We start from the raw sequence: 57,671 nt of genomic DNA, 5'->3' as shown, positions 1-57,671 counted from the left end.
GATAAGTTGAGTCCCCATTAAACAACTTGTTCAAACCATTACTAACGGCTTGGATCTTTGGCATGCGGCGTGAAGTACTAACATTGTTAAGAAAAGCTAAGAGTTAAAAGAGCTCTTAGCTTTTCACTGTTTTATTAATTAGTATAGGAACGCTGCACCAACGATAATTAATAAAATAAATAACACAACTAATAAAGCAAAGCCTGAGCCGTAGCCACCGCCACCGTATCCTCCGTTGCCCATAACTTCACCCCCTTTCTTTTCTATATCCTATGCGCTTCAAAATTTGAAATATAGGCAATACTCAAGGGGGAACCATTTTGTTTTTAAAACGTTTATGTTATAGTAAAAAATGGACGAAACCATGTTAGGAGAGAATATCCACTATGAAAAAGACAGTTTTATCTTTAACTTTAGCTGCTTCTGTTTTAGCGCTTGGTGCGTGTAGCGGCGGAGATAGCAAAGCAATCGTTACTTCTAAAGTTGGCGATATTTCAGTTGCTGACTTTAATGAAAAAGCCAAATCTTTAACAGGCTCATATGTATTACAGCAAATGGTGACTGAAAAAGTATTGTCTGACAAATATGAAGTAACAGATAAAGAACTTAAAGAAGCTTACGATACAACAGCTTCACAATTTGGTGATGGTTTTGCACAAGCACTAGCTGAAAGTGGCTTAACAGAGCAAGGCTTTAAAGATTCATTACGCGTTCAACTTCTTCAAGAAAAAGCTTTAAAAGACCAAGCCATTAAAGAAGAAGATGTGAAAAAATACTACGAGCAAATGAAAACAGAACTAAATGGTCGTCATATTTTAGTAGCAGATGAAAAAACAGCAAAAGAAGTCATTGAAAAAATAAAAGGTGGCGCTAAATTTGCTGATGTAGCAAAAGAGTACTCTACAGATACAGGCTCTGCACAAAAAGGCGGCGAGCTTGGATGGTTCTCAGTTGGTTCGATGGTTGATGAGTTTAACGATGCTGCTTATGCGCTTGAATTAAACACTTTAAGTGAGCCGGTAAAATCTAGCTTTGGTTATCACGTAATCGAAATTACGGAGAAACGTGACGTGAAAGATGTTGGTTCATTTAAAGATGAAGAAGAAAAAATTCGTACAACTATGTTAAGTAAACTGAACCAAACAGGTGAAGCACAAACTATTCTAAAAGACATCGTTGCGAAAATGGCAAAAGATGCGAATGTTAAAACTTCTGATAAAGATTTAAAAGATTCCCTAGAATTCTTTACGACTACAAGTGAAGAACAAGCTAAAGCGGCTGAAGAAGAAGCTAAAAAAGCAGAAGAAAAAGCTTCTAAGGAAGAATCTAGCGACAAAGCAGAAGATACAGATAAAGAATCTAAATAATTCAGATGATGTCCTTTTCCATTTAAAGAGCGACATCCTCAAAAAAAGGGAGCATCTCATAATACAGATGCTCCCTTTCTCTTTTGTTATTTTACTTTGAACTGGCTTATTTCGGCTTGTAAGTCATTCGACATCGTCTGAAGGACATTTGCTGCACTTGCAATTTCCTCGTTAGACGCAGTTTGTTGCTCTATAGAGAGCGCGATATGCTGTATACCTGAAGATGTGCTATTTGCAATATCAACAATTTCTTTTGTTGCAGAATCGGTTTGGCTTGCCTTGTCATTTACACGCAATACTATATCCGTAACTTCCTTGGTACGTTGGCTAATTTGTTGTAAATAATCTACAATATTTTTAAAGGCACCACCTGTCTGCTCAACAGCCTCTCGCCCTTCCTCCACAAATTGTGTACCACTATTAATAGCAGAAACTGCGCTTGATGTTTGACTTAAGATATCATCTACTAATGTTCTAATATTGTCAGCAGCCTTCCCAGATTCCTCTGCTAGTTTTCTTACTTCATCTGCCACAACCGCAAATCCTTTTCCAGCCTCTCCTGCACGTGCCGCCTCTATGGAAGCATTCAGTGCAAGCAAATTTGTTTGATCCGTAATACTTGTAATTAGTGCCACAATAGTACTAATTTCCTTCGATTTTTCCCCTAGCGCATTAACAACCTCTGTTGATTGGTGTACAGATTCATTAATGGTATTCATTTTTCCAATCGTTTGTTCAATTAACTGTAATCCTAAATCAGCCTTTTGATTCGTTTCATTCGCTATATCTGCAACTGCCTGGACTGCGGATGAAGCATGGTCCATATCTTTGGAAATTAAGTTAGCGGAGTCCGATAATAAGTCCATTTGCTTCAATTGCCCTTCTGCACTAGCAGCAATTTCTCTAATGGCAACAGAAATGGTTTCAACTGTGTTACTACTTTGCTCAGTAATAGTAGTAAATTCATTTGTAAAAGTAGAAACATCCGAAGATGCTTTATTCGCCTTTTCAATAACTGTACCTATTTGCTCTAACATATGATTAAATTCCGTTGATAATTGACCAATTTCATCTTTCAATTTATCATCTATACGAACTGTTAAATCGCCATCCGCAGCTTCCGTCATTGCTTTTAAGACGCGCTTTACACGTTTTAAGACGATATACCTTGTACATAAAGAAATAATAACTGTACCAATAAATAGCGAAATAAATGTATTAATGGCCACTCCTGCACTACCATTTAACGCCACTACCTTTTCGATTTGTTGGCTGACGAACTCAGATATATGTGAGCTAATAAATAAACTGATACCAATAGCTAGTATCATTTTGAAAATCAAGCTTTTCCAAAATTTTATTTTACGTGAAACAAGTCCCTCTTTATCCATTGTTTTTCCCCATTCCTATAAATTCTTCCTATATTCTAAAATAAATACAGTACTGGTACAATGGATAGGTACTGAAATTCCACAGATATATAGATAGACTTATATAAAAGCTCGCTCATCCAGTTATTTTGAAACAAAAATTTCACAAATAATGTGTTGAAAGATTAAAATGTTGGCTTATAAAATGATCGATTATCCAGAGGGAATAGTCGCTCTGTAAATTCACCAGGTGCTGTTTTACCTAATGCTCTAGTTAGCATATTCATCTTAGCATCGATGTTATCAATATAATGTAAAATTTCTGCTTCTTGAACCATCGGCTTTTTCGGACTACCCCACTCTTCTTTGCCATGGTGAGATAAAACCATATGCTGCAAAAGCATCACTTCTTCACCTTCAATTTCTAGTTCATTAGCAATCTTAGCAATTTCATTCACCATTATCGTAATATGTCCTAAAAGGTTTCCCTCCACTGTGTACGTCGTGGCAACTGGTCCAGACAGCTCCACCACTTTTCCAATATCGTGCAAAATAATACCTGCATATAATAGATCTCGATTAAGAGTCGGATATAAATCAGCAATGGCCTTACCTAGTTTTAGCATAGACACCATATGATCTAATAAGCCAGAAGCATAATCATGATGATTTTTAGTAGCCGCTGGGAACACTAAAATGGCATCCTGATGTTTTTTAATGGTCGCTCTCGTAATACGTGAAATATTTGGGTTTTTAATATCAAAGAAAAATTGATTTAATTCTTCAAAAAGTTGTTCCTTTGGTGTTGCAGAGGAGGGTACTAAATCATGAATGGCAACTCCTTCTTCTGGCTTTGCCACACGAATGGCTTTGATACGCAATTGATTTTTCCCTCTATAGTCGTGAATTTCTCCACCGACACGTACAATGGCTTCAGCATGATACATCTTTTCATGATCTTCATTTGTATCCCAAAGCTTAGCCTCAATATCTCCACTTTTATCTTGTAATATTAGCGACATAAATGGCTTCCCAACAGTAGTAACTCCTTTTGTCGCTTGTTTAATTAATAAATATTGATCCACTGATTCTCCAACCTGAAGCGTTGTAATTCCTTTCATGTTGACGCCACTCCCCTTTCATTTGCTAGTGCTCCTACATCTATAATTTGCTCTTTTGGCCAATGTTTGAGCATTTCATCATGGCAAGTAAAATATAAAATTTGACGTTCATATCCTACTTCTTTCATTAATTGTACCATTTTGTCTGTACGGTTTCGATCAAAATGGACAAACGGATCGTCCATAATAATCGGGAATGGCGCAGAGGTTATCAACGTTTGTGCAAGTGCCAGACGTAATGCAATGTAGGCTTGCTCCTTAGTTGCCTGCGATAATTCAACCATTTGATAACGGATTCCCGCCACATCTTGCGCCATAAAGTAGCCTTCGTCGTGAATCGTAAGTTGAACGTAGCGCCCTCCTGTAAGTAATTGGAATATTGCATTAACCTTCGATAAAACATGTGGTAATTTTTCTTCCCGAAGACGAAATAATGTTTCATGAATAGCAGTCGCCACAGCCTTTTTCGTTGCCCAATGCTCAATCATTTGCTGTAACTCCGATTTTTCCTGCTCAAACTCTTGAAGTAGTTGGCCATATTTTTCATCATTTAATAGCTGTTCTTTTTCAATTTGCAATGCAGCACGATGTTCAAGACATCGGTCTATATCCATTTGCAAAGAAGCTTGCTCCTGCTCTAAAACCCGCATATCCTCGATAACAGAGTCCTCTTTTAAACCAACATTTTCAGATAAATCCAACGAGGCTATTTGAGCCTGAACCGTTTGAAGCTCTGTCATTATTTTTCTTTGATGTTCAAATTGCTCATATCTCTCATAAAAAGCTTGCTCGTTTTGCACCTCCGCTTCGTTCAATAGCTGCATCATATCAGCTGTATAACGATCTATTCGTGTTTGTCCACTTTGTAGCTTAATCTTGATGTCAGCTAGCTGAGCTTGTGCTTGCTGCACTTGCTGTTGCTGTTGCTGTGCGTCCAGATAGGCTGTTCGTAGATACATATATATTTCATGTTCATTATAATTTTCATTTAATACTAGTTGAAGCTGTTCATAAAGGCTGTTCTTTTCATCCTGAACTTCTTGCAAAAGGCTTATTGAGCCCTCCCTTTTAACCGCCAATTCTTGAACACTTCGTATACGCATAAATAATTCGGGCATTAACGTTCTAGCTATCGTACCTTGTAATCGATAGCGTTTTAAAAATTGCTGCAATGACTGCGTAGTTTCTTCACTCTCCAGCTCCGCTTGTTGAATTTTATATTCCAATTGAGCATATTGTTGCTCCTTCTCACTTTGCTGTTCATGGACATGTAACCAACGATCCTCCAATCTTTGTTTCTTTAGGAGTATAGTTTGTACAGTCATTTCATCCTGCTCTAATTGTCGTAAGAGGTGACTATTTTCTTTATCGGACGTCTCCGTTGCTGGTCTAACAAACTTTATCAACCAAATGGTTATGATGGTCAAAATAGCACCAATAATGGCCACTGCCACATTTTTTTGGAATATCCCATAAACAAATGATAATAAACCAATTAATAAAATCATCCAGGAAAAATAATTAGGCTGCCTTTGTTTAGTCCGTTGCGATTTGGCAGCACGCAATTGCTCTAGCCTCCGCTTTTGTTGAGGCCACTGTGCTAAAATATGTTCTTCTTCCTTTGTTAATGACTCCTGCTTTAGCCTTTGCTTTTGTTGCGTTATGGCATCTAATGCTTGATGGACTTGCTCTAGCGAATGTAAATGAAACTTTAGCTCATCCTCCGCCTCCTCCAGCCTTTTTAATTGCTGTTGAAATTGCTGTTCCTGCTGTAAGGATACTGTTTCTCCAAGAAGAATGTTCTGTGCCTCTTTTTCTTGCACACCTAATAAACGAAACTGCGCATCTATTTCTTGCTCAAGCATAAAGAGATCATCCCGTAAGTTTTTCTCCTTCACGATCAGCTGATGCCATGTTGCCTCTTTTTGCATAAGGCGGCCCATTTCATTTACAGTTTGCTCATTCACTGTCGCGAGCACTTTGTCCTGTAGCAATTGATATTGTTCTTTTAATTGCAGCAACTGCTGACTTTCATGTAAAAGTCGGTCCTTTACTTGTTCATATCGTCTTACACCTTCTGCTGGAAATTGAACATGCGGATCATTACCTAATGCTTGCTGCAACATCTGTTGTTGCTTGATAAGAGGCAAGGCCTGCTTTTGAACCGTTAAGTATTGCCATTGTTGTTGTTGCTTTTTTTGAGTGGCATAAAGTTTCTCAAGGTTTTGCTCAAGAAGTTGCAATTGTTGTAATTTATCCTCAAATGTTTGGATCTTACCTTGCTCGTGTCTAATCATTCGCTCTAGTTGCTTTAACTGCTCAATTTTTTGATTGATTACTGGAACTTTACCTGTCTTCTTAAATAGCTCATTGGCCTCTTTATCCATTTTTTTCTCAAGAGCAGACAAGTGCTGGATACCTGTTGTACCAGAGGAGAGGAGAAGATGTGTTAGTTCCTCCTCAGACATTTTTTCAATGCCCTGAAGCTCATGCAATGAAAAGGAAAAAATGGATTCAAAGGATGCTCTAGAATAGCCATATAAAAGCTTAGCTAACAGCTCCTCCTGTCCTGTTGTACCATCTTCAAGATAAACAGTAACATCACCTGCAGCCTTGCCTTTCACACGCTCAATAATGCATGAACCATAAATAGGGTGTAATAGTGTCAGCTGACCACCGAATTTCGTCGATGCTTTTGGTTCATATTTGCGCTGTGTCTGCTGTCTTGTTGGAAAGCCAAAGAGCATTTGTAAAATAAATTGCTGAATCGTTGTTTTTCCTGCCTCATTTAATCCATAAAAAATTGTAACGCCTTCATTTAAGGGAATCGTCACGTTTTCATGCTTACCAAAGCCATAAATTTGTAGTTTTTTGATTGTTAGCATGTGCATCACGCCCTTTGAATTTCTTCCGCCAATAGTGACTGTGCATTGTGCGTTAGATTCTTTATATCCTTTTCAGATAAAGGCTCAATCAGCCGAGCGCCACCAGCATACTGGTATAAGTCTTTTAGTATATCCTTCCAGTCATTACTATCCCATTGCTCCATTAAACTTACGACTGACTGCGTAGCAGCAGAATATTCACCATGAATCGAAGGTTTTTGTAACACCATTTTTTGTACCCAACACATTGGCTCAATACCCTCTTCTGCCTCTCGAATGGTATCCAGCCAAGTGTCCACCGTCGCATGCTCAAACAATGCTTCTGTTTGCTCATCAATATTTTTTAAATAAAGCTCAACTACCGCCGCTCCCCATGAAGTACGATTGACAGCAATTGCTTCTTCACATCTTTTAAGTAATTCATTAGCATGAACGATATTTGTACAATCCACCTCTATCGTGGTATAAACAATAGCGGAGGTAGGAATAAAATCTAATTCACATGCTGTTTGAGATAAAGTTACATCATAGCAACCTTTTATTCCTTGTTCTTTACGATGACGACTTTGAATATTGCCTGGATAAACTATAGGAGGGTTTTCATGTAACAGTTGTCGTTTATGAATATGCCCTAGCGCCCAATAATGATAATTCTTTTCAAGCAGTTGCTGTTTGGTAAATGGCGCATACAAAGCATGTGACGTATCACTAGCCTCACTGCCATGCAACATGCCAATATGAATTGCATGAGAATCTTGAGCGATTGGAAACGTATCAATAACAGACTCCTTCAGGTGGCGTTCACTATAGCTGAAGCCGTATATACAGACTTGCTGACCACGGATTTTCAACTGGACAACACTTGTTTCAGCCGGTAATTCATAAACATTACTTGGTAAAGAAAAACGTGTCCAAGTTCCTTTTAAATGATCATGATTCCCGTAGCTAATAATTACAGGAATATTGTGTTGAAAAAGTTTCTCCATTGCATCTTGAAATTTTCTTTGGGCTTGTAAACTGCGATTTTCACCATCATAAATATCTCCGACAATTAATAAAAAGTCTGGCTGCTCCTGAATTGCCTTCTGAATAATTTTATCAAAAGCATCAAAGGTACTTGATCGAATTTCCTTTAAAATGTGTTCAGGTAAGCTAAATAAGCCCTTAAATGGACTATCCAAATGTAAATCTGCCATATGAAAAAAACGAATTTCTGACATCCAATCACCCCAACTATAGATATTTCCCACCTCAGTTAGTTACTACAAACTATCAACCAAAGCAGTCATATATGATTACAAAACCGAATATTTGTTCTATTTTATCATACTTCCCTATTTATGAAAAATGGTAATGCTTAAAAAAAAGCGTCGACTTACTTTTTCCACAATTTTCGTAATTCATCAAATAGTTTACTAGTTTTACCGTGAAGTTTATAAATCTTCTATGTATAATAGATATATATTTAAATAAAAGGGTGGGGTTTGTATGGAGAACTATCGTTTCACAGCTTTCGAAAAAACAGGGGAAACATTGTTTGATGAAACATGGACATTTGAAAATGACGAAGCTGCTAAATTAAATGGCCAACAACAAATTGAAGAAAAAGGTGTTGCCAACAAAACTCATCGTCTAGTAAATGCTTCAGGTAAATTAATTTTATTCCATGTTTAATAATTGAGAAAAGGCACGTAGGATATCTACATGCCTTTTCTTATTTTTATTTTCCTACAAAGACAGGTGTTCTTTTCTCTACAAAAGCATGAATACCTTCTATATGATCTGTCGTTTTACGCATTGTTGATTGTCCTTCTGCTTCTAGTGCAAGGATATTTTCCAGCTGTGGTAAATTTTGAGCATGTAAAATGTTTTTTGTCGTAATCATAGAAGAAATAGGTGAAGCAAGCATTTTACCCACAAGCTGATCTACCATTGCAAATACAGTGCCATCTGGTGCCATATAGTCGATTAATCCTGCATCTAATGCTTCATTTGCAGTAAGCACCTTCCCTTCCCAAATCATTTGTTTTGCTTTAACAGTCCCCACACGTTCCTTCATAAAGAAGTGACCACCTCCATCTGGAATCAGTCCTATCCCTATGAAGTTCATAGCTAGTTTACTATTTTCACAGGCCACAACAATATCCGCCCCCAGTGTTAAACTAAAGCCAAGACCTGCCGATGCGCCATGAACTGCCGCAATGACTATCATTGGTAGCTGATAATAGGCCTTAACGATGCGTGTAAGATAACCCATCGCCTCATCAATATTTAAAGGCTTAGTTGAATCAAGCATCGCCTTAATATCGCCTCCAGCAGAAAAGACCTTCCCTTCTCCACGAATAACAAGTACTTGTATATCTTTTTCCTGTTGCAAAGCCTCAAAGCATTCAGCGAGTTCTCGCATCATAACGTCATCCATCGCATTCATCGCCTGAGGACGATTCAAAGTTAACGTTGCACGTCGATCTAGCTTTTCTACAGTAATTGTTGAAAATTCCATCTCCATTACCCCCAAATATGAATAGTCATTCACTATGTACTATTCGTGTTTTTTTAGTAAACTCCTTCTCTGCTAAACAAATTTACCTTCATTATGCTATATTAAAGGACGAATATTGTTATAAAGGTGGTTACGTATTTTGACACAAAAAGACTATCGTATATTACTTTATTATAAATATGTTACGATTGAAGACCCTATAGCATTTGCTGAAGAACATTTAGCAGTATGTCAAGAACTCGGACTTCTTGGCCGCATTTTAGTTGGTCACGAAGGGATTAACGGAACGGTTTCGGGGACTATTGAACAAACAGATGCTTACATGAATCATATGAAGGCTGACCCTCGCTTTAGTGATATCATGTGGAAAATTGATGAAGCTGAAGGACACGCTTTCAAAAAAATGCACGTTCGCCCTCGCCGCGAGATCGTTCACTTAGGCTTAGAAAATGATATCAATCCCTTAGAGATAACAGGGGATTATTTATCTCCTAAGGAATTTATGGAACAAATGCAAGAAGAGAATACTATTATTATCGATGCACGTAATGACTATGAATACGATCTTGGCCATTTTAGAGGCGCGGTTCGACCTGATATTGAAAATTTCCGTGACTTGCCAGCATGGATGGAAACACATAAAGAAGAATTCGCTGATAAAAAGATTTTAACTTACTGTACAGGTGGAATACGCTGTGAAAAATTCTCTGGTTGGTTAAAACGTGAGGGCTATGGAAAAAGTGTTGGTCAATTACATGGTGGAATTGCCACATACGCAAAAGATTCTGAAGTAAAGGGGCAACTTTGGGATGGGCAAATGTTTGTTTTTGATCGTCGTCGCAGTGTGCCAATCAATCAAGTGGAGCATATCGTTATCGGAAAAGATTATTTCACAGGTGAACCTTCCGAACGTTATACGAACTGTGCAAACCCTGAATGCCATAAATTAATGCTATGTGAAGAAAAGCATGAAGCCTTTTATATGCGCAGCTGCTCTGATGAATGCCGTCGTGCCAAACGTAACTTCTTCGTGGAGGAGCATGGCTGGACGGTTCATCAAATCGAAGAACAAATCGCTAGAATTGCAGTTGTCCAAAACGCAAAATCATAATCGCTGTCATTATTACTTGGTGACAAAAAGAGCATCGTTTATAACGATGCTCTTTTTGCACTGGCATTACACTTCTGCTAAAAAACGCCCTACCTGCCTACCACTAAATAAACAGCCACCAACAAACGTACCTTCTAAAGCGCGGTAGCCATGAACACCACCGCCCCCGAAGCCGCTTACTTCACCAGCAGCAAATAGTCCTGGAATAGGCTGACCATCCATCCCTAATACTGCTCCATTTAAGTTTGTTTGTAAGCCCCCTAAGGTTTTTCTTGTTAAAATATTTAATCGTACCGCAATTAAAGGCCAATTTTTAGTATCTAAAATTTTATGTGGCTTGGCAACACGGATTAGCTTATCCCCAATATAATTTCTGGCACCATGAATGGCGTTCACCTGTATATCTTTTGTAAACTTATTATCCATTTCTCGATCCCTCGCTAAAATTTGCTCTTTAATTTTCATGAAATCGAGTAAATCATTGCCTGCTAGTTTATTCATTCCATTTACTAGTTCTCTTAAATCATTTGCAATCACAAAATCCTCACCATGATTTTTAAAGGCTTGGATTGGAGCAGGTGGTCCGGGCATGATCCTTTTTAAAACATCACCAATGCTTTTGTTTGTTAAATCCGGATTTTGCTCCGAGCCAGATAAAGCAAATTCTTTCTCAATAATTTTTTCTGTTAAAATAAACCAGGAATAGTCATAGCCTGTTTTTTGAATCGTTTCTAGTGTACTGAGCGTATCGAATCCAGGGAAATTAGGCGCATGAAATCGGTTACCTTCTGCATCAAACCATAAAGAGGAGGGGCCTGGCAAAATTCGTATTCCATGATTAGGCCAAATCGGATCCCAATTTTTTAATCCTTCTGTGTAATGCCACATACGATCACGATTCACAATACGTCCCCCTGCATGCTCTGTAATTTCAAGCATTCTTCCATCTACATATGCAGGAACACCACAGACCATATTTTTAGGAGGGGTCCCTAATCGTTCTGGCCAATTTTTTCTCACTAAATCAAAATTGGCCCCGATACCACCACTTGCCACAATAACGGCTGCAGCCTCATACGAAAATTCTCCGACTCCTAATCTTGAACTTTTTTCCCCTCGACTGATAAAGGTTTCTGCTAGTACTGTGCCACTTATCCCCATAATCTTTCCATCTTGTTGAATAAATTCATCCACACGATGTCGTGGTTTAAACTCAATATAGCCATCTTTTATTGCCTTTTTAACTTTATCCACAAATGGCTTGACAATGCCTGGACCTGTTCCCCATACAATATGAAACCTCGGCACTGAATTCCCGTGTCCACCAGCATGTGAGCCACCCCGTTCTGCCCAACCAACAACAGGGAAAAATTTAATACCCTTTGACTTCAACCAATGATATTTTTCACCCGCAGCAAAATCGACGTAGGCCCTCGCCCATTTGTATGCCCAGGAATCCTCATCTTCTAAACGATCAAAACCTGCTGTCCCTAGCCAATCCTGCCATGCCAACTCCTTACTATCCTTAATGCCGAGCCTTCTTTGTTCAGGAGAATTTACCAAAAATATGCCACCAAAAGACCAAAATGCCTGTCCCCCCATTGAATTTTCAGGCTCTTGATCTACTAAAAGTATTTTTTTCTTTGCATCGACTAACTCGCAGGCTGCCACTAAGCCTGCCAGTCCGGCACCAACTATTGCAACATCGTATTTCATTACTACACCCCCAAATCAATCATCCTTACTTTAAATTCTTCTCTACTAGTCTATTTACCTTCTAAAAATCAAAGGTTTGTCTAAAATGTGACAACGTAAAACGTTCGTCTTCTTTCATAAAACGATCCAGTTCTAATTTAGAACACTTCACTCATTCCATATAATTACCATATAATATTTTCGCAATAAACTTCATAGAAGCTTGATAAAATCAGTATTTACAAATATCGTTAGCGCTTTCATTGTGCACTCCATAAAGACGAACATTATACACTTAAAATACATAAATCATTCGTATATAAGTATTTTTCAGACTTTTGAAGTCATGTTTTTTTAGTTTTTTTAGAATTATTGTTGACAAAGGTGAACAATAGGGATTATGATGTTAACAAATTTAATCATAAAAAATATAACGACGGAGACACACTAGTCGTAAGAAAATCCAAAGCGAGCTGATGGTTGGTGTAAATCAGTGATTTCTACGATAATAGTTCCACTCCTGAATAGTTAAGCCGAACCATCTAAGTAAGCTTATCCGTCTCATGCACGTTACGCATATTGCTAAGACTGCAAGAATAAATTTTTCTAGCAGTGATTAAGGGTGGTACCGCGAACCAATGTTTATACAGCCTTTCGCCCCTTACAACACAATAACTGTGTTTGTAAGGCGTGGAAGGCTTTTTATATTGCTTTCGATTCGGAAAGGAGATTGTTTGCATGCTGTAAGATGTTAGAATTTTACAAATTCCAGACTGTCGTAGTTAAAACCACAATTACTATTTATTAAAAGGAGCTAATTATAATGATTACTGCCACAAAAACAATTAACGTATTTATCGCTGACCCACTAAGTGAGGATGGTATTTTCCCATTACGCCAGGAACAAGATTTAGATTTAAATATTATCGTAGACACTGGTCTAGCACCAGAAGAATTAATGACTAAAATTGCAGATGTAGATGTGTTACTTGTTCGTTCACAAACTACTGTGACACGAGAAGTAATTGAAGCCGCAAAAAGCTTAAAATTAATCGGTCGTGCTGGTGTAGGTGTCGATAATATTGACCTTACTGCTGCCACTGAGCATGGTATTATCGTTGTTAATGCTCCGGATGGTAACACAAACTCAGCCGCTGAACATACAATTGCCATGATGACATCACTTGCACGTCACATTCCACAAGCTTTTAATACACTAAAAAATGGGAAATGGGACCGTAAATCTTATGTGGGAGTAGAGCTAAAAAACAAAACTTTAGGTGTTGTAGGCTTTGGTCGAATCGGTGTTGAAGTAGCTTACCGCGCAAAAGGTCAACGTATGAATGTTATGGCATATGACCCTTTCTTAACTGATGAGCGTGCAAAAGAATTAGGTGTCACTAAGGCGTCAGTGGAAGAAATTTGTGAAGCAGCCGATTTCATTACTGTACACACACCACTTCTTCCTGAAACACGTAATCTCATTAATAAAGAAAAATTTGCGATGATGAAAGATGGCGTACGTATCATTAACTGTGCGCGTGGCGGTATTATTAATGAGGATGACCTATATGATGCTATCGTAGCAGGAAAAGTTGCTGGTGCTGCCCTGGATGTATTCGTATCTGAACCAGCGACAGACCATAAGCTTCTTACTTTACCTCAAGTAATTGCTACACCTCACTTGGGTGCGTCTACGATTGAGGCACAAGAGTCTGTAGCTGTTGATGTGTCAAATGATATTATTAAATTTTATAAAACAGGTACTGTGACAAATCCAGTGAATATGCCATCTATTCCGAAAGAACTTCTAGCACAAGTTGAACCTTTCTTTGAATTAGCGGAAAAACTCGGCTCATTCTTATCACAAGTAACAACAGAGCCCGTAAAAGAAATCAACTTATCTTATGCTGGGGAAGTAGCCAACTATGATGTCCGTCCATTAACTTCAAATGCATTAAAAGGTTTATTAGCTAAAAATCACGGTAATCATGTGAATGATGTCAATGCTCGCTACCTGTCTGAGCGTATTGGTATGAAAATTATTGAGCATAAAACGACAACAGCTAAGGGCTTTACAAGTTTAATTACCATCGAAATTATTACTGCGAATGAAACACACACTGTAGCTGGTACATTATTAAACGGCTTAGGTGCACGTATCGTCAAAGTAGAGGACTATGTTGTAGACGTTATTCCACAGGGTCATCTTCTTTACATTAAAAATACTGACAAACCAGGTGCAATCGGCCGTGTAGCAACTAAACTTGCGGAAAAAGATATCAACATCGCAACCATGCAAGTTGGCCGTGCCCAAGTTGGCGGAACAGCGGTTATGATGTTAACAATAGATAACGTTGTAACAAATGAGGATTTAGCATTTGTGGCACAGCTTGAAAATATTGATGAAGTAAAAGCCATCAATCTATAATATGTAAAGTGAAAAGCAGAGGGTTTCCTACTCTCTGCTTTTTTGGTAATTAATACTTTTATGAAGGGTAATCTGACGAACTTCGCAGGCATGGTCTGCCTTTTTAATATTTCTACAAAAAAATGTACTGCATCCTTGAAGGTGCAGTACATTTTTTTAAAGCTGTTTCACAAGTTTTACTAGGTCTGTTAAAGAGCTAATCTCATAGGTTGGTGTCACAGCTCCATTGGCCATATTATTATCGCGGTTAATCCATACGTTTCGCATTCCTACGCGAGAAGAGCCTAAAATATCAGTATTGAGATTATCGCCAACCATAATGGCATCATCCGCTGTAATGCCTGTTCTCTCCATCACATGCTCAAAAATAGAAGCGTCTGGCTTACCTTTTCCAAAGTCTCCTGAGATAATAATATGATCAAAATACGGCGCTATTTCAGGCGTAATTTCTAGCTTTAAATTTTGCAGACTAGGTGCACCATTGGTAAGTAAAACAAGCTGGTACTTCCCTTTCAATTCGTCTAACACAGTAAATGTATCTTCATATAAAAATGGTGATGCTTTGCGCTCAGCTACAAAGCGTTCTCCTAGCTCTGCTCCGAATTTTGCATCCTCTATACCAAGGGCGCTTAAACCTTTTGTCCATGCTGCCGCACGATAGCCCGGTACAAGCCTCTTCATGGCTTGAAAGGATTCAGTAGGGTCATCAAATGTTCCCCATAGACCTTCGAAAGGATTGATACCAATTAATACCGTATAGTCATACGTTTCATAGCCTTCGTATAACGCACGAGCCTCTTGACGAACTGCTTCTTCTAGCTCTGCAGAATTCACATTATGTATCGTAGCAGCATAGTCACATGTTTTTTCAAAAGCAGTTTTTACTGATTTTTTATCCCATAGTAATGTATCATCTAAATCAAAAATAATAGTGTTTATCGACATTTTGTCCGTACGCTCCTAGCTCCTGATTAATACTATTATTTTAGCATATTTTCAAAATATTTAGGATAACAAATTATGTCCAATTCCTCTCAAATCCCTTACACCTAAACATCTATCCAAAGAAGGCTGATGGACAGGACATTGCTCAATCAAAAAAACAAGCTGCGGGTAACTTCCACAGCTTATCATTTATTATTTGTTTTTATGACGTAAACGGTCCATTAAATTCTGGATATCGGCTCTTTTTTGTTCCGTTTCTTCTCTTAAAATCTCAATATGGTACATGCCATCTATTTCTTCTATCTGTACACGATCCCCAACAAGCACAGGCTTGTTCAAAGCTGACTGTAAAATAATAATTTGTTCTTCTTCCTCAGGATACTTTAAAAAAACAGCATAACCGTCTTCAATCCGATCTAAAGTATATTTAGTCGAGCTCACTAACAAGTTCCCCTTTCTCATTCCGTAATTGCGCAGCATCTCCATCATTTAACCAAATCTGTTTAGTGGTCCATTTTAAATAATTATCCCCTTCACGAGCATTAGCCCCGCTAGTAACATAAATAATTTTACCAGGTTGTAAGGATAGATTAGGAAAATTAAAGACTTGATTTCCTTCCAGAGAAATGAGCTGCCAATCGTTTAACGAAACAGCTTGTTGACCGTTATTTTTAATGCCTACAATTTCTGTCACTAAATCTTTGCTGACAATCTCAACAGCAGTTGTTGGTTCAACCGTGGATGGTTTTTTTTGAGTTACAGCCCTCTTTCCATTCACCGTGTAGTTTACCCCATTTGTTGCCACTGTAATCGTTCCTAAATCCGCAGTGGCATAGATGTTACTACCAATAGCTTGCAATCGATTTACTACTTCTGCATGTGGATGTCCATATTTATTATCTTCACCATAGCTTAATATAGTGACTTCTGGCTTCACTGCACGAATGAAATCTTCTGAGCTACTGGTATTAGAACCATGATGCCCTGCCTTCAGAACAGTAGCTGTTACATCATTTGACATCATTTCCTTCTCTAATGCTATGCCAGCATCTCCCGTTAATAAAAAGGATACATTGCCATAAACCACTTTTAAGACAATGGAAGCGTCATTATTATCGGTTGCATGTTCATTTGCATTTAAAACCTTCACCGTTACATCCTTATCAAATTCAATAAAATCTCCTGTTTTCGGCACATAATAAGGTATGTTTTTTTCATCAATCGCCATCAGCATTTCTTCAAAAGTTTGAGAAGTATGTACTTTGCCCGAATCATAAAATTGCTCAATAGGGATTGCATGTAACACTGGAATGAGCCCACCAATATGGTCAGCATCGGGATGTGTCGCCACTACCTTATCAAGTTTGTTCACACCAAGTTCCTTTAAATAAGAAACTACCTGTTGTCCTGCACCTTTCACACCAGCGTCAATAAGCATGGTTTTCCCATTTGGCGATTCAATTAATATGGAATCCCCTTGTCCCACATCCATAAAATGAACTCGCATTTCATCGCCAGCCGTTACAGGCACCCGCTCTGTCTTAATTGCTTCTGTACAGCCTGCTAATAAAAAAATGCAAAGGAGTACTACTATTAATTTTCTCATGTTACTAACTTCCTTTCTATTTTTCTATTATACAAAAAAGAGAGCTTCCCATGGGGCAGCCCTCCTTGTACTTTAAACAAATATCCACCATAAAACCATTGTAATCATGATTGTGACAATGCCCTGTAGTAATGTAGCAACGGTTTGTGCCTTATAAGCTTGAGTTACTTCCATTCCACTATACTGTGTAATTACCCAGAAGAAACTGTCGTTCACATGGCTAACCGTCATTGCACCAGCTCCAATGGCCATTACTACTAATGCTAATGGGACAGCGCCCTCAATGCCAAGTGTCACGAGCATTGGTGCTACTAAAGTAGACGTAATGACAAGCGCTGTCGTCGAAGATCCTTGAGCAGTTTTTAAGGCAGCTGCTACTATAAACGGTACTAGCAAGAACAAAGTACCTGATGCAAACATCCCCAAGTCCATTTCCTGTAGTATTTCTCCAACACCAGCATTTTTAATAACTGTTCCAAACGAACCACCTGCTCCTGTAATAAGTAAAATAGGCGCGGCTTCTTTTAAACTTTCACCAATCCAGCCCGTTAAGGTCGTTTCACTAATTTCAGGCAATAATAAAAAGGCAGCTGCTACACCTAAAAATAATGCTACTGTTGGCGAACCTAAAAACTTAAAAATCGTATTGAATGTTGATTCGGGATCACCCGCAAACGATGCTATTGAGCCAAGACCAATTAAAACAATAGGTAGAACGATTGGTAAAAAGGCTTTAAATGTTGAAGGCATTTTGCCAAAGGATTTAATGACTTCCTCATAATCTAATGCCTCTACCTCATCTTGGGGTACACGAATTTTGGTTGCAACTTTCACTGACCACATATAGCCTACAAATGTAGCAGGTATAGCTACTAATAAACCAATGACAATAACTGTCCCTAAATAATTGGCCGCCCCAATATTTCCAGCTGCTGCGATGGGACCTGGTGTAGGGGGTACTAATACATGTGTTGCAAATAACCCCGTCGCTAAAGCTACAGCCATGGATGCAATCGTTACATTAGCCCGTTTTGCTAATGATTTTTGCAAACTCGATAAAATAATAAAACCTGAATCACAAAATACTGGGATAGATACGATGTAACCAATTAAAGACATCGCAAGTTGTGGACGTTTTGGACCAACGATGCGTAAAACTACTTCTGCCATTCGATAGGCAGCGCCTGATTTCTCTAAAATTAAACCTATAATTGTTCCAGCGATAATTACTAAGCCAATGCTCGTCATTAGACCACCGAAGCCAGTGTTAATACTTTCTACCACTGTTAATAGTGGCATTCCCGAAGCAATTCCAACGAAGAAGGCGCTAATTAATAACGCCAGAAAAGGATGTAGCTTTAATTTGGCCGTGCCCCATACAACAAACAATACTCCTAGTAAAATAATGATGAATAACATCTAGTCATCCCCCTTTTGTATGTAAAGCTCAAAGATTTGCTTAGTTTTTAAACGAATAAAATAAGCGGGTTCTCGCATTGCCTGCTCAGTAGTAATCTCCTCATCTACTAATGTCTCCACAACACTAAAATACTTTTGAAGTGCAGGTTTAGCCATACTATCAATGTCTCCTGACAATAAAACTGCCTCTACATGTGCTAAAGCAGCCGCTTTAGCAACCCCTAATGGAGCCTTACCATGTAATGTTTGGAGATCCGACTTCCCTTCACCCGTTATTACCAACTGTGCGGCTGCTAAGTGATCCTGTAACTGGACAGCATCTATGACAATATCAATTCCTGCATGAAATGTCCCGTTTAAAAATGCGATTAATGCGCCACCTAATCCTCCTGCAGCTCCCGCTCCTTGATAATCGTGCAATCGAATAGCAAACTGTTGCTCGATGATATCTGCAAAATGCTTTAAGCAGTTATCAAAATGTGTAATTTGATAGTCCTGCACACCTTTTTGAGGGCCAAATATAGCTGTTGCTCCTCGTTCACCAATGAATGGATTATCCACATCACAGGCAATGGTAAATATCGCTCCTATCAATCTTTCATCAAGTCCACTTATATCTATTGCAGTTAATTCCATTAAACTCGAAATACCATCCTCTAAATCTGAGCCATCTTCCTTTATAAATCGCACACCTAATGCCTTGAGCATGCCAATCCCTGCATCATTTGTGGCACTTCCACCAATACCGATAATAAATTTTCTAAAGCCTCGGTCGAGTGCCGCCTTAATTAATTGGCCAGTACCATACGTTGTAGCAAATTCAGGGTTTTTCTCATGGTCTTGTAGCAACATGATGCCAGATGCCTGAGCCATTTCAATCACGCATGTTTCTTTATCACCCAATACACCATACTGTGCTTGTATGTCTCTTCCTATTGGATCTAGCACTTCCGTTGAAAAATACTGACCACCCGTAGAGGCAATAAGTGAATCAAGTGTCCCCTCGCCACCATCTGCAACCGGTAGAATAATAGTTTCTATTGATGGATTTACATCCAGAATGCCTTGCTGCATGGATTTCGCTACTTCAACTGCCGATAGAGTACCCTTGAAGGAATCTGGACTAATAATGACTTTCATACAATACCTCCACTTATGTCGCCTATTGACACTTACGTAAATTTTCAAATTCCTTAGTTAAGCGCTTACAAATTATTATAATGACAATAAATTCAGAAAACATTATAATAAATGTACAATTTATCTGTCCTATAACAGACTGTTTTTTATCCGAGGTGTATAAACATGTTGACCAAAAAATTAGCAGATGAAATCGTACATCAAACAATGTTACGCTTACGTCACAATATTAATGTCATTAGCCCTACTGGTGTTATTTTAGCTTCTGGAGATAAGATGAGGGTGGAGGATATTCACGAAGGTGCAGTTTACGTAGCACAAACAAAAAAAACGTTGATTATTAATGAGGATAATATAGAATTGTATCCAAATACCAAGCCTGGCATTAATATGCCTATCCTGTATCAGGATGAAGTTGTAGGTGTTATTGGTATAACTGGAGATTCAGAAGAAATGCTTGAAATCGCCAATCTTGTTCAATTAACGACAGAGATCATGACACATCAAGCACTCGTCGAGTCTAAAAGCGAGTGGCAACGGAAGAATAATGACTACATATTCGAGGCACTCGTTCATGGAAGTAAGCTTGATGCTACTTTAAATAAACGAATTCAGAAATTACCCTTTTCACTAATAGCACCCTTCCAAGTTATTTTAGTGAGTTTACATGAAACATCTTATTTAGAAAATAGGATGCCATTCTTTTTTGAAGATTTATTTTATAGACAGCCTATTCTAGCTGGACATAGCCAATTACAGGAGTATTATATACTGCTAACATATCGCCAGGAACAAAACTATCAATCCATTATAAAAGCTTTAAGAAAGAAAAAACAAAAACTTCCTTCCTTACAAATTGGTATTGGTCCTGTTGTGCAGCAACTTTCGCAACTTCCCTATAGCTATCAGGGAGCTAGAACAGCACTTGAATTTGCTACCATCCATAACGAGATTACCTTTTTCGAAGATGTAGAGTTATTTTCTCTTTTTAAACATCGTGAATCAGAGGAGGTACAAGCCTTCCATCACCGAATACTAAAAAATATCAACGCAAAACAATTGGAAACATTACAATCCTTTTTTGACTGCAATTTACAGTTAAAGCTTTGTGCACAGCAACTAAATATCCATCGCCATACACTTACTTATCGATTAAATAAAATAAGAGAGTTAACTGGCTATGACCCACAATATTTTGAAGATGCTGTTATATTGCAAATGGCGTGTACATTAAGAACTTTATAAAATAAAGGCGATCTGAATAACTCAGACCGCCTTTATTTTATATTTTGTATAACTCATCTAAAAACTCAATTTTTTTCCCGATAGCCTCTTCAAAGGTCATAATATAGGCGGCAGGATCCTTTGGATTGTGGAATTGCGTGATTTTTCCTGTTTCAGGATGAACAAATTTAGAAGATGCCCCACAACCAACCCCTAAGATTGTCTGTACTTCTTCCATAATTACAATATTATAAATACTCTCTTCACCAGCTTTACTATAGCCAACATTTTCAAGATTACCTAAAATATTTTTTTGGCGATATAAATAATATGGAACATAGTCATTTTCCTTTGTCCAATCTTGTGCCATTTGCATCATTTCAGCAACTGTATCACGATCCGCCACTTTATATTTATCTTTATTGCGAGTCATTTCAGATGCACGTTTAAATGATAATGTATGGACAGTCAATGACTCAGGCTGCATCTTAGCTGATTCCACCAACGAATGCTGGAATTCTTCAATACCTTCATTTGGTAAACCAATAATGAGGTCCATATTTATATTGTTCATCCCTGATTCACGAGCAAGCCAAAATTTATCGATTGTTTCTTGAACTGTATGATGACGACCAATTGCTTTTAACGTTTCATCTGTATAAGATTGTGGATTTACACTAATACGATCAATTCCCCATTTTTTAAGAACTTCTAATTTTTCCGGTGTAATCGTATCTGGCCTTCCTGCTTCAACTGTAATCTCTCGAATTGTTTCAGGATTTGGGAAAGATTCATACATCGTCTGGTATAAGGCATCCATTTCATCTGCTTCAATGGAAGTTGGTGTACCGCCTCCCCAATAAATAGACGTGATCTTCATATTATTGTTTTTGAGCCATTTCCCCATTTCGCGTAATTCAATATGCAAGCCATCTAAAAATGTATTTACACGACCTTGCTTACGGTTACTTCCTATCGCATAGGCTGGAAACGTACAATAGGCACATTTTGTTGGACAAAATGGAATGCCGATATATACACTAATCTCTTGCCCAATTTGATCAATATCTGGAATGGTTACTAATTGTCGTTCCACGATATCTTTTAAAAGTGCCACCTTTTCCTCAGACAGGCGAAAATCTCGAATTAATAGCTCAGCAATTTCTTGCTCCCCTTTTCCTTCTTTTCTAAACTTGTGATAGAGCTTAGTCGGACGAACTCCTGTTAAAATCCCCCATTGCTGGTGTACCCCTGTATGCTGCTCGAGAACATCTAAAAATACATGAGATAATGCTCGTTTCATACGTATATTGAGTTCACGACCCGTTGCAGCTGATTCATATTGGATGCTGTAATTATTTGTATATTGTTGTCCATCTACAGTTAATATTGCTTTTGTAGAAATAGTAAAATTCTCTTCAACGTCGTACGTAAATGAAACCGACATATCTGCTTCCTCCGGCTCCACTCGCAGCTTGGAATCCTCAAAAAATAAATTCGCTATATGATTTAATACGCGAATCCAATCTTCGGGATATTTTTGATCTATGTGAATCATTTTCATATTGTTTCGCTCTCTTCTTTTCTTATTCCATATATATTGCAGACTTAAGTTTAACAAATTTATATGACTTTAAGCAAAGTAACAATAGGGAATTACAAAAAACAGAATATTCAGTCTATATATAGACAAACTAATTTTTTATCATTATAATTTTTACAAAAGGTGGTGTTGATAGTGTTTCTTTTAAAAAATAATAAACGTCCATTCATTTCGAGTTTTATTCATCAAGTAGAGGTAGCATTCCACCATTTTGACTTAGCGCGATGTGATGAAAAAACATTATATGTCACTGTATTATTTAAGTATGGGACACATAATGTGATTTGTGACTTTATCTACATCATTGACCAACAAGACATGTATGGAGCTATTTCTATCAACAAGCACTATGAGAAAGCTAGGGCATTTGTTAAACAGCACTTCCAGCAGCTTTTATTGTATTCAGATGAAATGATATTAGCTAATAACTTTATGAATACCGTGTCTTTCAAGTATTGCCTGCAACAATTCGTAAAAAGATATCCGACTTTTAATTCTTCCAAAATAGTCTCTTGAACATAAAACTAGTATGCCACAAAAAGTTGGCATACTAGTTTCAAATTTATTTCAAATATTCTTCAATGAATTCAACAGGGACATAAGTTTTCGTATCTTTCAAAGAGGGTGCTACTGACAAAGTGCGTAATGATTTGTTGTAACCAAACGCTTTTTCACCACGTGTGATTGTATAAGATTCATTGCCCTTCGTTAGAATAACCGTTTTACCTTTTGATTCTACTTGAAAGCCAAGCTTTTCTGCAATGCTACGTAAAGGCACCATTGTTGTTTCAGCTACCATATAATAATCCGTGGCAATGATCGTATTAATTTCCTCATCTATTGGACTTAAAGAAATTTCAGAATTGTCGTCTAGAACAATTACTTTCGATGGTGTTGTTTGTGCAGGAATACTTTTAGTAGATGCTGTATAGAAAACAGCTAAATGCTTTTCTACTAAATCTTTTGATGTTACTTTTTTACCTTTTGCGTTGACTAGCTCTGTTTCTTTACCGATATTTAATTTTAAAATATCATATGTGTTTGTTAAGTCATCAAAGAAATAATCCACTTCTACAAACCCAACTTCTTTTGAATCTACAATAATAATCTCTGGATTGAATTGCGGTGGATAGATATATTTTTGTGGTTTATTTGCAAAGGTATACGCCACTACCTGATCGCCTTCTTTAAGCTCTACTTTTTTACCAGTATTATCATACACAAGAGTATCTTTTGTAATTTCTAGTATATTTGTTTGCTCTCCGTCTTTAACAGTGTAATATGTAATGTCTTTACCAACGCGAACATCTTCAACTGTTCCATGTGTTTGATTGAAAATGTGTACTGGATCAATTTGAATTTGTGGAATTTCAACTTCATCTTTTTGCTCATTTGCCGAAGCAACAGGTATCATAACACTCCCCATTAATAATGCAGACAAAGCTACAGGTGCTAATTTTTTCATATACATAAAATATCTCTCCTTATTGTTTGGGTTCATAGGAGTAGTAGTTTCAATGGGGAAAAAGTTTCATCACCTATAGAGAATTTAAAAAAGAGGTGACAGTAACTACTGACACCTCTTACATTTATTCTTTTACGAGTTCACTCAAACCTGTAATATCTATTCCATTTAATGCTTGGGTAGCAAGACGGTCTGCTTCTGAATTGTCCTTGCGAGTGATTAGCTGGTAGTCCGGTTGAATAGTAAGCTGTGCTAATTTGGCATCAATCTTATCTGCCCAACCGACTAAATCCTTTTCTAATGCTGCCCATTCCCCCCTTAATTGGTTGATAACTACTTGGGAGTCGCCTTTAATTTGGACAGGTAGATGATGGACATTTAGCAATTCTAGCTCTACTACACCTAAATAAAGCGCAGCATACTCTGCTTCATTATTAGATGTAAGCTCGGATGAAAAAGCATTTCTTCTTAAACGATAAGGCTTGCCATTTTGTTCATAGTAAATAGCACATCCAAGCCCTGCCTGTCTTGTCCCCCGATCAAAGCCTCCATCGAAATAGACAATGATATTATGCGGCTCTGTATCTATTTCTTTTAGATAGGCTTTGAGCTCTTTTATTGTCCAACTTGTATCTTGACGATCCAAGCAATGAATGGACTTGACTCTTCCGGTCTTTTCCATATCCTCTGCTAGTAATAGCGCTTGAGCAGCAGGCATCTCTTCTGAACGTAAAACAGTGGTGGCTCCTTTCGGTGTTTTATAGGTCCATTCAATGAATACATACATAGATAAAACCTCCAATACAATCGACTAGTGTATATAAAGTAAAAACGTGCTCCGATTAGCGGATACACGTTTTCCTCTTACTTGTATATGTGCAATTCCTCAGACAATTATTCCTTACTATATGAATGATTTATTGAATATCCTCATATAGGCCTTGAATTGGCTTTATTAAAATACGATTTACTTCCTCAATCACTTTACTTAATTTCATTTCTGCCTCAAGCATAGCTGAAATCTTTTCATTTTGCTGTACAAGCTGAGATGCCTTTTGAGCATAAACAAGTTCATCCTCCAATAATTCCTCTCCAGCTAATTGTTTCTTTTGTAATTCAATTTGAATTTTACGGAAGTTTTTAAAGACATTTAACGCCTCTTCATCACTCTTTACAACTTCAATCGCCGCTTGTAAAGCCTCAAACTCTGGGGTCTTACGGAAAGTTGCCTCTAGTGCATTAATGTCATTATAAATATTAACCATTTATACAATCTCCTTTTTAAATAAAATTAACAATTAAACCTTGCACAATTCCAATCAATCCACCAAGAACTGCACCTAATACGGTAATCATTTTAAATTCACGTTTTGAAATACCTAATACAAGTTCCTCTAATTTCTCAACAGGGAAAGAATCCACTTGCTCACGAACAACTTCTTGTAAATTTAAACGTTTAAGTACATCTTCTAGTTTTTCCTCTGCTTTGACAAAAGCTTTGTCAATTGCTTGTGGAATGACCGAATTTTTCATCCATTCGTTTCCTTCAGGCCAATAATAAGAAATAGGTTGATTTAAACGTTCGGCGACAGCTAATTGTTCTTTTACATACATTTGTAATTTCGATAAAATCGGATCAAACTGCATGTCTTGTAAAAAGTCCATCGCTGGTCGATCTTTTAATTTTTCCCATTCTTGCGTAAATATTTTTGTTAATAATGTTGACGTGCCCGGAGCTTGTAAAAATTTTACGAGCTCACGTTGAACTTTTCCTACAAGGGACGATGAATCACCTAAAAACATATTGATCATACCACCAAATGATCCTTTTGATGATAAGAAATCATCAATCATTGCTTTAATTGTCATTTCACCTTCAGGTGATAAAAAGTAATCCTCGCCTTTTTCTAGTATATGACTGACTGCTACAGGAATCTTGGCATCAAGAGTATCCTGCATATCTGACGATAGCAGTGTACGAATTGATTTTGTTGATAGTGTATTCTTCACTGATGCAAATTGTCCCTCAACAATTGCTTCAACTTTCTGCTCAATCGTAGCTGGCATATGAGAAAACCCCGCAATATTTAACCAATCTTGAATGGTTTTATCATTTGTAAAGATGGTTTCCTCTACTTTCGTTTGCACAAACTGTTCAACCTTCTCTTGAATATCCTTCGAGAAAAATTTCTTTCTAAATGTTTCAGGAGTTAATAAATAATTTACAACGGTAAGACCAAGCTGTTTTGCTAATTCGTCACGTCGTTTTGGAATAAGACCAGGTGTAAATGGAACGCGCCAGTTTTTAATATATATTGCGTTATGTGGACGAAAAAGCATTTTAATGGCTAGGTGATTGGTAACGCCTCCGATTGCTGCGCCTATAATTGCCATAAAAAGTAATGTCACTATAAAATTATCCATTAGTATCCTCTCATTTCAGTTGTATTCACGATTGGCGTTTCTTGTCGCCTTCTGCACTTATTATAGCAGAGCAATGATTTCCAACGAAAGAAATACCCCCTTTAGATTTCAGCATAAACGTGAATAGTTGCAAAATTACCATTATCCTTGAATAATATGAACTACATATTATAGAAATGAGGTTTTATGATGATTCAGCATTTTAGTTTTAAGCCATTATTTGAAAATACCCAACTTCCAGGGTGGACTATTGCATTTTTTTATCAACGTGAACGCTACTCTGCTGAATATTTAAAAGATGGCACTATTCAATGGACGGGACCAACACCACCAAACGAAGAGGATGTTAAAAAAATGATTCATGAGTTAATGCTATTCCATGTATATGATTAAAAACTATAGTAATTTTTTCGCTTACCTCCCACATAAAAATACCTATATTTACTATATATAGCACGTCCTTTATGCTAATTATGTTGATACATGTTGAAATTCCTATATATTTCTTATACATTAAGGTTAGCAATTAAATAGTATATGTTTTTTATGCAGGGGGCCATTTCAATGAGTAAAGTCACGCTTTCAGATGACTTAAACAGTTATCATTCAAAAGCATTAATACGTGTAAAAGTAAAAGAATTCTTTTCAGAATTTTCCGCAAAAATATTCGAATTAGCTGACGAAGCTGGTAATTTAGATATTAAAAAATTTGAAGCCATTTCGGGTATTAATGGCGATTTCTATAATGAATATTGTAGTCAACTAAAAGGTTTCTTTGACTCTTCTGCTAGCACTTTTGGTAAAAAATCAATTAAAACAATGTACTTTACTTATAACGGTAAAAATTATATGTTGACTCAGCAAGGTATTACGGAAAAGGCACCAGTATCTATAGCACCATTTACGGGTGATTTACCTTTAAAAGAATCCTTTCATGATGTGGAGAAGGCATGTTTAAAATTACGTTTCCAACAGGAATAAACTTAGAAGGAGCAGTCACATGTGAGACTGCTCCTTCTAAGTTTTTTTCACAAAAAAAAGGAAAGTCCCAATTAATTATCGAGTCTCTCCTTTAGCTATACAAAATAATTCATTTAAAAAAATCCGCAAGTAAACGCACTCTTGAGATTTTTGACGTGTCGTATTATATGAGATGCAAAATGCTTCTTTCCCTAAACAAACTATCTTTGCTCAATTTTAAATTAGCATATTGCAATGGCGTTGACAATTACTTTACTTTTGATTCTACCTATTTTTTTTAAACGGGATTGAAAATCAACTGAAAAAGTTGTTGTCAATATTTGTGTTTTTCTTTTAAATAACTTATTATTGAAACATCCAACAATTTTTTAAATCATAGGAGGTGTACACTTTGTTTACTTCCCTCATTTGGGCGGGAACAAAGGAATTATTTGGACGGAGACATATTGGAGATAACCATTAGGTTGGCGGCATTCGCCCTACTAATTATAATGACAGGATTTTTCGTTGCAACAGAATTTGCAATCGTTAAAGTGAGAACTACACGTATCGATCAATTGCTCGCAGAAGGGCATAAGAAAGCGAAAAATGCAAAACGTGTTGTTTCAGATTTAGATGAGTACTTATCTGCATGTCAGTTAGGTATTACCATTACTGCACTCGGTTTAGGTTGGTTAGGTGAACCTACATTCGAAATTATTTTGCACCCAGTGTTTGAATTTCTAAATTTGAATGGTAGTATAACATCTATCCTTTCATTTATACTTGCATTCTCAATCGTTACGTTTATGCATGTTGTTATTGGGGAATTGGCGCCAAAAACATTAGCCATCCAAAAAGCAGAATTTGTCACATTAAACTTTTCTGGCGCTTTAATTTTATTCCACAACATTACGTATCCAGTCATAAAGTTATTAAACGGATCTGCCCGTGGCTTAACTGGCCTTTTCGGCTTAAAAATGATGTCAGAATCAGAAGTAGCTCATACAGAGGAAGAACTACGTATGATTTTATCGGATAGTTTAAAGGGTGGAGAAATTAATAACGCAGAATATGAATATGTAAATAGTATTTTTGAGTTCTCAGATCGCCTTGCCAAGGAAATAATGGTTCCTCGAACAGAGATTGTTGGCATTGAAAAAGAACTGACTATAAAAGAAGTATTTGATTTAATGGGTGTTGAGCAATATACTCGTTACCCGATTATTGACGGCGATAAAGACCATATTATTGGTCTAGTTAATATGAAACATTTATTAACCGCTTACATTAAAGACTCGAAAAATGGGGATAAACCAGTTATTGACTATATGCAGCCTATCATTCGAGTGATGGAAACAACGCAAATTAACGATTTATTACTCAAAATTCAACGTGAACGTATTCATATGGCCATTTTAATGGATGAATATGGCGGAACATCTGGTTTAGTGACGATTGAAGATATTATTGAGGAGATTGTCGGCGATATTCAAGATGAATTCGACGAAGATGAAATCCCGGAAGTACAAGAAATTGCAGATAATCATTTTATTTTAGATGCCAAAATGCTTCTTGAAAATGTGAATGATATGCTAGGTACTGACATAGAAGATGATGATATTGATACTATCGGTGGTTGGTTTATGACAAAACGCTTCGATGCAGTCGAAGGAGACAGCATTCAGGAGCAAGGTTATGAATTTATTGCAAAAGAATTAGATGGTCACCATATTTTATACTTAGAAGTTCTGAAGTTACCTGAAACTGATTTATCAAATGAATTTGACGCCGTTACGGAGTAAGATTTCATTGCTTTGTATGATTGAGCGTGCTACTATTAAAGGCAAACTTATATGATTCATGCTATAAATATGGGCTTTTTCTCACACCTTATATAGGTGGGAGTTAATACCGTGATAATAGATAAAAACGACTCCCTTTTAATAATAGGGAGTCGTTTTCTAATGTCAGAAAATTTTGCGAGGGGGAAACAAAATGGAGCTCTATACAAATTTACGTCAAGGGGAAAAAGGCGCTTGGTTATCCATTGGTACTTATTTAATCCTAAGCTCCATCAAACTAACGATTGGCTATATCGGCACCTCGGAGGCATTAAAAGCTGATGGTTTAAATAACACTACGGATATTATCGCATCCATCGCCGTATTAATTGGGTTACGAATTGCGCAAAGGCCACCTGACTCTAATCATCAATATGGGCATTTGCGAGCTGAAACCATTGCCTCTTTAGTAGCATCATTTATCATGCTTGTTGTTGGTCTCCAAGTTTTAATCAATTCTTTAAAAAGCTTATGGGCACCATCCGGCACAACTCCTTCCCTCTTAACCGCATTTGTAGCAATAGGTAGTGGTGCTGTCATGTATATCGTTTATCGCTATAATTTGGCACTATCTAAAAAAATAAAAAGCTCCGCTGTCAAAGCAGCTGCCTTTGATAATCGATCAGATGCATTTGTTAGTATTGGCACAGCAATAGGAATCTTTGGAGCAATTTTTGGTTTTCCAATTATCGATTCTCTTACGGCCCTTATTGTTGCTGTTTTAATTATTAAAACAGCAGTAGAAATTTTTTGGGAAGCTGTTCAAAGTCTTACAGATGCATTTGATATCGATGAAGTGGAAACGTTATCCGTCCTAATTCGGAATGTGGACGGTGTAATCGAGCTCCTAGACTTTAAAGGCCGTGCTCACGGTAATATGTACTTTATCGACATAACCGTAACTGTTGACCCTTATTTAAATGTTTTTGACAGTCACCGTATTACTGAAGAAATAGAACGTACCATCTTGCGAGAAAATCGGTTTTGTCAGGTTCTCGTGCATATCGAACCACATATTGAAATAATCCCCCCTCAAAACGATGAAAAGTCTCCTACCAGTTGATTGGTAGGAGACTTATTTTTATTTTATAGCGATATAAACTTCCACCTGCGCCTCTTGAGGGTTTGCGCAACGTTCATCATACAATTCAAAGTCACCAGTATATGTTCGTTCCACCTCAGAATTTGCAAACCATGCCCAAATTTCTTGCCATGTTTGGATAACAATTTCTGGCATTTTCCCTTTATGTGATGTGAATACTAAATATTTAGCTGCTGGAATAGTCTTAATAACCCACTCAGGTGATGCGTCATTCATCTTTGAAGCTTCTACACCAATTGTAATTGCATAATTTCCATTTACATCGGTTTCATAGTCCGAATACAAACCGTACACATTTTGATTATCCAGCTTAGATAATTGGTCAACAATATTTTTTTCATAAAAATCCTGCCATAATTGCGGGATCTTGGCTTGTGCTGTCAGTTCATTTGCATTGCTTGTTTTCGTCGAAATTCCTATGATTTGGAATGCTTCTCTTTTTATAATCTTTGGTTCTGACCACTCCTGTTTTCTCCATCTTTTTAAGCTTGGCAAAAAAGATGTAAGCATAGTACGGGCCTCGTTTGCAGGCATGCCATCTCCCTTTAGATGTGGCACACAAATATCAATCATTTCTTCAACGGTTAAATTAGGTTGTTTAAAGCTCCCCTCCTCATAACAATATGTACAATAGTCTTGATTTTTGTGACCTTCTTTTTCCGTTCCTAATAAAGCCTCATCTGTTAGAGGCATTCCACAGCTTTGACAATAGCTTTGCATCATTGTTGATTCCACCCTTCGCTTTATTTGTCCTTACTATAGCAAAGGAAACCTGACAACTGTCTGTCAACTATTATCCGGATTATATAATTGAGCAATTTCATGCGCACGTTTTTGAAGTATGTCCCTTATGTGGGGCGGCTCTAATACTTTTATGCGATTGCCAAAACTAAGTAAAAAACCGTAAAGCCACTCATCCTCTGGTATAGATATATAAATTTTGTCCTGCCCATGATCAACATATGCTACTCCAAAAGATTCTTCCACTAATGTTGTTACAGCCGTATCAAAACTAATTACTAAATCGACTACGTTTTGTGGCTGATACCATTCCTTCCCCCATGGAAGTTCACTTAAATTAATTTCCTTCCGCTCAAAGTGTAAATCTTCTTGCATTAAGTTCTTTATTCTTGCCAGTTTAAATAGACGAAAGTCCATTCTTAATGTGCAATAGCCGTATAAATACCAAGTCTTCCCTTTTTGAACTATTGTATGAGGTTCCACTACTCGCTTTGTTAACTCTCCATGCGCCGTGGTATAAGTAAAGCTTACACAATGCCTATTTTCTATAGCACTTTTTAAACTCGTAATATGTTCTTTAAACAGGATGTTTGGCCCCCATGGACTCAGATCCACAAATAAGTGGTCAATGGTTTGTGTTACATGATCATCTGCAATACTTGTTAGCTTTTCGAGAACAGCTAATGCGTGTGAATCTTCATAGGTAGTCAAAGCACTTTTAATGGCAATTGTCAGAGACGCAAGCTCTTCCTTTGTTAAAACCTGTTTATCTACACGATAGCCATCTATTAAGCTAATTCCTCCGTGCACCCCTTGTTGGCTAATAACTGGTATCCCTGCACAGCTTAGCGTTTCAATATCTCGATAAATAGTACGGACCGACACATTAAATAATTCTGCTAATTCTTGTGCTGTTACCTTTTTTCTATTGATTAATATCATTATCATTGTTAGCAGACGCTCTAATTTCATAGCGAAGCCCCTTTCTTAGAAGATCTTATTTTTTTCTCAGCAAAATGCATTTTAATTACTATCATCCTATATTTTTAAGTATTTTTTAAGTACTTTTTGAGTTTTATTTAAGACAAATGTACTATAATAACGCCTGATTAATTATTACAATCATTATACTATTTTTACAATATAAGAAAAAATATTACTTTTAAAAGTCAATCTCTTACAACATTTAATTCCTACTAAATATAAACTGTTTCAATTTTTTATAAGAATAGTTTGATACATAAACGCCTAAACAATTATTTCAATTCTCTTAACACAAATAAAAAACTTCTTTCTTCTATATAATGAACGGCGAATACTTTCTAAGAAAGGATTTGGCGTGATGTGACACCCCCACAGGATTACTAACTCTCGCCTGTGGAAGACCTACTACAAATTGCTTTATTCTAGTATCAAATTTTTAATAGAGAAATTAAGTGATTTTATCTTTTCATGCCCTTTCAGTATATATAGAAAGCCTTTTCAACCAAAATGAACTAGAGTTTAATGGTTTTTAATTTAATTGTAAAAAGGAGAGTTTGATGTGATTCGAGCCGTTTTAATAGACAATGAACCTTTAGCTTTACATTATTTTCAAAATAAATTACAAGTATTTCAACAAATTCAGGTTATCCAAACCTTTACTAGTGTAGAAGTATTTCTTAATGAGCTGCCCTCGATAGAATTTGAGGTTCTATTCTTAGAGGTAAAACTCAAAGAACTTTCTGGACTTGAAGTAGCAGACATGATTAAAACAGAGCGTCCACATGTCAGTGTTGTTTTTATTACTTCCTATCATGAATTTGCTTTACAGGCTTATGAAATTGGTGGGCTTGACTATTTATTAAAACCTATCAGCCATGCTCGTTTAGAAAAAACGGTGACTCGTATTGAGCATGAATTTTCAATACAACAAATGCTTCAACAGGCAACTCAAACGTTATTAAACGTACAATGCTTTGATCAATTTGCTGTTTATAGCAATAAAAGCTTAGTGGCATTTAAAACCGAAAAGACGAAGGAATTGTTTGCTTATTTTATTTTGCATCCAAATATCCCGATTCACCGAGATTATTTAATTGAAATACTTTGGCCAGATTTAGATTATGTAAGAGCCAAATCAAATCTTCATACAGCTTTGTCGTACTTACGAAAAACATTAAATACAATTGGCTATGAAAACTGTATTGTTTTTTCAAATAAATACTATATTTTTGAAAAACCAAGTCTCGTGTGTGACTTATATGATTTTCAAAAACTTCATGAGGATTTTTCACGATTAGAATTTCCTTCTATATCTTTAATTCATCAATGTCTAGCAATTTATAAAAATGGTTTATTTGTATTCGATGATTATGAATGGGCAAAAGCCTATAAGGATAGATTAACGAAATCATACATAGAGTTATTAGAAAAAGGGTTCCAAACTACCGTTTTTTCAGATACTGATAAAGCAATTGAATTTTTACATGCTTTGTTAGAATATGATCCCTATAATGAACAAAAGCTTGAGCACTATTTATACACATTAATTCAGGCGGGTCTTCATGAGCAGGCGCACAAAATTTTCCTAACGTATAAACAAAAACTAAAAGAGGATTTAGCATTACCTCCAAGTTCTACTTTATTAGAGATATCGAAAAAATTATTTGTGGAAAGTAAATAACCACACTAAAAACGACGGGCTCCTACACATTGTAGAAACTCGTCGTTTTTGCTTTAGCTACCGCTTCCCTCTGTCAAACCATGCTTAACCGCATATAGAGCAGCCTGGGTACGATCTTGTACTTGTAATTTTGTAAATATATTAGAAATATGAGTTTTAACTGTTTTTTCTGTAACAAACAATGAGGATGCAATTTCTCGATTACTTTTCCCTTTTGTTAGCTCTGCCAGCACATCCTGCTCACGAGGTGTTAATGGATTTAACGAATGTGGGGCATTCTGTGCCTCCTGGCGATCCATTTCAAGTGTAGTTGTAGCCTCTGGGTGTAATGTATTTTCGCCACGCATAATGCGACGAATTGATAAAACCAATTCATCTGGCTCAATATCTTTCAATTGATAGCCTGCTGCCCCTGCCTCCATTGCAGGGACAACATGGTCCCTATCTGAAAAGCTTGTCAGCATTAAAATCTCTATTTTTGGAAATTTTGCTTTAATGCGCTTTGTCGCCTGTATGCCGTCCAACTCAGGCATCACTAAATCCATTAAAATAATATCTGGTTGGATACTTTCTGCTAATGATACGGCTTCATGTCCATTTTTTGCCTCTCCAACAACCTCAATATCTTTTTGTGTCTTTAAGAAAAACAATAATCCTCGACGCACTACGTGATGATCGTCTGCAATTAATACACGTATCATGTCCTCTCCCCCTTAGTATGGCAAGCGGATTAGCAGTTCCGTACCTTTGCCCATTTCACTTACCCAGTCAGCAGTGCCACCCACTGATTTTGCACGGTCCTTAATGGATTGTAAGCCCATTGACAATAGCTTCGTATTATTGTCAATGACAAACCCTCGTCCCTCATCGCGTATAACCAATAAAATATCTGTAGACGTGACGGTAATATAAAGTGCTGCCTCTAAAACACCAGCATGGCGTCGCACATTATTTAAAGCCTCTTGAGCTACTCGAAATAATGTCTCTTCAATGCGCGATGGAAATTGTAGGACTCCTGAAACCGTAACATGTAATTTTAAGCCAAGCATCTCAGCATATACTTTTATCGCTTCCAGTAAGCCATTTTCCAATCCCTTTGGTCGTAGCTGCCAAATCAATGCTCGCATCTCTGTAAGCGCATCCTGAGTTAAATGCTGTATCTCTTTAAATGTTTCTTTCACATCACTATCCTGTGTCATTTCAATACCAGCTCTCGCCGTTAGCGTAACCGAAAATAATAGTTGATTGACAGAATCATGTAAATCCCTTGCTAGACGGTTGCGCTCCTTTACAAGGGCCATTTCTTGCTCTTGTTTCGTCAGTAAAATTCGCTTTATAGCAGAACCCATCTGAAATGCTACTGACTCCAATAGAGCTAGCTCCTCTTCAGAAAAACGTACCGTATCCTTAGAAGCTACATTTAGTACACCAAAACGTTCCTGCCCTGATTGAAGGGGCACAGTGGCATGATGGGTAATTCCTTCATGATCCCCAACATTAGCTGCGATTGCACTTTCAATACGTTGACATTCAATAATATTAGATGCCTTTTTTAGCTCCTCATTACGATAACGAGATACACACCAGCAGCCACCTTTATTTAAATAGTGACAGTTTTTAAATTCCAATGCCTCAGGTAAATTTTCATGAACAACAAGCTCCGAGCGTCCCTTTGCATCAATAAAAAAAATCCAGCCTGTTTCAAAATTCGTGCCATTTAAAAATTGGATAAGGGCCCCTTTTAGCATCGTAACGATTTCAGTTTCTTCATTTAATAGTTCTGCAATTTCCTTTAATATACTTATATTGGAATGCTCATTTTCCTTCACGAAAACACCTCTTCTTTAGCATTACTATTATTAATGATACCATTAAGGCGTTAGGCTCGTCTTCATTAGCCGTTCATACTTTAGACTGAAATTATCTTCCTTATTTTGCGTAAGTTAATTTACATATAAAACTAGAACAACTATAATCGTACAAGTAGTGTTTTTATAAAGGGGAGAATTGATATGTCTAAAAAAGAGGAAAATGGCTTATTATTTATATGGATAGTATCTGCTGTAGCTACACTTGGTTCATTATACTTTTCTGAAATTCGTCATTATGAACCGTGTAAATTATGTTGGATACAGCGTATTTTTATGTACCCGATTGTCATTATGGCCACTGTAGCCTTTATACAAAAAAATGCTCGTATTGCTGTTACAACAGCGGTTTTTTCTGTTATCGGAGGCTGTATCTCACTCTATCATTATGGCATTCAAAAGCTTAGCTTTTTAGCGGATAGTGCCCCTTCTTGTGGCGCCGTATCATGTACAGGACAATATATTAATTGGTTAGGCTTTATTACTATCCCATTTTTAGCATTAACTGCATTTATTTTAATTGCAGGGGCAAGCTTCTATTTAATCAAAGCTACAAAAGCTGTAAAATAATCAAAAGACCGTGTTCTACCATTAGAATACGGTCTTTTCTACGGAGGAAGATCAATGTTTCTTTATGCATTTAATGAAGATAACTTAACGATTGAGGAACTTTTACGTAATCACTGGCGACTAGGTAAAAAGCTCGTACATGAATTACGTATGGCAAAAGCTATTACTTTAGAGAATGATGAACTTGTTCAATGGAATACTCCTTTACAAGTCGGCACTATTGTCAAATTTACATTCCCAATCCCAGCGTCTAGCTATAAACCAACACCTGTTTGTGCGATTGATATAGTCTATGAGGATGATCATTGCTTAATCGTATCGAAGCCAAAGGGTATGGCAACTCACCCTAATGATGACCGAGATACCCATACATGTATGAACCATGTTATGGCACATATTCAAGAACAAGGTGGTATTTATGCAGAGCATGTCCATCGATTAGATAAAGGGACACAAGGTTTATTACTTGTAGCCAAGCATCCTTTAGCGAAATCAATTTTCGATCGAATGATTGAAGAAAAATCTATTATTCGGACATATGCAGCGGAAGTACAAGGAAATATACGCTCCTCATCGGGTACCATTTCTGAATCTATTGGTAAGGATCGCCATCACGCTTCTAGACGTGTCGTGTCGCAAACTGGACAGCATGCAGTGACCCATTATGAAGTCGTTTCACGCTACAAGAATTCTTGTGTGGTCCATTTGATTCTTGAAACTGGTCGAACACATCAAATCCGTGTACATCTAGCCTACATCGGTCATCCCATTATTGGTGATACTATGTACGGCGCAAGAGAAACTGCTAGTGGTGATTATGAACTCCATGCTATCCAATTAGAATTTGACCATCCATTTTTAAATAAACGCATTACCGTCAAGGACGAACAATTATCAAAAAATCCCGCTTCTCAATAACGAGAGCGGGATTTATATATAGAACTAAAAATCAAATTTGAAATGATCTGGATCTTGCCCAAATCGTTGATTACGATTTAATGACGCTATCTTTTCCATTTGAGTCTGTGTTAATTCAAAGTCAAAAATCTGTGCATTTTCTTCAATTCGACTTGGTGTCACTGATTTAGGAATAATTAATGTGTCATTTTGTAAATGCCAGCGTAACACTACCTGAGCAGTGGTCTTGCCGATTTCCTTGCTAATTTCTAAGATAGTAGAATCATCAAGTACGCCACCTCGCCCTAACGGTGACCATGCAGTGACAGCAATCTGATGTTCATGGCAATATGCACTTAATGCTTGTTGCTGTAAATACGGATGCATTTCCACCTGATTAACCATTGGAGCAATATTGGCCTTTGCTAGTATTTTTTCTAAATGATGCTCATGATGGTTCGACACACCAGTTGCTCGAATTAGTTTTTCATCGTATAGGCGCTCAATAGCGCGATAAGTTTCCTCAAATGTTTCTGGAACAGCCCAATGTGTCAAATATAAATCTACGTAATCCATCTTAAGTTTCTTTAGCGATACTTCAAAAGCCCGTAAGGTTTCATCATATCCTTGGTCATTATTCCATACTTTTGTGGTAACAAAAATATGCTCACGTGGTATACCTGAATAACGGATAGCTTCTCCTACCTCTGCTTCATTCCCATACAAAGATGCTGTATCGATAGCTCTATAACCAAACTTCAGCGCTGTATCGATGGATTGTAATGTTTCTTCATGATCTGTCATTTTATAAACACCTAAGCCGAAACGAGGCATTTCTACTCCATTTGATAATGTTTTCGATGATTGTAAATACACGAATCACTACCCCTTTCTTTTTCCTAGTACCATTATACAAAAAATTGGATTTAAGAAAAATAAGGAAGCTACTGTTATTTACCACTATTCATCCTTTTCCTCGATACTTTCCAATTGAATAGGATCTGCAATACGCTCATCATCCGCAAGCTCTAGACCATCACGTAAATGTTCCATTTGTTTGCCCAAATCTTTTAATTCCTTCATATCTCTCGCCATCGTACCATTTTCAATGTTTGGCACCTTTTTTTTCATACTAATCACCTCCTTAATAGTTTTCCCGATAATTATACGTTTGAACCATTTCTGACATATTTTATTCAGGTATGTCGTTTCATTTTTATAGTAGATAGGCTATACTAAATAGAGATGTCTTTATTACATGAGGAGGGTTACTTCCATGAAACTATTATTAATCATTGGTGTAACAGTTGCTTTCTTAACAGCTATTTTTACTGCTGGGTACGAAGGCGATTACAAAGCGGATAAATAATACCTCGAGAAAATCACTAAGCATTAGATATGCTTAGTGATTTTCTTTTTTGTCGACAATAAAATAACTTACTTGACTTTCAGTTATTATTAAAATAAACTAACTTACATAAAGTAACTAAATGAATAAAAATAACTTACCGGAGGTATTCTATATGCATTTTCATGAAAAACCTAACACATATGTAACAAATGTTGAAATAAAAGTAAGCGATCTTCAACGTTCTTTAACATTTTATCAAGAGGTTATTGGCTTCAACGTTTTACACCAAGAATCACATAAAGCTACTTTAACAGCAGATGGACATACTACACTATTAACAATAGTCCAACCAGACACAGTGGAAGAAAAGCTTAGCATGACGACTGGACTTTATCACTTTGCATTACTATTACCAACTCGTCGTGATTTGGCAAATATTATAACGCATTTTCACGAAAAAGGAGTATATCTTGGGGCTTCTGATCATGCTGTCAGTGAAGCACTCTATTTAAATGATCCTGATCATAATGGTATTGAGGTATACGCAGATCGCCCTGAAAATGTATGGGATTGGCATCAGGACCAAGTGAATATGGTAACAGAGCCACTAAATATTCGATCGATTTTAGAAGAAGGTGATGGAAATTGGGATGGCCTCCCATCAGGTACAGTGATGGGACATATTCACTTATCTGTTTCGAACTTGGCAGAGGCTGAACAATTTTACACAAAGGGCTTAGGCTATGATATTGTGGCACGCTATGGTTCACAGGCATTATTTATTTCTACTGGCCGCTATCACCATCACATTGGCTTAAACACTTGGCACTCAGAAAATGCTCCAAAGCTTGGAGAAAACCAAGTAGGCTTAAAAACGTTCTCACTGCGTTTAGATAATGAAGAACAAGCATCCATGATGAAAGCAAACCTTCGCACAATTGGTGCACGTGTTATCGATATAGACGGTGGATTCCAAACTGAAGATCCAGCTGGAAATGTTGTATTATTAAAATTTTAGTAAAAAGCAGTTCTCACAAATGAGAACTGCTTTTATTAATGTAAACCTGGATATCCCTGTTGTCGTAATGCCTCATATATAACAATCGCAGCCGTATTAGATAAGTTGAGTGAACGGACATGATCACTTTGTGGAATACGCAAGCACATATTACGACGTTCATACGCAAAGTCTTTTGGCAAGCCTGTTGTTTCTTTTCCAAACATAAAGTAAATGTCACGCTCTTTATTACTAAAATCATGTGTGGTGAACGGCTCATCACTATATGTTTCGATTAAATATACATCTCCATCTCTAGAGTACTCTATAAAATCATCCAGTGAATTATGATAAACAATATTCACACTATGCCAATAATCTAAGCCTGCCCGCTTTAACATTTTATCATCGGTTGAAAAGCCTAGTGGACGAATTAAATGTAATGATGTATTTGTACCAGCGCAAGTGCGAGCAATATTTCCTGTATTCGCTGGAATTTCTGGTTGATATAAAACGATATGCAATGGCATAACGATACACTTCCTTATTATAAAAATTTCTTTAAGTGGAACTCATTTAATGGAGTGTTTTTTCTCTTCATTCATGAAAAAACTGCAAACCTTTGTGAATTTCGTTCAATACTTCTTCGTCCTGCTCATTAGCTTCCGCGTCATATAGGGCAGACTTAGCCTGTTCTCCGCCTATCTTCCCTAAAGCCCATGCTGATGTGCCTCGTATGACTGGACGATCATCGTTCTTCAAAAGGTTGATGAGATCTGGTATAGCCGCTTCCTCTTTAAAATGGGCCAGTGCAAGGATGGCATTTCGTTGAATAGGCTTTTTACCTCGCCATGAACCAGAAACGTGGCCAAACTTGGCCTTAAATTCTCTATTGGAAATCGTTAATAGTGGTGTTAATAATGGTTTGGCAAGCTCCGGATCCGGTATAAATTCATCATGAATCCAATTAATCTTCCCTTTATTTTTGGGACACACAGTCTGGCATGTATCACAACCATAGAGGCGATTACCAATGTGATTACGAAACTCATCAGGAAGTGTTCCCTTCGTTTGAGTGAGGAAGGCAATACAACGTTGTGCATCCAATTGCCCTCCTTGGATTAATGCACCCGTTGGACAAACATCCAAGCATAAGCGACATTCCCCGCACTCATCCTCCATTGGCTTATCTGGCGAGAATGGAACATTGGTTATGAGCTCTCCTAAATACACATATGACCCGAATTCAGGTGTTATAATCGAACAGTTTTTACCACTCCAGCCTATGCCTGCGCGTTCTGCTACAGCACGGTCTACAAGTGCACCTGTATCAACCATCGACTCGATACGTACACCTTCGACACGCTCCTCAAGCCAAGCAGATAATAACTTCAAACGTTCACGAATTGCTGTATGATAATCGACACCCCATGAAGCACGGCAAAATATTCCTCTTCTAGCTCCCTTTTTACCAATGGGTGCATTTTGCATACGGGAGGGATAAGCAACGGCTATCGAGACAATACTCTCTGCTTCGTTTAATAATTGAAGGGGTTCGGTACGTTTTTCAATATCACTTTCTTCAAAGCCAGACTGATAACCAAGCTCCTGCTGGCGACGCAGTCGGTTTTTTAATTCTGTAAAGGGAGCTGCTGTTGTAAAACCTATTTTATCAACGCCAATGGCTCTTGCATATGCCACAAAGTCTCGCTGTAGGTCATGTATGTTCATTTTATTTCCAACTCCTTACATGATACAATAATAGAAATAGATAAAGTAGGTGATGTTCTTTGGAAATTTCCATTAATGAATCTCTATTAACGCAACATCCCGAGCTAAAAATCGGCATTATTCATTATACCAAAATTGTTGTAGCAGAATCCCCTCAAATGATTAAAGGTCGGATGCAATTGTATCAAGAAAACCTTTTTCTAGACATGCAGGATTTTCCTGTGAACCAGCGTGAGGGTATTGCGGAATGGCGAGCACTATGGAAACAGCTAGGTGCCGATCCAAATCGTTATCGTCACTCAGCAGAAAGCCTAATGCGTCGAATTAGTAAACAAAACTATGTAACACCATTTCATTCTGGTGTAGATTTAAATAACTTCTTCTCTCTTCAGTATGAAATTCCAGTTGGTCTATATGATATAGCCTTTATGAAAGGATATGTAGAAATAGCTCTTGGCCATGAAGACATTGGTTATGAGGGTTTAAATGGGCGTTTTAATACATTCAACAAGATCCTCTACAGTCGTGATGAGAAGGGAGCATTTGGTTCTCCATTTGTCGATTCTAAACGTACAGCCGTTACAGAGGATACGACTGAGGCGCTACAGATTTTTTATCTCAGACCCTCATTAACACATGAAGCAGCGAATGACCTTTTGGCGTCAGCAGGCAAAATGTTTAACCAAATTCATGGAGGTGACTATCAAATTGCCCTCCTATCAAACAATGCACCATCTACAAGTTTATAAAAAGGACGTGTTTGCGTGATCAATCTTGCAGAAGCTGTTAAACTAAAAAGTATTTTAGGAAAAAAAACACAAGAGCTTATTAGTGAATTACATCGTAGTGCTTTTGTGACAGTAGAAAAGGGACAGACTCCTAAAACAAGTAACCGTGCACTCCCCCTTATCGAAACCGAATTGGCACAAGTTCGTCTAGATACCCGTACACTAGATCGTCTAGTATACGAAGCAAACATCCAAAACACAGTAGAATTTAAAGATCAGAAACTCGCACTAGTAGAAGCTATCGAATTAGCTACACAGCTTCGTGCTGAGGCTGAGTTATGTAAAGAATTTAGTATGCGGGAAAAAGAAAGTGTTCGTTTTGGCTATGGTGATGGAGCAATGCTATACGAGATTGCATTATATGAGCCTGACGACTATCGGGAGCGCGCAATGAAGCTTGAAAAAGAGGCACATAAATTATCCAATCTTATTAATTCAAAAAATTACAGTATACAAATTAACTTTGATGATTCCCGCTATTTCTAGTCTCGGGGCGGTGAGACTCCAAACCGAGTTGGATGTGCTGTTTTCAAATTTAGCTTTACGGCTAATTAGATTAAAACCAATAACAAGTTACCTGTTACTGTATGACCCATGACTAATGACCAACTATAGGTAAAGGCCATACTCAAAAAACTTGATTCCATTTGAAAACACCATCCAAGGCTCTCCTACATTTATGTATGGAGAGCTTTTTTTATTAGCGAATATGTAAAAATTCCCTATGTCTAAATTACCCCTTTCAAGGACAAAATGGACGTATCTATTGGAAAGGGGTCATACGATGACGCAGAAAAATGATTCAACACATGATCAAGATACAACATTGACAAATCGACAGGGGCATCCCATTACTAACAATCAAAATTTACGAACAGTCAGTAATCGCGGTCCTGCAACACTTGAAAATTATGATTTTCTAGAGAAGATAAGTCATTTTGACAGGGAGCGAGTACCGGAACGAGTTGTTCATGCTCGCGGTGCTGGTGCACATGGTTATTTTGAAACATATGGTGTAGTAGGCAATGAACCTATTTCTAAATATACTCGGGCAAAGGTCTTTCAGGATAAAGGAAAAAAAACACCTGTATTTGTCCGTTTTTCAACGGTTATACATGGTGGACACTCTCCTGAAACATTACGAGATCCACGAGGCTTTGCTGTAAAATTTTATACAGAGGATGGCAACTGGGATTTAGTTGGTAATAATTTAAAAATCTTCTTTATCCGTGATGCCATGAAATTCCCTGACATGATTCATGCATTTAAGCCTGATCCTATTACTAATATTCAGAACGTTGAACGTTTCTTTGATTTTTGTGCTAGCTCACCAGAATCCTTCCATATGGTTACATTTGTATATTCACCTTGGGGTATTCCAGCTAACTATCGTATGATGCAGGGCTCTGGCGTCAATACGTATAAGTGGGTTAATCAGGAAGGCAAAGGGGTCCTCGTCAAATATCACTGGGAGCCACTTCAGGGCATTAAAAACTTAACACAAAAAGAAGCAGAAGAAATTCAGCAGAAAAATTTTAATCATGCCACACAGGATTTATATGATGCGATTGAACGTGAAGAATTTCCTGAATGGGAGTTACATGTTCAAATTATGGAGGATGGTCCACATCCTGAGCTTGATTTTGATCCATTGGATGACACAAAGCTTTGGCCAAACGATCAATTCCCATGGTATCCAGTCGGTAAAATGGTGTTAAACAAAAATCCTGAGGACTATTTTGCAGAGGTAGAACAAGCTACTTTCGGTACGGGCGTACTAGTCGATGGCTTAGATTTCTCTGATGATAAAATGTTGCAAGGTCGTACATTCTCTTATTCGGATACACAGCGTCATCGTGTAGGAGCTAACTATCTTCAATTACCAATTAATGCGCCAAAAAAACGTGTAGCAACCAATCAAAGCGGTGGGCAAATGATGTATAAACGGGATTTAGCACCTGGTCAAAATCCACATATTAATTATGAGCCCTCCATGTTAAATGGCTTAAAGGAAGCAACACAGGATGGTAAGGAATATACTCCATATGTAGAAGGCAACCTTGTTCGAGAATCCATTGACCGTCAAAGTAATACCAAGCAAGCTGGCGAAACTTATCGTAACTTTGAGCAATGGGAGCGCGATGAATTGCTTGCCAATTTAATTCGTGATTTATCGGTCTGTCATATGGAGATACAAAATGCCATGATTGCACTTGCGGAAGAAGCAGATGAAGAATATGGTCGTTTGCTAAAAGAAGGGTTGCATAAGGCTAGAAAGGAATCCTCAACTTCAAAGCCACTTGGCAATATTGATGGAGATCAAGCCCCTCAAAATGCGATAGATAAAGGCCATAATGCTGAGCCTTATTAAGGCAAACGTAAAAAGACATTACATTTTTATGTAACGTCTTTTTTGCATTATTGTTCATAGGCCTTATACCAATGATAGGGTTGTATCTCTTTTAAAGTTTTAAATAGTAGTGTATCGTCTGTATTCGTAACTGCTGCTTTCACATTCTCTCCCCAATAAAAGAGTCTTTCTTGGCAGACCCCACAGGGTGTCAGTACTACGAATTTAGATTTTTCATTTTCTCTAGCAACACAAATCGAATGTGTCACCTTTGTATTCAATTTATGTGCCTCCAGAATAGCACCCGTTTCCATACATAATTCAGTAGCTGCATTGATGACCTCTGGTGCAACACTAGTTAAAATATGCCCGTCCTCCGAATACAAAGCCGCCGCTCCACCCCATCCTGACGGATATCTTTTCTCCACTAATTGGACGGCTGCCTCATAGAGCTTTTTCTCAATATCCATATCATTTAACATCTCCCTATAGTCAATACACACCTGGTAATATCTTCAACACTTTTTCCTCTGCATCTAAATAGGCGTCTACCCCCAAGGGAATGCCTACATTGGTTGATTCATGTCCTATTTTAAAACCTGCCACAACAGGAATACCTAAGTCTCCAAAATACTCTTTCATTAAATTATGTAAGGCTGTTTCATTCGCTTCTGTTTGTGTAAAGGAACCAATGACAACACCTGCTAGTTGCTCAATTTTCCTAGCTTGCTTTAATTGCTGTAACATCGAATCAATATTAGGAATGGATTCTGCTAACTCCTCTATCAATAAAATCTTACCTTCTGTTTGTATCTCAAATTTAGTGCCTAATGTGCTGACAAGACGATACAGATTTCCTCCTATTAATTCACCGCGTGCCACCCCTCCAGCAATGGTTGTTAAAGGAGAAATTGACTCCGTGTATTGTATTTCAATGGGGGAAAATAATTGTACAAACATTTTCTTCGATAGTTCATCCATTTTATTGGCCGCCATTAACATAGGTCCATGGAATGTTACTAAATTGGCGTACTCATTGATCGCACAATGCAAATAGGTAATATCTGAAAAGCCCCAGAAAATTTTTGGATTTTCCTCTAATAACGTATAATCAATTTTTTCAGCTATGCGAGCAGAGCCATAGCCACCCTTTACACAAAAAATAGCTTTCACTTCAGGATTTTTTACCATTTCATGAAAATCAGCTAGCCTAACTTCATCACTACCAGCTAAATAATCATGCGTTGCATGGATCGTATCCCCTACAATATAGTGAAGACCCAACTCGTCTAAAAAAGATAATGCGTCCCCTAGCTTTTCATGATTTACTACACTTGATAGGGCAACTACACCAACTAGATCTCCCTTTTGTAAACGTGGTACGGTATTTTTCACGTTCATTCCTCCTCTTATTTTCCTTAAGCTTGCCTCTATACTGATGTGAGGCACTTATCTATTATTGCCTCTTCTTCCCATGATTCTATACGATCATTTACTTCTTGAGGAGAAACTATCGACATTCTAGCGATAGGAACCTTCAGACTCTTGAACAGTAACCTTTCTCTTCAACAAGGTTGATTTAATTGTTATTGTAGCAGTAATTTGCTGGAGCGTATATTCCTTGCTCATATGGTAATCAGAAAAACAAGAAAGCAAAGACTTCAATCATAAGAAGGCTTTGCTTTTTATTGTTAATTGGTACCGCCATAAATAATCGTGACGTTAGGATGTTTTAATAATTGGCTTGCAGGGAAATCTTCAGTAATATGGCCACTTTTTAATTTTTGGATGGCCTCCATCTTCTTTTCACCAAAGGCAATCAGGACAATTTCCTTCGCCTTCATAATCGATTGAATGCCCATCGTAATGGCATGTATTGGGACATCTGCTGCGTCATCAAAGTAAATCGCATTTTCTGTTCTTGTCGATTCCGTTAATTCAACAATATTCGTCATCGAATCGAACGGTGTACCTGGCTCATTAAAACCTATATGACCATTTACGCCAATTCCAAGAAGCTGTAAATCAATACCTCCTGCTGCATCAATCCTTGCATCATATGCCTTGCATTCAGCAGCTAAATCCTCTGCCTCACCATTTGGCAAATGTATATTTTCTTGTTTAATATTTACACCATTAAATAGATTGTTGTGCATGAAAGTCCAATAACTTGCAGGACTTGAGCGCTTAAGACCTACATATTCGTCTAAATTAAAAGTTTGTACATCCTTAAATGTTAATTGACCGGCTTGATATCGCGCTACTAATTCTTTATACATTCCTACAGGTGAACCACCAGTTGCTAATCCTAGAACACTATTGGGCTTCTTCTGTATTTGCTTTAAAAAAATATTTGCGGCCACTTCGCTCATTTCGTCATATGTATTGACTTCGATCCATTTCATTTTCCTTATCATACCTACCTTAATTTCTTATTCATTAACTATACTGGGAAATATTCACTTTATAGTAGCTAATATATTAATTCTACAAGTTATTTAGCTATTTTTCTATCATTTCCCTCTTAATATTATGCGTGTATTCTGATGCTGTTTCGGTTATGTTATTAATAAGGAAGTGAGGCGATTTTATGAATGCACAGATTCAGCAATATTTACAGCATATTCAATTTCAAGGAACCTTAGAGCCTACCGTCCAACTACTTGGACAGCTACAAACAAAGCATCTATTGACGATTCCCTATGAAAATTTAGATGTTGCCTTGAACCTCGGTATCTCATTCTCTATTCCTGATTTATTTCAAAAGATTATTATAGAAAGACGTGGGGGCAATTGTTTTGAACTGAATATTTTATTTAGCTGGCTTTTACGGGAGCTCGGCTTTTCAGTTACCAATCGCTATGCTCAGTTTTGGCGTAATGTTGAAGAACACTCTCCTCCTGAAGATATACCCATGCACCAGCTATTACTAGTAAAAGATGCAAAACAATCCTATATTTCAGATGTAGGCGTTGGTGCTTTAGCGCCTTGTAAACCAGTACCGTTAATAGCAGGATATCAGCATCGCGAAGGCCGAGAATTGTATAAAGTAGAGTATGATGAAGAAAATGGTTGGATGCTTTTTGAACTAACCAAGCAACAATGGCGTTTGCTTTATTGTTTTCATGATGATGCAAATGATGCAAAATTTGCCCCACGACTCTCTAAACAAAAAAATAAAATTGCCATGATTCGAACTACTCGTGGACGTCACACGATGATGAACAATGAATTTAGAATTTACGAAGGGCAATCCTTAACTACCTATACAACAAACACTGAGAAGGAATGGCTGCAAGCTCTACAGCGCTTTTTTCATATCTCTTTACAACAATAAAGGAAAGCGAGTCCATCAGTGGCTTGCTTTCCTTTCCTGATTATTTCATTGTCCGATTGAATAGTTCAAATACAACTTTATCATTGTGTAGTTCCTTGACTAAACCAATATCATCTACGAAATAATAAGTTTTTACCACATCACTATATACTGACCTTTTCTCTACTATAATTACACCCGTATATTGCACTTCTCCAGCTTGTACTGTACCATTCGTTGATTTTACAGTTACTCGTTCTCCTGCAGTAACCCCTGGATCATCTTCATGTAAAATAACCCCTATTCTAAGTGGTAGTTCCATATATAAATCATAATGTGTATTAGCGTCACTAGCAATTGCTTGACCATATACACGATCATGACCATATAAAAGCTCATCAGAAAGAGTTTGTCCTGTGCTAATATTTTTGACTGTCCATACATCATTTTTACCGTCATGTTGCTTATATCGATAGCTCAAGGTATACCGCTTATGGTCACTTAAAGAATAATAGCCATACGTATAAACAAACGCGGGGTCCTTTAGCAAACTAGGCTTAGAAAGAGTCAATGCTCGCGCTAAAAAAGCTGAGAAGTGGGCACGTGTAACAGGAGCATTAGGTTTAAACTCACCATTCTCATAGCCCCTTACCAAATGATTATGAGCCAGTGTTAAAATTTCTTTATAACCATATGTCTGCTCCGTCACATCTGTAAAATAATAAGGATCTGACCCTTTTAATTGGAAAGCCCTATTTAGCACAATAGCCATTTCCGCTCTAGTTAACGGTGCATCTGGGTTAAATTTATGGGCTGCATCAAATATTCCTTTTTTTTGTACAGCAGCTATTTCTTTGTAGTATTTATTAGCTGGCGTTACATCCTGATAATTGGGGTTTTGTATGTTGATTGTGTTTAGCCCCAAAGCACGTGTTAGCATAACAGCTACCTGTGCTTTCGTTACATAATCATTCGGCTTGAATAACTGATTGGAATAGCCCTTCACAATATCCTGCTCTACTAAATAATGGATTTCTGTCATCAAGGTATCATCCGTTAAATCTTTAAAGCTGGCTGCCTGCACTTCCCTCGGTATTATGCCAATCGCTATCAGGATCAAACATACTAATTTCAATATGTTCCTCACATTATCCCTCCTCCATCGATTCTTTACCCATAAAGACGTGTAGTTATGCTAAAAATGAAAAAAGACTCTTCTGAAAGAGACTTTATTCGTTATTTTTATGTTGAATTAATCCAATTTCTATGCCAGTCGGATCCATCAAATAAGCAAGATAAAAGTCCTCAAACTCCATTTTTCCACGTAAAATAGTAGCCCCATTGCTGGTTGCCTGCTCAATAACTTCATCCATTGCATCCACTTCAATCTGAATTCGTGTACCATGTGGATAATCACTAGGTCCTTTGCTAATACCACCATTAATCCCAATTTTGCTTTCATGCCCAGTTGTAACTGGCCAATAATCCCAATTTGGAGCCGCTATCCTCCAGCCAAACACTTTGCTATAAAAAGCTGCCGCTTTCTTCGGTTCCTGACTATTTAATTCAAAGCCAATCACTCTTCCCATACAAATCCCCCTTTTTTAAGCATAACAAATAATTCAACAAACAATTGGAATTTCCTTCCTTTCCAACCGTATTTCAAATAAAAATTTTACCTATTTATTTAATTAGAAAATTATGTATAATTAAATTAGAACGATTGTTCAAATCATTAAAGGAGTACAACATTGAATAAAAGACGCTATGACAGTGACAAGGCAAAGCTTGAAATTATCAAACATGCCACCCAATTATTTTCTCAACATGGCTATAATCAAACATCTGTTGGCGATATTTCGAAGGTTTCTGGTTACAGTAAAGGACATATTTATTATCATTTCGAAAATAAGGAAAAGTTATTTGTGCTTTTAGCGCAGCAATCAATGAAAAATTGGCATGACAAATGGTTGCAAAAAGAATCTTCATACACCACATCAACAGAAAAATTGTATGGTATGGCCCTACATGTCCTCTATGAGTATCAAACACCTTTACTAAAATCAGGTCAGGAACTGGCATCTAATCCTAAATCAACCCCCGATTCTATACAGCAGTTATTCAATTTAGCTATTACACCTATGAATGCTTATCGTGCAATTCTTCAAGAGGGCATCGACCAAAACGAATTTGTTCATGGCGATGTAGATACTTGGACCGTCTTACTAGGCACATGGCTAGGCGGATTATGTCAGCTTACCAATACTCAACATTTGAAATCATTAGAACCACTCTTTCAACAAGCAATAACGATTTTCTTAAAAGAAATTAAAAAAGGTGGGATTTAAATGAAAGTAGGTTTAATAGGTGATAGCTTAACAGAAGGTCGTCCAGGAGTTTCATTTTATAATCTTTTAAAACTGCAATATCCTCATATTTCATTTGACAATCTTGGGAATCCAGGCGAGACGATTAAAAGTTTATTTACTCGCTTGGAAAAAACGCCACTCCAATCCTCCTATGATCTCCTTTTTCTTTGGGTAGGCGTCAATGACGTCTATTCAAAATTATTAAAGGTGCAAGCACAACCCGTGACGAAGGATCATATAGAATTCGAAGAGTACTGCCTCAAAGTATTAGAGAAAGCACATACCGCTTCTAAAAATGTTGTGCTAGTTATCTCCAGCATTAGTAGGAGAAGATCTTCAAAATCACTCTAACAACGAAGTAAAAGAGCTAACGTCCGTTATGGAGTCTATTGCATTGAAATCTGGCAATGTTTATTTTGTGAATATGCAAAATCTCTTTAAAGAGCATTTAGAACATTTGGACTGCTCAAGCTTTATTAATACGAGTGTAATGAGAGTTCTACTAGATGTTTTATTTTACAAAAATCCTTTACGCATCGATAAATTATCTCAAAAAAGAGGGCTACATGTAACTTTGGATGGCGTTCATTTAAATAGTAAAGGTGCTGATATAGTGGCACAGCAATATAGCTCTATCATTGAACATTATGCAAACGAAGGAGACAAAATCGGGAGGTCCTAAAAAATGAAAAAGATTGCTGTTGTTACAGGTGGTGTATCTGGGATAGGAAAGGCCATTTGCCAAGAGTTAATTACTCGACATATATTTGTCATTATTGCTGATATTCAAGAACAAGAAGGTCGTATGTTAGAAGCACAGTTAAATAATGATGCTGTTCATGCAAAATTTGTACCACTAAATGTAACCGATTACAATAGTGTAGCATCTGTCATTCATGGTGTAATTGAAGAATATCATCGGATAGATTATCTGTTTAATAATGCTGGAATTGCTATGTACGGAGAGCTGGGTGAAACGACTATTGAGGATTGGAAGGAAATTATGGCTATTAATTTATGGGGTGTCATTTATGGTACTCAAATAGGTTATTCACTTATGAAAAAACAAGGTTTTGGACATATCATCAATACCTCATCAGCTGCAGGGTTAGGACCTTCTCCTTTTTCTTCTGCATACGCTACTACCAAACATGCTGTTATAGGATTAACGACCTCTCTACACTATGAGGCTGAGGAATTTGGGATTAAGGTGAGTGCCTTATGTCCAACGTTTGTGGATACACCTATTTTCGATAACGCCAAGGCGATTCATATGGATAAATCAATTATCACCAAACAATTACAGCAGCAAAAAATGATCTCACCTCAGCGAATTGCAAAAATTGCTATAGAAGGTGTTCATCAAAATAAGCCTATCATTTGTCCAATGCCAATGCGCAAAACAATGGATGTTATTTTTACTATTTTTCCTTTTCTACACAAAGCGTTAATGAGAATGGTTTGTAAAGTGAGTCGTAATGCCCGTTTAACCTAAACGCTACAAAGGCTCCCTACTAGTGGGAGCCTTGCTTATTTTGTAATACCACACCATCGCTCATTTTAATAATACGATCTGTATAAGCTAGCATCTCTTCGTCATGCGTCACTAATAATGTTGTGATACTTAAAGTTTTTGTTAATGTTCTTAATAACATCATAATTTCTTTAGAACGCTGTGAATCTAAACTTGCTGTTGGCTCATCTGCAAACAGCACTTTCGGTTGATGAATGATGGCACGTGCAATCGCTACACGTTGCTTTTCTCCCCCTGACAATGAAGAAGGATAAGCATCTTGACGATGAGCCAGCCCAACTAACTGTAATAAACGATTTACTTCATGCTTTTGTTCATGTTTCTTCAGTGGAGACCCAGCAACATCCAACATTAATAGCAGCTGTTCTTCTACGGTAAGAAAAGGTACAAGATGAGCAAACTGAAAAACAAAGCCAAATTTACTTGCACGCAGCTTTCGTACTTGTTCTTCGTTCATAGCCGTTAGATTTTGTCCCTCAAAAAGAATCTGTCCATCCGTTGCGGGTTGCAGTCCAGCAGCTATAGTTAATAGCGTACTTTTTCCTGAACCAGATGCACCTACCAATGCCGTAATCTCTCCTTCTTTTAAGGATAAATTAATACCTTTTAAAATTTCCTCTTCGACATCACCATTTTTAAACGTTTTTCTTACTTCATCAATCGTAAATAACGTCATGACTAAGCCTCCCCTTGGTGTATTGCTTGTAACGGTTGAATTTTTTTAATTTGTAGACCTGACAATGTAGCTCCCACAAAACCAATGACAAGGAACACTAACGATAGCTGCATTGTTGTACCTAAATTTAACGTAAATGGCATCCCCTTTGGCGCAACTATATTGAATAATTGACTAAGGCTGACTGATAATACTAGTGAAATAGCGGTAATAATCACCATCTGTGTCCAGATCATGTTAAACAACCTACCTGTTTTTAATCCAATTGCTTTTAGAATGCCATATAGGCCAATCTTTTGTACATTCATCATATAGAAGAAAATAGCAAACAGCATACCACTAATGACAACTAAAAACCAAATAATCATATTTAAAGACATCTGTTCCGCACTGTAACTCGGGATAGCATTCAGAAATTCTTTATTGCTATAAGACTGTAGCCCCTCAAAATCCTTGGCAGCATTGTGTGGAACAAAAATTAACTGCATATCCTGTATCCGATACATTTCCTGGTAAGCCTCTTTACTGATATAAGCAACAGGGGCATGGCTATATTTCTTTTGCTCCACAAAGCCTTTCACCTTGAACTCTCCACTATATTGATTGTTCGCTAATATATCTCCCACTTTTATTCCCTTTTCCTGTAGCGAGCTGTCTAACAGGACCTCACCTTGACGCACATTTCTAAATAGTGATGACTCTGTCGATGTGACAAAGGCCACACTTTGCTGTTTATCATCCTCATCACTTAAAAAGCCCATTTGAATAGAAAAGGCAACTGCTTCCTTCTCTTCAGACATGACTTCCTGTTGTAGATTGTTAGAGATTCTTGAAAGATTAAACGTCCCATCAGCATCCTCTGTCATGTAGAATTGCCCCTGCGGTAAGTCTTTTATTAAAGCTGCATTATCCTGTGACAAGCCATTCGCCAAACCTGAAATAATAAACGTTAAAAAACTAACTAGGAAGATGATGGAGCCCAAGATTAAAAATCGTACTTTATTTTTCTTCATTTCTTTCCAGGCAAGATTCATCCTTTATCCCTCCATTTCTTTAATTATCCTTAGCTTAAAATTGTTTCATGAACAGAGCATGAACTAATCATTAAGAATGGAAAAGAAAAAAAAGAAACGAAAACAAATAAACCGCTCTGAAGGAAAGTCATTTATCCTACAGAACGGTTTAGATCTTCATCTAAAAAACTCATATAATCCATTTTTAAAGTAATTGTACTCGTTTTAATTAATTAACTTTCTCCCATACCCTTCATAAAAAATCTGCCTATCTCTCTCAGTTTCAAAGGCTTGTGGTTTACACTGTTCCTCAATCATTAGATAGAGCCACTACCTTCTCCCACTCTTGCCTTTTATAAAACCGGTGGATGAATTGGAACAGATATAATTATTACTGCAGCACTCAGTATTAAAATTGATAATCCAACATTTTTCTTCATATTCACACTCTCCTTTAAATTTCAATAAATTGCATAGCTTTCTCGAACTGCTTTTCTTGTCGATAATACTCTCCCAATAAATTAGAAAATTGTTGGTGCATTTCTTTTAATTCTTCATTATCTGCTATAAATGGAATTAACCTCCCTTCTAAAAAATCCATCGCTTTCTTTTTTTCTTCTCCTAGCAAATATAAATAAAAAGTAGCAAATAAATTAAAACTTAATTTTTTCTTATTTTTTGCTTCTTCCTTTAGAATAGTAAAGGTTTTTATACTTTTTTCCGTTTGTTCTAAGCGAAATTGCGTAACACCTAAATTATATAAGCAAAGCAGATAATGATCACAGTTCTTTGACATTAAAGAAGCGCTTTTTTCAAAGTAAATTAATGCATTTTCATATTCCCATCTCATTTGGTACAAATCCCCCAAATTGTGATATATAGCAGGTAATAGCTGCTGTTGCTGTAATAGCTCCACATTTCTCACTAAATGTTCATAGATTTCGATTGCTTCGTGAAACACTTTTCCTCGAGAGTAATTGAGTGCCAGAGACATTAATGTATAAACAATTCTTTTAAAATTAAATTGGTCCTTATAGAATTGAAGAGCTTTTTTCCCATAAATAATTGCTTGGCTTGGTTCTTCTAACCGCCCTTTTATTAAAGCGAAATGATAGTAAAACTCTCCTTCTAGTGACCCTAGTTCTGGATGTATTTGAAGTATTTGAGTTAGTTCTTTAGCTGCTTCCTCATATTTACCTTTTGTAATTAAAACTAATGCATAATAATATGAATGTAAATACCTTTCATGTTGGGAAAAATTTGGTCGGTGGGCATTTAGCCATTTTAATTGATTGTCTGCTAATTTATGCTCTTTAACAAACACATAATAACGTAACTTATAAAGTTCATATAAATAAATAGATTCTGTAAAACCTATTATTTCTTCATATTCTTTTAATCTGCTCATTGTCTCTTTTACTTTCTCAATCTCTAGGTAATTTATATGTTTTTGTAAATCATTTAATAGGCAAATAATATTTTGTTCGTTATTCTCTACATCGTGAATACTAATATTTAATCGTTCTAGCAGTAGACGTATTGTCTCGCTATTTGCTTCTTTATTATTATTCTCAATTTTACTTAAATGAGGAATCGAGCAAATCCCCATCGCCACTGAATTCTGTGTCATTCCTAGCTTTGTACGATAGTACTTAATTAATGAACCAATCTTCATTTTCATAACCTCCCGTATCGAATGACTGTATTTTACATTTATTATAATCATAATTTTCCCAATAATCAAAAAACCTAAATTATGGTAGATTCAAATTGTAGTACTATAACTTAATTTGAAAAGGAGTTGGAAAGAATGAAAAAAATGAAAAGTACGTTGCTAAGTCTTTTGATTGCAGGATCAGTAATAAACCCGGTGTACGCAACAGCGATGGATAGCGAAGATAGCTTAGGAAACGACGGTGGTCAGGAGAAATTCCGTGTTTATGTTGAGGCAAACAAAAAAACAGAAAAATCAACATTAAAAACTCAATATTCTGCTCGTTGGGAATTAACAGAGAACGGATTTTCAACTGATATGAATGAAAAACAATTCGAAGCATTACAGAAGAATAAAAATTTCACAGTTACAAAAGTGCCTATCGTTACATTAGATACGATAGGTTTGGAAGACGATAGTATGGTAGAAAATGAAACTCTGGATTTGGTAACTTCTTTAAGAGCTTCTCAACAAATACCTTGGGGAATTAAAGCAATTTATAATAATGATACTTTAACATCTACAACTGGAGGAAGTGGCATTAATATTGCCGTACTCGATACGGGTGTAAATATTTCTCATCCTGACCTTGTCAATAACGTAGAGCAATGTAAAGACTTTACAGGTGCGACAACACCCATTAATAACAGCTGTACTGATAGAAACGGACATGGTACACATGTTGCTGGTACGGCCTTAGCTGATGGTGGAAGCGATCAAGCAGGCATTTACGGTGTAGCTCCAGATGCTGATCTTTGGGCTTACAAAGTGTTATTAGATAGCGGTTCTGGATACTCAGATGATATTGCTGCTGCTATTCGACATGCAGCAGATCAAGCAGCAGCTACTGGTACCAAAACAATTATTAGTATGTCTCTAGGTTCTTCAGCGAATAATAGCCTCATTTCGAGTGCTGTCAATTACGCATACAGTAAAGGAGTTCTAATAGTAGCTGCAGCTGGTAATTCTGGCTATGCGCAAGGAACAATTGGTTATCCGGGGGCATTACCAAATGCAATCGCCGTTGCAGCTTTAGAAAATGTACAACAAAATGGGACTTATCGTGTAGCTGACTACTCTTCACGTGGTTATATATCTACAGCTGGAGATTATGTCATCCAGGAAGGTGATATTGAAATCTCAGCTCCTGGCTCATCCGTTTATTCTACATGGTATAATGGCGGTTATAATACAATTAGCGGCACATCAATGGCTACCCCTCATGTCTCTGGTTTAGCAGCAAAAATTTGGGCTGAAAATCCGTCATTATCTAACACGCAACTACGTTCTAACTTACAAGAGAGAGCAAAATCAGTAGACATTAAAGGTGGTTATGGAGCTGCTATAGGTGATGACTACGCTTCAGGATTTGGATTTGCTCGCGTTCAATAATTTCAAAAGGTGAAGCATACTAACAATAGTAATACAAACCAAAGCTTTGGTTTGTATTGCTATTTTTTGGGTTCTAAACGTATTCACCAGTACCCCTATTACCCCCAAGTAGTATTATAGCTTTGCTTGTTATACGATATCAGCCTCAAACATATTTCTACATGTAGGGTGAACAGGTTGACCAGAAAACATTTTATCAATACCATTTGCAGTATCGTTCCCTTTAAATTCATCTTGTTGTCCACTAATCACCTTCTTCATAAAAATCACCTCCAACCTTTCCATTGAAACTTACTTATTGTGTAATATATTATTTTTTTGACAATGCACCATTCACTTAAAAACTACCTTCTTTAACTAATCTCCCTACACAACTATTGCTATATTATTACGCTAACCTCGTTACCGGTGATAAGGATAGGGAATGTAGTAAAAAGCCTTATATATCAATGTCTTCTACCTGAAGTGTGTAAAATGATTTCAATTCTTATCGTATCCCCAAAAATGAAAAAAGCTCACAAACCCTGTATTATCAAGGTTTGTGAGCTTTCTAAACTTACTAAATGTAACGTATATGTACGTAATGATACCGGTGGTCGGGGTCGAACCGACACTCCAAAGGAACACGATTTTGAGTCGTGCGCGTCTGCCAATTCCGCCACACCGGCATAATGGAGATAAAAAAAATCGGATAAACCGATTAGCAGTAAAAATATGGAGGCGGCAACCGGATTTGAACCGGTGATAAAGGTGTTGCAGACCTGTGCCTTACCACTTGGCTATGCCGCCATCATACTTGGAGCGGAAGACGAGGTTCGAACTCGCGACCCCCACCTTGGCAAGGTGGTGTTCTACCACTGAACTACTTCCGCAAAAAATGGCTGGGGTACTAGGATTCGAACCTAGGCATGACGGAATCAAAATCCGTTGCCTTACCGCTTGGCTATACCCCAACTATGGGGCGACTGATGGGAATCGAACCCACGAATGCCGGAACCACAATCCGGTGCGTTAACCACTTCGCCACAATCGCCATAAAATAAATTGGCAGGGGCAGTAGGAATCGAACCCACACCAAAGGTTTTGGAGACCTCTATTCTACCGTTGAACTATGCCCCTATTTAAAAATAAAAAAATAAAACTGGTGGAGGGGGACGGATTCGAACCGCCGAACCCTAAGGAGCGGATTTACAGTCCGCCGCGTTTAGCCACTTCGCTACCCCTCCGGGAATTCATGGTGCCGGCGATAGGAGTCGAACCCACGACCTACTGATTACAAGTCAGTTGCTCTACCAACTGAGCTACACCGGCAAAAAAATGATGGGTCAGGACGGAATCGAACCGCCGACACTTAGAGCTTCAATCTAATGCTCTACCAACTGAGCTACTGACCCATATATTATAAAAAAATGGCGGTCCCGACCGGGATCGAACCGGCGATCTCCTGCGTGACAGGCAGGCATGTTAACCGCTACACCACGGGA

Annotated in this window: 57 protein-coding genes, 9 tRNA genes and 1 other annotated feature; of the genes, 23 read left to right on the top strand and 43 right to left on the bottom strand. The window is 37.3% G+C overall.

The genetic code is table 11. The features are described 5' to 3' along the window. Positions 1-138: 138 nt before the first annotated feature. Positions 139-243: a YjcZ family sporulation protein gene (locus tag ACP3VS_RS11625; RefSeq protein ID WP_004230765.1), complete on the bottom strand. Its 105-nt coding sequence runs from the start codon at positions 241-243 to the stop codon at positions 139-141. Between the two features lie 143 nt (positions 244-386). Here ACP3VS_RS11625 and ACP3VS_RS11620 point away from each other — a divergent pair, with 143 nt between their 5' ends. Next, on the top strand, positions 387-1,367 hold the full coding sequence (locus tag ACP3VS_RS11620) for a peptidylprolyl isomerase (protein WP_036217592.1): 981 nt from the start codon (positions 387-389) through the stop codon (positions 1,365-1,367). A gap of 86 nt (positions 1,368-1,453) precedes the next feature. Here ACP3VS_RS11620 and ACP3VS_RS11615 read toward each other — a convergent pair whose 3' ends face one another. The 4 genes from ACP3VS_RS11615 to ACP3VS_RS11600 form a co-directional block, all read right to left on the bottom strand. Further along, entirely contained in the window at positions 1,454-2,758 is a 1,305-nt protein-coding gene (locus tag ACP3VS_RS11615) for a methyl-accepting chemotaxis protein (RefSeq protein WP_031418271.1), read from the bottom strand. Between the two features lie 164 nt (positions 2,759-2,922). Beyond that, entirely contained in the window at positions 2,923-3,858 is a 936-nt protein-coding gene (gene yhaM, locus ACP3VS_RS11610; RefSeq protein ID WP_031418270.1) for a 3'-5' exoribonuclease YhaM, read from the bottom strand. After that, entirely contained in the window at positions 3,855-6,743 is a 2,889-nt protein-coding gene (locus ACP3VS_RS11605; protein WP_036165473.1) for an ATP-binding protein, read from the bottom strand. Before ACP3VS_RS11605 ends, yhaM begins: the two co-directional genes overlap by 4 nt. 5 nt (positions 6,744-6,748) lie before the next feature. Continuing rightward, positions 6,749-7,963: a metallophosphoesterase family protein gene (locus ACP3VS_RS11600; protein WP_426388771.1), complete on the bottom strand. Its 1,215-nt coding sequence runs from the start codon at positions 7,961-7,963 to the stop codon at positions 6,749-6,751. Positions 7,964-8,231: 268 nt separating this feature from the next. Here ACP3VS_RS11600 and ACP3VS_RS11595 point away from each other — a divergent pair, with 268 nt between their 5' ends. Continuing rightward, positions 8,232-8,417, top strand: coding sequence for a YhzD family protein (locus ACP3VS_RS11595; protein WP_008173354.1), 186 nt, complete (start codon positions 8,232-8,234; stop codon positions 8,415-8,417). Positions 8,418-8,463: 46 nt separating this feature from the next. Here ACP3VS_RS11595 and ACP3VS_RS11590 read toward each other — a convergent pair whose 3' ends face one another. Next, the gene (locus ACP3VS_RS11590) at positions 8,464-9,246 is read right to left on the bottom strand and encodes an enoyl-CoA hydratase (protein WP_198695326.1); all 783 of its coding nucleotides are present in this window, start codon (positions 9,244-9,246) and stop codon (positions 8,464-8,466) included. A 139-nt stretch (positions 9,247-9,385) separates the two neighbouring features. Here ACP3VS_RS11590 and ACP3VS_RS11585 point away from each other — a divergent pair, with 139 nt between their 5' ends. Next, entirely contained in the window at positions 9,386-10,357 is a 972-nt protein-coding gene (locus ACP3VS_RS11585) for a rhodanese-related sulfurtransferase (protein WP_031418266.1), read from the top strand. A gap of 66 nt (positions 10,358-10,423) precedes the next feature. Here the strand turns inward: ACP3VS_RS11585 and ACP3VS_RS11580 are convergent, their stop codons facing one another. Then, entirely contained in the window at positions 10,424-12,073 is a 1,650-nt protein-coding gene (locus ACP3VS_RS11580) for an FAD-binding dehydrogenase (protein ID WP_036165467.1), read from the bottom strand. 403 nt (positions 12,074-12,476) lie between these two features. Beyond that, positions 12,477-12,717: a binding site (T-box leader), on the top strand. Between the two features lie 158 nt (positions 12,718-12,875). On the opposite strand from ACP3VS_RS11580, the gene serA reads away from it, so the two are divergent. Then, positions 12,876-14,483, top strand: coding sequence for a phosphoglycerate dehydrogenase (gene serA / locus ACP3VS_RS11575; protein ID WP_012292172.1), 1,608 nt, complete (start codon positions 12,876-12,878; stop codon positions 14,481-14,483). 156 nt (positions 14,484-14,639) lie between these two features. Here serA and ACP3VS_RS11570 read toward each other — a convergent pair whose 3' ends face one another. The 5 genes from ACP3VS_RS11570 to ACP3VS_RS11550 form a co-directional block, all read right to left on the bottom strand. Then, the gene (locus ACP3VS_RS11570; RefSeq protein ID WP_012292171.1) at positions 14,640-15,428 is read right to left on the bottom strand and encodes an HAD family hydrolase; all 789 of its coding nucleotides are present in this window, start codon (positions 15,426-15,428) and stop codon (positions 14,640-14,642) included. A 192-nt stretch (positions 15,429-15,620) separates the two neighbouring features. Next, positions 15,621-15,869, bottom strand: a complete 249-nt coding sequence (locus ACP3VS_RS11565; protein WP_012292170.1) for a DUF3006 domain-containing protein — start codon at positions 15,867-15,869, stop codon at positions 15,621-15,623. Further along, positions 15,856-17,034 (bottom strand): MBL fold metallo-hydrolase, encoded by a 1,179-nt coding sequence (locus tag ACP3VS_RS11560; protein ID WP_012292169.1) that lies wholly within the window; start codon positions 17,032-17,034, stop codon positions 15,856-15,858. The genes ACP3VS_RS11565 and ACP3VS_RS11560 overlap by 14 nt, the downstream gene beginning before the upstream one ends. A 72-nt stretch (positions 17,035-17,106) precedes the next feature. Next, the gene (locus tag ACP3VS_RS11555; RefSeq protein WP_426388768.1) at positions 17,107-18,453 is read right to left on the bottom strand and encodes a GntP family permease; all 1,347 of its coding nucleotides are present in this window, start codon (positions 18,451-18,453) and stop codon (positions 17,107-17,109) included. Then, on the bottom strand, positions 18,454-19,593 hold the full coding sequence (locus ACP3VS_RS11550; RefSeq protein ID WP_426388766.1) for a glycerate kinase: 1,140 nt from the start codon (positions 19,591-19,593) through the stop codon (positions 18,454-18,456). Between the two features lie 165 nt (positions 19,594-19,758). On the opposite strand from ACP3VS_RS11550, the gene ACP3VS_RS11545 reads away from it, so the two are divergent. Beyond that, entirely contained in the window at positions 19,759-20,838 is a 1,080-nt protein-coding gene (locus ACP3VS_RS11545; RefSeq protein ID WP_012292166.1) for a CdaR family transcriptional regulator, read from the top strand. A gap of 37 nt (positions 20,839-20,875) precedes the next feature. On the opposite strand, the gene ACP3VS_RS11540 is transcribed toward ACP3VS_RS11545, so the two are convergent. Further along, positions 20,876-22,381, bottom strand: a complete 1,506-nt coding sequence (locus ACP3VS_RS11540; protein ID WP_012292165.1) for a coproporphyrinogen III oxidase — start codon at positions 22,379-22,381, stop codon at positions 20,876-20,878. A 174-nt stretch (positions 22,382-22,555) separates the two neighbouring features. Between ACP3VS_RS11540 and ACP3VS_RS11535 the strand changes: the two genes are divergently transcribed. Continuing rightward, positions 22,556-22,936 carry a hypothetical protein gene (locus ACP3VS_RS11535; RefSeq protein ID WP_012292164.1) on the top strand — a complete coding sequence of 127 codons (381 nt, stop codon included), beginning with the start codon at positions 22,556-22,558 and terminating at the stop codon, positions 22,934-22,936. Between the two features lie 46 nt (positions 22,937-22,982). Here the strand turns inward: ACP3VS_RS11535 and ACP3VS_RS11530 are convergent, their stop codons facing one another. The 4 genes from ACP3VS_RS11530 to ACP3VS_RS11515 form a co-directional block, all read right to left on the bottom strand. After that, positions 22,983-23,891: a copper amine oxidase N-terminal domain-containing protein gene (locus ACP3VS_RS11530; protein ID WP_031418253.1), complete on the bottom strand. Its 909-nt coding sequence runs from the start codon at positions 23,889-23,891 to the stop codon at positions 22,983-22,985. 118 nt (positions 23,892-24,009) lie between these two features. Next, positions 24,010-24,672 carry a ribonuclease H family protein gene (locus ACP3VS_RS11525; protein ID WP_031418252.1) on the bottom strand — a complete coding sequence of 221 codons (663 nt, stop codon included), beginning with the start codon at positions 24,670-24,672 and terminating at the stop codon, positions 24,010-24,012. Between the two features lie 130 nt (positions 24,673-24,802). Continuing rightward, positions 24,803-25,150: a YlbF family regulator gene (locus ACP3VS_RS11520; RefSeq protein WP_426388762.1), complete on the bottom strand. Its 348-nt coding sequence runs from the start codon at positions 25,148-25,150 to the stop codon at positions 24,803-24,805. A 16-nt stretch (positions 25,151-25,166) separates the two neighbouring features. Beyond that, on the bottom strand, positions 25,167-26,309 hold the full coding sequence (locus ACP3VS_RS11515) for a DUF445 domain-containing protein (protein ID WP_012292160.1): 1,143 nt from the start codon (positions 26,307-26,309) through the stop codon (positions 25,167-25,169). 189 nt (positions 26,310-26,498) lie between these two features. Between ACP3VS_RS11515 and ACP3VS_RS11510 the strand changes: the two genes are divergently transcribed. The 4 genes from ACP3VS_RS11510 (at position 26,499) to ACP3VS_RS11495 (ending at position 30,176) form a co-directional block, all read left to right on the top strand. Continuing rightward, positions 26,499-26,702 (top strand): YheE family protein, encoded by a 204-nt coding sequence (locus ACP3VS_RS11510; RefSeq protein ID WP_031418249.1) that lies wholly within the window; start codon positions 26,499-26,501, stop codon positions 26,700-26,702. Between the two features lie 171 nt (positions 26,703-26,873). Further along, positions 26,874-27,290, top strand: a complete 417-nt coding sequence (locus ACP3VS_RS11505) for a hypothetical protein (protein WP_036160476.1) — start codon at positions 26,874-26,876, stop codon at positions 27,288-27,290. A gap of 464 nt (positions 27,291-27,754) precedes the next feature. Beyond that, complete coding sequence (locus tag ACP3VS_RS11500; RefSeq protein WP_031418246.1) at positions 27,755-29,074, top strand: hemolysin family protein; 1,320 nt, start codon at positions 27,755-27,757, stop codon at positions 29,072-29,074. Between the two features lie 193 nt (positions 29,075-29,267). After that, a complete protein-coding gene (locus ACP3VS_RS11495) occupies positions 29,268-30,176 on the top strand; it encodes a cation diffusion facilitator family transporter (RefSeq protein WP_036165451.1) in 909 nt (302 codons plus the stop codon). An 18-nt stretch (positions 30,177-30,194) separates the two neighbouring features. On the opposite strand, the gene ACP3VS_RS11490 is transcribed toward ACP3VS_RS11495, so the two are convergent. Beyond that, the gene (locus ACP3VS_RS11490) at positions 30,195-30,938 is read right to left on the bottom strand and encodes an effector binding domain-containing protein (protein WP_232900804.1); all 744 of its coding nucleotides are present in this window, start codon (positions 30,936-30,938) and stop codon (positions 30,195-30,197) included. 63 nt (positions 30,939-31,001) lie between these two features. Further along, positions 31,002-31,928, bottom strand: a complete 927-nt coding sequence (locus ACP3VS_RS11485; protein WP_197150338.1) for a helix-turn-helix transcriptional regulator — start codon at positions 31,926-31,928, stop codon at positions 31,002-31,004. 571 nt (positions 31,929-32,499) lie between these two features. On the opposite strand from ACP3VS_RS11485, the gene ACP3VS_RS11480 reads away from it, so the two are divergent. After that, a complete protein-coding gene (locus ACP3VS_RS11480; RefSeq protein ID WP_012292152.1) occupies positions 32,500-33,621 on the top strand; it encodes a response regulator in 1,122 nt (373 codons plus the stop codon). A 53-nt stretch (positions 33,622-33,674) separates the two neighbouring features. Here ACP3VS_RS11480 and ACP3VS_RS11475 read toward each other — a convergent pair whose 3' ends face one another. Beyond that, positions 33,675-34,322: a response regulator gene (locus tag ACP3VS_RS11475; protein ID WP_008173403.1), complete on the bottom strand. Its 648-nt coding sequence runs from the start codon at positions 34,320-34,322 to the stop codon at positions 33,675-33,677. A 12-nt stretch (positions 34,323-34,334) separates the two neighbouring features. Beyond that, the gene (locus tag ACP3VS_RS11470; protein ID WP_197224064.1) at positions 34,335-35,450 is read right to left on the bottom strand and encodes a GAF domain-containing sensor histidine kinase; all 1,116 of its coding nucleotides are present in this window, start codon (positions 35,448-35,450) and stop codon (positions 34,335-34,337) included. 183 nt (positions 35,451-35,633) lie between these two features. Here ACP3VS_RS11470 and ACP3VS_RS11465 point away from each other — a divergent pair, with 183 nt between their 5' ends. Further along, positions 35,634-36,059: a disulfide oxidoreductase gene (locus ACP3VS_RS11465; RefSeq protein WP_012292150.1), complete on the top strand. Its 426-nt coding sequence runs from the start codon at positions 35,634-35,636 to the stop codon at positions 36,057-36,059. A 54-nt stretch (positions 36,060-36,113) separates the two neighbouring features. Continuing rightward, the gene (locus ACP3VS_RS11460; RefSeq protein ID WP_332291325.1) at positions 36,114-36,977 is read left to right on the top strand and encodes an RluA family pseudouridine synthase; all 864 of its coding nucleotides are present in this window, start codon (positions 36,114-36,116) and stop codon (positions 36,975-36,977) included. A 24-nt stretch (positions 36,978-37,001) separates the two neighbouring features. On the opposite strand, the gene ACP3VS_RS11455 is transcribed toward ACP3VS_RS11460, so the two are convergent. Together ACP3VS_RS11455 and ACP3VS_RS11450 are read right to left on the bottom strand one after the other, a co-directional pair. Beyond that, the gene (locus ACP3VS_RS11455; protein ID WP_012292148.1) at positions 37,002-37,832 is read right to left on the bottom strand and encodes an aldo/keto reductase; all 831 of its coding nucleotides are present in this window, start codon (positions 37,830-37,832) and stop codon (positions 37,002-37,004) included. An 84-nt stretch (positions 37,833-37,916) separates the two neighbouring features. After that, the gene (locus tag ACP3VS_RS11450) at positions 37,917-38,087 is read right to left on the bottom strand and encodes a hypothetical protein (protein ID WP_012292147.1); all 171 of its coding nucleotides are present in this window, start codon (positions 38,085-38,087) and stop codon (positions 37,917-37,919) included. A gap of 392 nt (positions 38,088-38,479) precedes the next feature. Between ACP3VS_RS11450 and ACP3VS_RS11445 the strand changes: the two genes are divergently transcribed. Then, the gene (locus ACP3VS_RS11445) at positions 38,480-39,325 is read left to right on the top strand and encodes a VOC family protein (RefSeq protein WP_281486889.1); all 846 of its coding nucleotides are present in this window, start codon (positions 38,480-38,482) and stop codon (positions 39,323-39,325) included. Between the two features lie 35 nt (positions 39,326-39,360). On the opposite strand, the gene trmL is transcribed toward ACP3VS_RS11445, so the two are convergent. After that, positions 39,361-39,834, bottom strand: coding sequence for a tRNA (uridine(34)/cytosine(34)/5-carboxymethylaminomethyluridine(34)-2'-O)-methyltransferase TrmL (gene trmL, locus ACP3VS_RS11440; RefSeq protein WP_012292145.1), 474 nt, complete (start codon positions 39,832-39,834; stop codon positions 39,361-39,363). 67 nt (positions 39,835-39,901) lie between these two features. Continuing rightward, positions 39,902-41,035 (bottom strand): tRNA epoxyqueuosine(34) reductase QueG, encoded by a 1,134-nt coding sequence (queG, locus tag ACP3VS_RS11435; RefSeq protein ID WP_012292144.1) that lies wholly within the window; start codon positions 41,033-41,035, stop codon positions 39,902-39,904. A gap of 59 nt (positions 41,036-41,094) precedes the next feature. Here queG and ACP3VS_RS11430 point away from each other — a divergent pair, with 59 nt between their 5' ends. From ACP3VS_RS11430 to ACP3VS_RS11420, 3 genes are all read left to right on the top strand, one after another. Continuing rightward, a complete protein-coding gene (locus tag ACP3VS_RS11430; protein ID WP_426388756.1) occupies positions 41,095-41,784 on the top strand; it encodes a B3/B4 domain-containing protein in 690 nt (229 codons plus the stop codon). 15 nt (positions 41,785-41,799) lie between these two features. After that, on the top strand, positions 41,800-42,309 hold the full coding sequence (locus ACP3VS_RS11425; RefSeq protein ID WP_031418234.1) for a hypothetical protein: 510 nt from the start codon (positions 41,800-41,802) through the stop codon (positions 42,307-42,309). A gap of 298 nt (positions 42,310-42,607) precedes the next feature. Then, entirely contained in the window at positions 42,608-44,194 is a 1,587-nt protein-coding gene (locus tag ACP3VS_RS11420) for a catalase (RefSeq protein ID WP_012292141.1), read from the top strand. A gap of 47 nt (positions 44,195-44,241) precedes the next feature. Here the strand turns inward: ACP3VS_RS11420 and ACP3VS_RS11415 are convergent, their stop codons facing one another. From ACP3VS_RS11415 to nagB, 3 genes are all read right to left on the bottom strand, one after another. Then, entirely contained in the window at positions 44,242-44,643 is a 402-nt protein-coding gene (locus ACP3VS_RS11415) for a cytidine deaminase (RefSeq protein ID WP_031418233.1), read from the bottom strand. A 22-nt stretch (positions 44,644-44,665) separates the two neighbouring features. Further along, positions 44,666-45,574, bottom strand: a complete 909-nt coding sequence (locus tag ACP3VS_RS11410) for a S66 peptidase family protein (protein ID WP_012292139.1) — start codon at positions 45,572-45,574, stop codon at positions 44,666-44,668. A gap of 290 nt (positions 45,575-45,864) precedes the next feature. Beyond that, positions 45,865-46,578 (bottom strand): glucosamine-6-phosphate deaminase, encoded by a 714-nt coding sequence (nagB, locus tag ACP3VS_RS11405; protein WP_012292138.1) that lies wholly within the window; start codon positions 46,576-46,578, stop codon positions 45,865-45,867. Between the two features lie 185 nt (positions 46,579-46,763). On the opposite strand from nagB, the gene ACP3VS_RS11400 reads away from it, so the two are divergent. Beyond that, positions 46,764-47,510, top strand: coding sequence for an arylamine N-acetyltransferase family protein (locus tag ACP3VS_RS11400; RefSeq protein WP_012292137.1), 747 nt, complete (start codon positions 46,764-46,766; stop codon positions 47,508-47,510). A gap of 40 nt (positions 47,511-47,550) precedes the next feature. On the opposite strand, the gene ACP3VS_RS11395 is transcribed toward ACP3VS_RS11400, so the two are convergent. Continuing rightward, a complete protein-coding gene (locus tag ACP3VS_RS11395; protein WP_289449743.1) occupies positions 47,551-48,636 on the bottom strand; it encodes an S-layer homology domain-containing protein in 1,086 nt (361 codons plus the stop codon). Between the two features lie 82 nt (positions 48,637-48,718). After that, positions 48,719-49,078, bottom strand: a complete 360-nt coding sequence (locus tag ACP3VS_RS11390) for a VOC family protein (RefSeq protein WP_031418229.1) — start codon at positions 49,076-49,078, stop codon at positions 48,719-48,721. A gap of 162 nt (positions 49,079-49,240) precedes the next feature. Between ACP3VS_RS11390 and ACP3VS_RS11385 the strand changes: the two genes are divergently transcribed. From ACP3VS_RS11385 to ACP3VS_RS11370, 4 genes are read left to right on the top strand one after another with little or no spacing between them, the layout of a single operon-like run. Beyond that, on the top strand, positions 49,241-49,837 hold the full coding sequence (locus ACP3VS_RS11385; RefSeq protein ID WP_031418227.1) for a TetR family transcriptional regulator C-terminal domain-containing protein: 597 nt from the start codon (positions 49,241-49,243) through the stop codon (positions 49,835-49,837). After that, complete coding sequence (locus ACP3VS_RS11380) at positions 49,838-50,209, top strand: SGNH/GDSL hydrolase family protein (RefSeq protein WP_426388752.1); 372 nt, start codon at positions 49,838-49,840, stop codon at positions 50,207-50,209. It begins immediately after the preceding gene. A gap of 28 nt (positions 50,210-50,237) precedes the next feature. After that, a complete protein-coding gene (locus tag ACP3VS_RS11375; RefSeq protein WP_426388750.1) occupies positions 50,238-50,540 on the top strand; it encodes a hypothetical protein in 303 nt (100 codons plus the stop codon). Between the two features lie 3 nt (positions 50,541-50,543). Beyond that, the gene (locus ACP3VS_RS11370) at positions 50,544-51,353 is read left to right on the top strand and encodes an SDR family NAD(P)-dependent oxidoreductase (protein WP_099806318.1); all 810 of its coding nucleotides are present in this window, start codon (positions 50,544-50,546) and stop codon (positions 51,351-51,353) included. Positions 51,354-51,372: 19 nt separating this feature from the next. On the opposite strand, the gene ACP3VS_RS11365 is transcribed toward ACP3VS_RS11370, so the two are convergent. From ACP3VS_RS11365 to ACP3VS_RS11355, 3 genes are all read right to left on the bottom strand, one after another. Continuing rightward, on the bottom strand, positions 51,373-52,068 hold the full coding sequence (locus ACP3VS_RS11365; RefSeq protein WP_036165435.1) for an ABC transporter ATP-binding protein: 696 nt from the start codon (positions 52,066-52,068) through the stop codon (positions 51,373-51,375). Between the two features lie 2 nt (positions 52,069-52,070). Further along, positions 52,071-53,102, bottom strand: coding sequence for an ABC transporter permease (locus ACP3VS_RS11360; protein ID WP_036165434.1), 1,032 nt, complete (start codon positions 53,100-53,102; stop codon positions 52,071-52,073). Between the two features lie 433 nt (positions 53,103-53,535). Then, a complete protein-coding gene (locus ACP3VS_RS11355) occupies positions 53,536-54,762 on the bottom strand; it encodes a helix-turn-helix domain-containing protein (RefSeq protein WP_036165432.1) in 1,227 nt (408 codons plus the stop codon). A gap of 129 nt (positions 54,763-54,891) precedes the next feature. Between ACP3VS_RS11355 and ACP3VS_RS11350 the strand changes: the two genes are divergently transcribed. Continuing rightward, positions 54,892-56,187, top strand: coding sequence for a S8 family peptidase (locus tag ACP3VS_RS11350; RefSeq protein WP_325881839.1), 1,296 nt, complete (start codon positions 54,892-54,894; stop codon positions 56,185-56,187). A 129-nt stretch (positions 56,188-56,316) separates the two neighbouring features. Here the strand turns inward: ACP3VS_RS11350 and ACP3VS_RS11345 are convergent, their stop codons facing one another. The 10 genes from ACP3VS_RS11345 to ACP3VS_RS11300 form a co-directional block, all read right to left on the bottom strand. Continuing rightward, complete coding sequence (locus tag ACP3VS_RS11345; protein ID WP_258858693.1) at positions 56,317-56,448, bottom strand: hypothetical protein; 132 nt, start codon at positions 56,446-56,448, stop codon at positions 56,317-56,319. A gap of 326 nt (positions 56,449-56,774) precedes the next feature. After that, positions 56,775-56,855: transfer RNA gene (locus ACP3VS_RS11340), tRNA-Leu, on the bottom strand. A 47-nt stretch (positions 56,856-56,902) separates the two neighbouring features. Beyond that, positions 56,903-56,976, bottom strand: a tRNA-Cys gene (locus ACP3VS_RS11335). An 8-nt stretch (positions 56,977-56,984) separates the two neighbouring features. Further along, positions 56,985-57,059: transfer RNA gene (locus ACP3VS_RS11330), tRNA-Gly, on the bottom strand. A gap of 6 nt (positions 57,060-57,065) precedes the next feature. After that, positions 57,066-57,140, bottom strand: a tRNA-Gln gene (locus tag ACP3VS_RS11325). A 4-nt stretch (positions 57,141-57,144) separates the two neighbouring features. After that, positions 57,145-57,220, bottom strand: a tRNA-His gene (locus tag ACP3VS_RS11320). 12 nt (positions 57,221-57,232) lie between these two features. Continuing rightward, positions 57,233-57,306, bottom strand: a tRNA-Trp gene (locus tag ACP3VS_RS11315). A 23-nt stretch (positions 57,307-57,329) separates the two neighbouring features. Further along, a tRNA-Tyr gene (locus ACP3VS_RS11310) sits at positions 57,330-57,413 on the bottom strand. Between the two features lie 9 nt (positions 57,414-57,422). Next, positions 57,423-57,498: transfer RNA gene (locus ACP3VS_RS11305), tRNA-Thr, on the bottom strand. 10 nt (positions 57,499-57,508) lie between these two features. Beyond that, positions 57,509-57,581: transfer RNA gene (locus ACP3VS_RS11300), tRNA-Phe, on the bottom strand. Positions 57,582-57,671 lie beyond the last annotated feature (90 nt).

It is taken from the genome of Lysinibacillus sp. VIII_CA, from assembly GCF_049943995.1.
Lineage (GTDB): Bacteria > Bacillota > Bacilli > Bacillales_A > Planococcaceae > Lysinibacillus > Lysinibacillus pinottii.
Note: the sequence above shows the minus strand (reverse complement) of the source record. Positions and strands in the feature narration are given on the sequence as shown.

Excerpts from the sequence above, each read along its gene's own strand:
- ACP3VS_RS11625 (WP_004230765.1), bottom strand. The coding sequence starts at position 243 with ATGGGCAACGGAGGATACGGTGGCGGTGGCTACGGCTCAGGCTTTGCT.
- ACP3VS_RS11620 (WP_036217592.1), top strand. The coding sequence starts at position 387 with ATGAAAAAGACAGTTTTATCTTTAACTTTAGCTGCTTCTGTTTTAGCG.
- ACP3VS_RS11615 (WP_031418271.1), bottom strand. The coding sequence starts at position 2,758 with ATGGATAAAGAGGGACTTGTTTCACGTAAAATAAAATTTTGGAAAAGC.
- yhaM (WP_031418270.1), bottom strand. The coding sequence starts at position 3,858 with ATGAAAGGAATTACAACGCTTCAGGTTGGAGAATCAGTGGATCAATAT.
- ACP3VS_RS11605 (WP_036165473.1), bottom strand. The coding sequence starts at position 6,743 with ATGCTAACAATCAAAAAACTACAAATTTATGGCTTTGGTAAGCATGAA.
- ACP3VS_RS11600 (WP_426388771.1), bottom strand. The coding sequence starts at position 7,963 with ATGTCAGAAATTCGTTTTTTTCATATGGCAGATTTACATTTGGATAGT.
- ACP3VS_RS11595 (WP_008173354.1), top strand. The coding sequence starts at position 8,232 with ATGGAGAACTATCGTTTCACAGCTTTCGAAAAAACAGGGGAAACATTG.
- ACP3VS_RS11590 (WP_198695326.1), bottom strand. The coding sequence starts at position 9,246 with ATGGAATTTTCAACAATTACTGTAGAAAAGCTAGATCGACGTGCAACG.
- ACP3VS_RS11580 (WP_036165467.1), bottom strand. The coding sequence starts at position 12,073 with ATGAAATACGATGTTGCAATAGTTGGTGCCGGACTGGCAGGCTTAGTG.
- serA (WP_012292172.1), top strand. The coding sequence starts at position 12,876 with ATGATTACTGCCACAAAAACAATTAACGTATTTATCGCTGACCCACTA.
- ACP3VS_RS11570 (WP_012292171.1), bottom strand. The coding sequence starts at position 15,428 with ATGTCGATAAACACTATTATTTTTGATTTAGATGATACATTACTATGG.
- ACP3VS_RS11560 (WP_012292169.1), bottom strand. The coding sequence starts at position 17,034 with ATGAGAAAATTAATAGTAGTACTCCTTTGCATTTTTTTATTAGCAGGC.
- ACP3VS_RS11555 (WP_426388768.1), bottom strand. The coding sequence starts at position 18,453 with ATGTTATTCATCATTATTTTACTAGGAGTATTGTTTGTTGTATGGGGC.
- ACP3VS_RS11550 (WP_426388766.1), bottom strand. The coding sequence starts at position 19,593 with ATGAAAGTCATTATTAGTCCAGATTCCTTCAAGGGTACTCTATCGGCA.
- ACP3VS_RS11545 (WP_012292166.1), top strand. The coding sequence starts at position 19,759 with ATGTTGACCAAAAAATTAGCAGATGAAATCGTACATCAAACAATGTTA.
- ACP3VS_RS11540 (WP_012292165.1), bottom strand. The coding sequence starts at position 22,381 with ATGAAAATGATTCACATAGATCAAAAATATCCCGAAGATTGGATTCGC.
- ACP3VS_RS11530 (WP_031418253.1), bottom strand. The coding sequence starts at position 23,891 with ATGTATATGAAAAAATTAGCACCTGTAGCTTTGTCTGCATTATTAATG.
- ACP3VS_RS11525 (WP_031418252.1), bottom strand. The coding sequence starts at position 24,672 with ATGTATGTATTCATTGAATGGACCTATAAAACACCGAAAGGAGCCACC.
- ACP3VS_RS11520 (WP_426388762.1), bottom strand. The coding sequence starts at position 25,150 with ATGGTTAATATTTATAATGACATTAATGCACTAGAGGCAACTTTCCGT.
- ACP3VS_RS11515 (WP_012292160.1), bottom strand. The coding sequence starts at position 26,309 with ATGGATAATTTTATAGTGACATTACTTTTTATGGCAATTATAGGCGCA.
- ACP3VS_RS11510 (WP_031418249.1), top strand. The coding sequence starts at position 26,499 with ATGATTCAGCATTTTAGTTTTAAGCCATTATTTGAAAATACCCAACTT.
- ACP3VS_RS11505 (WP_036160476.1), top strand. The coding sequence starts at position 26,874 with ATGAGTAAAGTCACGCTTTCAGATGACTTAAACAGTTATCATTCAAAA.
- ACP3VS_RS11495 (WP_036165451.1), top strand. The coding sequence starts at position 29,268 with ATGGAGCTCTATACAAATTTACGTCAAGGGGAAAAAGGCGCTTGGTTA.
- ACP3VS_RS11490 (WP_232900804.1), bottom strand. The coding sequence starts at position 30,938 with ATGATGCAAAGCTATTGTCAAAGCTGTGGAATGCCTCTAACAGATGAG.
- ACP3VS_RS11485 (WP_197150338.1), bottom strand. The coding sequence starts at position 31,928 with ATGAAATTAGAGCGTCTGCTAACAATGATAATGATATTAATCAATAGA.
- ACP3VS_RS11475 (WP_008173403.1), bottom strand. The coding sequence starts at position 34,322 with ATGATACGTGTATTAATTGCAGACGATCATCACGTAGTGCGTCGAGGA.
- ACP3VS_RS11465 (WP_012292150.1), top strand. The coding sequence starts at position 35,634 with ATGTCTAAAAAAGAGGAAAATGGCTTATTATTTATATGGATAGTATCT.
- ACP3VS_RS11460 (WP_332291325.1), top strand. The coding sequence starts at position 36,114 with ATGTTTCTTTATGCATTTAATGAAGATAACTTAACGATTGAGGAACTT.
- ACP3VS_RS11450 (WP_012292147.1), bottom strand. The coding sequence starts at position 38,087 with ATGAAAAAAAAGGTGCCAAACATTGAAAATGGTACGATGGCGAGAGAT.
- ACP3VS_RS11445 (WP_281486889.1), top strand. The coding sequence starts at position 38,480 with ATGCATTTTCATGAAAAACCTAACACATATGTAACAAATGTTGAAATA.
- trmL (WP_012292145.1), bottom strand. The coding sequence starts at position 39,834 with ATGCCATTGCATATCGTTTTATATCAACCAGAAATTCCAGCGAATACA.
- queG (WP_012292144.1), bottom strand. The coding sequence starts at position 41,035 with ATGAACATACATGACCTACAGCGAGACTTTGTGGCATATGCAAGAGCC.
- ACP3VS_RS11420 (WP_012292141.1), top strand. The coding sequence starts at position 42,608 with ATGACGCAGAAAAATGATTCAACACATGATCAAGATACAACATTGACA.
- ACP3VS_RS11415 (WP_031418233.1), bottom strand. The coding sequence starts at position 44,643 with ATGGATATTGAGAAAAAGCTCTATGAGGCAGCCGTCCAATTAGTGGAG.
- ACP3VS_RS11410 (WP_012292139.1), bottom strand. The coding sequence starts at position 45,574 with ATGAACGTGAAAAATACCGTACCACGTTTACAAAAGGGAGATCTAGTT.
- nagB (WP_012292138.1), bottom strand. The coding sequence starts at position 46,578 with ATGAAATGGATCGAAGTCAATACATATGACGAAATGAGCGAAGTGGCC.
- ACP3VS_RS11400 (WP_012292137.1), top strand. The coding sequence starts at position 46,764 with ATGAATGCACAGATTCAGCAATATTTACAGCATATTCAATTTCAAGGA.
- ACP3VS_RS11390 (WP_031418229.1), bottom strand. The coding sequence starts at position 49,078 with ATGGGAAGAGTGATTGGCTTTGAATTAAATAGTCAGGAACCGAAGAAA.
- ACP3VS_RS11380 (WP_426388752.1), top strand. The coding sequence starts at position 49,838 with ATGAAAGTAGGTTTAATAGGTGATAGCTTAACAGAAGGTCGTCCAGGA.
- ACP3VS_RS11375 (WP_426388750.1), top strand. The coding sequence starts at position 50,238 with ATGGAGTCTATTGCATTGAAATCTGGCAATGTTTATTTTGTGAATATG.
- ACP3VS_RS11370 (WP_099806318.1), top strand. The coding sequence starts at position 50,544 with ATGAAAAAGATTGCTGTTGTTACAGGTGGTGTATCTGGGATAGGAAAG.
- ACP3VS_RS11365 (WP_036165435.1), bottom strand. The coding sequence starts at position 52,068 with ATGACGTTATTTACGATTGATGAAGTAAGAAAAACGTTTAAAAATGGT.
- ACP3VS_RS11360 (WP_036165434.1), bottom strand. The coding sequence starts at position 53,102 with ATGAATCTTGCCTGGAAAGAAATGAAGAAAAATAAAGTACGATTTTTA.
- ACP3VS_RS11355 (WP_036165432.1), bottom strand. The coding sequence starts at position 54,762 with ATGAAAATGAAGATTGGTTCATTAATTAAGTACTATCGTACAAAGCTA.
- ACP3VS_RS11350 (WP_325881839.1), top strand. The coding sequence starts at position 54,892 with ATGAAAAAAATGAAAAGTACGTTGCTAAGTCTTTTGATTGCAGGATCA.
- ACP3VS_RS11345 (WP_258858693.1), bottom strand. The coding sequence starts at position 56,448 with ATGAAGAAGGTGATTAGTGGACAACAAGATGAATTTAAAGGGAACGAT.